General features: G+C 63.7%; 51 protein-coding genes and 3 tRNA genes (2 of these 54 cut by a window edge). 29 read left to right on the top strand and 25 right to left on the bottom strand.

Features of this window, described 5'->3' with window-relative positions; genetic code table 11:
* The 4 genes from efeB to AB4Y81_RS02810 all read right to left on the bottom strand — a co-directional run.
* Positions 1-297 carry the 5' portion of an iron uptake transporter deferrochelatase/peroxidase subunit gene (gene efeB / locus AB4Y81_RS02825; RefSeq protein WP_441995108.1) on the bottom strand. It extends 1,113 nt beyond the left edge of the window, so only the first 297 of its 1,410 coding nucleotides appear in the window; it begins with the start codon at positions 295-297; its stop codon lies beyond the left edge, outside the window.
* Entirely contained in the window at positions 294-1,466 is a 1,173-nt protein-coding gene (efeO, locus tag AB4Y81_RS02820; RefSeq protein ID WP_039242502.1) for an iron uptake system protein EfeO, read from the bottom strand. The genes efeB and efeO overlap by 4 nt, the downstream gene beginning before the upstream one ends.
* Before the next feature lie 65 nt (positions 1,467-1,531).
* Positions 1,532-2,386, bottom strand: coding sequence for an iron uptake transporter permease EfeU (gene efeU / locus AB4Y81_RS02815; protein ID WP_064721546.1), 855 nt, complete (start codon positions 2,384-2,386; stop codon positions 1,532-1,534).
* Between the two features lie 217 nt (positions 2,387-2,603).
* Positions 2,604-3,095 carry a YajQ family cyclic di-GMP-binding protein gene (locus tag AB4Y81_RS02810; protein WP_018776783.1) on the bottom strand — a complete coding sequence of 164 codons (492 nt, stop codon included), beginning with the start codon at positions 3,093-3,095 and terminating at the stop codon, positions 2,604-2,606.
* A gap of 183 nt (positions 3,096-3,278) precedes the next feature.
* Between AB4Y81_RS02810 and AB4Y81_RS02805 the strand changes: the two genes are divergently transcribed.
* Positions 3,279-3,545: a hypothetical protein gene (locus AB4Y81_RS02805; protein ID WP_018776782.1), complete on the top strand. Its 267-nt coding sequence runs from the start codon at positions 3,279-3,281 to the stop codon at positions 3,543-3,545.
* Between the two features lie 127 nt (positions 3,546-3,672).
* A tRNA-Tyr gene (locus AB4Y81_RS02800) sits at positions 3,673-3,754 on the top strand.
* Between the two features lie 223 nt (positions 3,755-3,977).
* Here AB4Y81_RS02800 and AB4Y81_RS02795 read toward each other — a convergent pair.
* Together AB4Y81_RS02795 and AB4Y81_RS02790 are read right to left on the bottom strand one after the other, a co-directional pair.
* Positions 3,978-4,736, bottom strand: a complete 759-nt coding sequence (locus AB4Y81_RS02795; protein ID WP_026267022.1) for a potassium channel family protein — start codon at positions 4,734-4,736, stop codon at positions 3,978-3,980.
* Between the two features lie 49 nt (positions 4,737-4,785).
* The gene (locus tag AB4Y81_RS02790; protein ID WP_026267021.1) at positions 4,786-5,004 is read right to left on the bottom strand and encodes a hypothetical protein; all 219 of its coding nucleotides are present in this window, start codon (positions 5,002-5,004) and stop codon (positions 4,786-4,788) included.
* Positions 5,005-5,213: 209 nt separating this feature from the next.
* On the opposite strand from AB4Y81_RS02790, the gene AB4Y81_RS02785 reads away from it, so the two are divergent.
* Positions 5,214-5,759, top strand: coding sequence for an acyl-CoA thioesterase (locus AB4Y81_RS02785; RefSeq protein ID WP_441995418.1), 546 nt, complete (start codon positions 5,214-5,216; stop codon positions 5,757-5,759).
* On the opposite strand, the gene AB4Y81_RS02780 is transcribed toward AB4Y81_RS02785, so the two are convergent.
* From AB4Y81_RS02780 to AB4Y81_RS02770, 3 genes are read right to left on the bottom strand one after another with little or no spacing between them, the layout of a single operon-like run.
* A complete protein-coding gene (locus tag AB4Y81_RS02780) occupies positions 5,756-6,556 on the bottom strand; it encodes an ABC transporter permease subunit (RefSeq protein WP_055971544.1) in 801 nt (266 codons plus the stop codon). The two genes, AB4Y81_RS02785 and AB4Y81_RS02780, sit on opposite strands and share 4 nt — an antisense overlap.
* A complete protein-coding gene (locus AB4Y81_RS02775; RefSeq protein ID WP_441995105.1) occupies positions 6,549-7,541 on the bottom strand; it encodes an ABC transporter ATP-binding protein in 993 nt (330 codons plus the stop codon). The genes AB4Y81_RS02780 and AB4Y81_RS02775 overlap by 8 nt, the downstream gene beginning before the upstream one ends.
* Positions 7,538-8,215 carry a TetR/AcrR family transcriptional regulator gene (locus AB4Y81_RS02770; protein ID WP_441995104.1) on the bottom strand — a complete coding sequence of 226 codons (678 nt, stop codon included), beginning with the start codon at positions 8,213-8,215 and terminating at the stop codon, positions 7,538-7,540. The genes AB4Y81_RS02775 and AB4Y81_RS02770 overlap by 4 nt, the downstream gene beginning before the upstream one ends.
* A 141-nt stretch (positions 8,216-8,356) precedes the next feature.
* Here AB4Y81_RS02770 and trxA point away from each other — a divergent pair, with 141 nt between their 5' ends.
* Positions 8,357-8,746, top strand: coding sequence for a thioredoxin (gene trxA, locus AB4Y81_RS02765; protein WP_018776775.1), 390 nt, complete (start codon positions 8,357-8,359; stop codon positions 8,744-8,746).
* A gap of 98 nt (positions 8,747-8,844) precedes the next feature.
* On the opposite strand, the gene AB4Y81_RS02760 is transcribed toward trxA, so the two are convergent.
* Positions 8,845-9,123, bottom strand: a complete 279-nt coding sequence (locus AB4Y81_RS02760) for a putative quinol monooxygenase (protein WP_018776774.1) — start codon at positions 9,121-9,123, stop codon at positions 8,845-8,847.
* An 83-nt stretch (positions 9,124-9,206) separates the two neighbouring features.
* Between AB4Y81_RS02760 and AB4Y81_RS02755 the strand changes: the two genes are divergently transcribed.
* Both AB4Y81_RS02755 and AB4Y81_RS02750 read left to right on the top strand, forming a co-directional pair.
* On the top strand, positions 9,207-10,883 hold the full coding sequence (locus tag AB4Y81_RS02755; protein ID WP_110503800.1) for an AMP-binding protein: 1,677 nt from the start codon (positions 9,207-9,209) through the stop codon (positions 10,881-10,883).
* A 132-nt stretch (positions 10,884-11,015) separates the two neighbouring features.
* Positions 11,016-11,936, top strand: coding sequence for a hypothetical protein (locus AB4Y81_RS02750; protein WP_441995102.1), 921 nt, complete (start codon positions 11,016-11,018; stop codon positions 11,934-11,936).
* A 67-nt stretch (positions 11,937-12,003) separates the two neighbouring features.
* On the opposite strand, the gene AB4Y81_RS02745 is transcribed toward AB4Y81_RS02750, so the two are convergent.
* Positions 12,004-12,975 carry a DNA-3-methyladenine glycosylase family protein gene (locus AB4Y81_RS02745; RefSeq protein WP_055971556.1) on the bottom strand — a complete coding sequence of 324 codons (972 nt, stop codon included), beginning with the start codon at positions 12,973-12,975 and terminating at the stop codon, positions 12,004-12,006.
* A 143-nt stretch (positions 12,976-13,118) separates the two neighbouring features.
* Between AB4Y81_RS02745 and AB4Y81_RS02740 the strand changes: the two genes are divergently transcribed.
* Genes AB4Y81_RS02740 through AB4Y81_RS02725 form a run of 4 tightly spaced genes read left to right on the top strand, consistent with a single transcriptional unit; the run spans position 13,119 to position 17,447 of the window.
* Positions 13,119-13,511 carry a VOC family protein gene (locus tag AB4Y81_RS02740; protein ID WP_039242487.1) on the top strand — a complete coding sequence of 131 codons (393 nt, stop codon included), beginning with the start codon at positions 13,119-13,121 and terminating at the stop codon, positions 13,509-13,511.
* A gap of 45 nt (positions 13,512-13,556) precedes the next feature.
* Positions 13,557-14,942, top strand: coding sequence for a cystathionine beta-synthase (locus AB4Y81_RS02735; RefSeq protein WP_018776769.1), 1,386 nt, complete (start codon positions 13,557-13,559; stop codon positions 14,940-14,942).
* 47 nt (positions 14,943-14,989) lie between these two features.
* The gene (locus tag AB4Y81_RS02730) at positions 14,990-16,159 is read left to right on the top strand and encodes a cystathionine gamma-synthase (RefSeq protein WP_441995100.1); all 1,170 of its coding nucleotides are present in this window, start codon (positions 14,990-14,992) and stop codon (positions 16,157-16,159) included.
* Between the two features lies 1 nt (position 16,160).
* Positions 16,161-17,447, top strand: coding sequence for a glycosyltransferase 87 family protein (locus tag AB4Y81_RS02725; RefSeq protein WP_441995098.1), 1,287 nt, complete (start codon positions 16,161-16,163; stop codon positions 17,445-17,447).
* 91 nt (positions 17,448-17,538) lie between these two features.
* On the opposite strand, the gene AB4Y81_RS02720 is transcribed toward AB4Y81_RS02725, so the two are convergent.
* Entirely contained in the window at positions 17,539-19,656 is a 2,118-nt protein-coding gene (locus tag AB4Y81_RS02720; RefSeq protein ID WP_441995096.1) for a phosphocholine-specific phospholipase C, read from the bottom strand.
* 161 nt (positions 19,657-19,817) lie between these two features.
* Here AB4Y81_RS02720 and AB4Y81_RS02715 point away from each other — a divergent pair, with 161 nt between their 5' ends.
* On the top strand, positions 19,818-20,351 hold the full coding sequence (locus AB4Y81_RS02715) for a winged helix-turn-helix transcriptional regulator (protein WP_110503806.1): 534 nt from the start codon (positions 19,818-19,820) through the stop codon (positions 20,349-20,351).
* Entirely contained in the window at positions 20,348-21,718 is a 1,371-nt protein-coding gene (locus tag AB4Y81_RS02710) for an MFS transporter (RefSeq protein ID WP_441995094.1), read from the top strand. Before AB4Y81_RS02715 ends, AB4Y81_RS02710 begins: the two co-directional genes overlap by 4 nt.
* 75 nt (positions 21,719-21,793) lie before the next feature.
* Here AB4Y81_RS02710 and AB4Y81_RS02705 read toward each other — a convergent pair whose 3' ends face one another.
* From AB4Y81_RS02705 to AB4Y81_RS02690, 4 genes are read right to left on the bottom strand one after another with little or no spacing between them, the layout of a single operon-like run.
* On the bottom strand, positions 21,794-24,880 hold the full coding sequence (locus tag AB4Y81_RS02705; protein WP_441995092.1) for a glycoside hydrolase family 2 TIM barrel-domain containing protein: 3,087 nt from the start codon (positions 24,878-24,880) through the stop codon (positions 21,794-21,796).
* On the bottom strand, positions 24,881-25,795 hold the full coding sequence (locus tag AB4Y81_RS02700; RefSeq protein WP_039242474.1) for a carbohydrate ABC transporter permease: 915 nt from the start codon (positions 25,793-25,795) through the stop codon (positions 24,881-24,883).
* Positions 25,792-26,739, bottom strand: a complete 948-nt coding sequence (locus tag AB4Y81_RS02695) for a carbohydrate ABC transporter permease (protein ID WP_018776761.1) — start codon at positions 26,737-26,739, stop codon at positions 25,792-25,794. Before AB4Y81_RS02695 ends, AB4Y81_RS02700 begins: the two co-directional genes overlap by 4 nt.
* Positions 26,736-28,070, bottom strand: coding sequence for an ABC transporter substrate-binding protein (locus AB4Y81_RS02690; protein ID WP_441995090.1), 1,335 nt, complete (start codon positions 28,068-28,070; stop codon positions 26,736-26,738). Before AB4Y81_RS02690 ends, AB4Y81_RS02695 begins: the two co-directional genes overlap by 4 nt.
* Positions 28,071-28,214: 144 nt before the next feature.
* Here AB4Y81_RS02690 and AB4Y81_RS02685 point away from each other — a divergent pair, with 144 nt between their 5' ends.
* Positions 28,215-28,829 (top strand): TetR/AcrR family transcriptional regulator, encoded by a 615-nt coding sequence (locus tag AB4Y81_RS02685; protein WP_441995089.1) that lies wholly within the window; start codon positions 28,215-28,217, stop codon positions 28,827-28,829.
* A gap of 37 nt (positions 28,830-28,866) precedes the next feature.
* Here AB4Y81_RS02685 and AB4Y81_RS02680 read toward each other — a convergent pair whose 3' ends face one another.
* Positions 28,867-30,042 (bottom strand): acyl-CoA dehydrogenase family protein, encoded by a 1,176-nt coding sequence (locus tag AB4Y81_RS02680; RefSeq protein WP_441995087.1) that lies wholly within the window; start codon positions 30,040-30,042, stop codon positions 28,867-28,869.
* Positions 30,043-30,174: 132 nt separating this feature from the next.
* Between AB4Y81_RS02680 and AB4Y81_RS02675 the strand changes: the two genes are divergently transcribed.
* Positions 30,175-31,533: a glycosyltransferase 87 family protein gene (locus AB4Y81_RS02675; protein ID WP_231949043.1), complete on the top strand. Its 1,359-nt coding sequence runs from the start codon at positions 30,175-30,177 to the stop codon at positions 31,531-31,533.
* 49 nt (positions 31,534-31,582) lie between these two features.
* On the opposite strand, the gene AB4Y81_RS02670 is transcribed toward AB4Y81_RS02675, so the two are convergent.
* The 3 genes from AB4Y81_RS02670 to AB4Y81_RS02660 are packed head-to-tail and all read right to left on the bottom strand — an operon-like array spanning position 31,583 to position 35,036.
* A complete protein-coding gene (locus tag AB4Y81_RS02670) occupies positions 31,583-33,109 on the bottom strand; it encodes an APC family permease (RefSeq protein ID WP_275775760.1) in 1,527 nt (508 codons plus the stop codon).
* Positions 33,106-34,311, bottom strand: a complete 1,206-nt coding sequence (locus AB4Y81_RS02665) for a glutathionylspermidine synthase family protein (protein WP_441995085.1) — start codon at positions 34,309-34,311, stop codon at positions 33,106-33,108. Before AB4Y81_RS02665 ends, AB4Y81_RS02670 begins: the two co-directional genes overlap by 4 nt.
* Before the next feature lie 2 nt (positions 34,312-34,313).
* Entirely contained in the window at positions 34,314-35,036 is a 723-nt protein-coding gene (locus tag AB4Y81_RS02660) for a hypothetical protein (protein WP_018776754.1), read from the bottom strand.
* A 152-nt stretch (positions 35,037-35,188) separates the two neighbouring features.
* Between AB4Y81_RS02660 and AB4Y81_RS02655 the strand changes: the two genes are divergently transcribed.
* The 9 genes from AB4Y81_RS02655 to AB4Y81_RS02615 all read left to right on the top strand — a co-directional run bounded on the left by AB4Y81_RS02655 (position 35,189) and on the right by AB4Y81_RS02615 (position 44,117).
* Positions 35,189-36,706, top strand: a complete 1,518-nt coding sequence (locus AB4Y81_RS02655; RefSeq protein ID WP_441995084.1) for a sensor histidine kinase — start codon at positions 35,189-35,191, stop codon at positions 36,704-36,706.
* Positions 36,703-37,377, top strand: coding sequence for a response regulator (locus tag AB4Y81_RS02650; protein ID WP_055971590.1), 675 nt, complete (start codon positions 36,703-36,705; stop codon positions 37,375-37,377). Before AB4Y81_RS02655 ends, AB4Y81_RS02650 begins: the two co-directional genes overlap by 4 nt.
* Positions 37,378-37,409: 32 nt before the next feature.
* Positions 37,410-38,066, top strand: coding sequence for an MOSC domain-containing protein (locus AB4Y81_RS02645; RefSeq protein ID WP_039242562.1), 657 nt, complete (start codon positions 37,410-37,412; stop codon positions 38,064-38,066).
* 381 nt (positions 38,067-38,447) lie between these two features.
* On the top strand, positions 38,448-40,604 hold the full coding sequence (locus AB4Y81_RS02640) for a DEAD/DEAH box helicase (RefSeq protein WP_441995081.1): 2,157 nt from the start codon (positions 38,448-38,450) through the stop codon (positions 40,602-40,604).
* 212 nt (positions 40,605-40,816) lie between these two features.
* Positions 40,817-41,374 (top strand): LysM peptidoglycan-binding domain-containing protein, encoded by a 558-nt coding sequence (locus AB4Y81_RS02635; protein WP_441995079.1) that lies wholly within the window; start codon positions 40,817-40,819, stop codon positions 41,372-41,374.
* A gap of 118 nt (positions 41,375-41,492) precedes the next feature.
* A tRNA-Thr gene (locus tag AB4Y81_RS02630) sits at positions 41,493-41,564 on the top strand.
* A 61-nt stretch (positions 41,565-41,625) separates the two neighbouring features.
* Positions 41,626-41,699 (top strand) — tRNA-Met (locus AB4Y81_RS02625).
* A 61-nt stretch (positions 41,700-41,760) separates the two neighbouring features.
* Positions 41,761-42,417 (top strand): SDR family oxidoreductase, encoded by a 657-nt coding sequence (locus tag AB4Y81_RS02620; RefSeq protein WP_055971600.1) that lies wholly within the window; start codon positions 41,761-41,763, stop codon positions 42,415-42,417.
* A 128-nt stretch (positions 42,418-42,545) separates the two neighbouring features.
* A complete protein-coding gene (locus tag AB4Y81_RS02615; protein ID WP_039242464.1) occupies positions 42,546-44,117 on the top strand; it encodes a Na+/H+ antiporter in 1,572 nt (523 codons plus the stop codon).
* A gap of 68 nt (positions 44,118-44,185) precedes the next feature.
* Here AB4Y81_RS02615 and AB4Y81_RS02610 read toward each other — a convergent pair whose 3' ends face one another.
* Positions 44,186-45,415 (bottom strand): ROK family protein, encoded by a 1,230-nt coding sequence (locus tag AB4Y81_RS02610; protein WP_110503813.1) that lies wholly within the window; start codon positions 45,413-45,415, stop codon positions 44,186-44,188.
* 279 nt (positions 45,416-45,694) lie between these two features.
* Here AB4Y81_RS02610 and AB4Y81_RS02605 point away from each other — a divergent pair, with 279 nt between their 5' ends.
* From AB4Y81_RS02605 to AB4Y81_RS02585, 5 genes are all read left to right on the top strand, one after another.
* Positions 45,695-46,924, top strand: a complete 1,230-nt coding sequence (locus AB4Y81_RS02605) for an ABC transporter substrate-binding protein (RefSeq protein WP_441995417.1) — start codon at positions 45,695-45,697, stop codon at positions 46,922-46,924.
* A 24-nt stretch (positions 46,925-46,948) separates the two neighbouring features.
* On the top strand, positions 46,949-47,893 hold the full coding sequence (locus AB4Y81_RS02600; protein WP_079580789.1) for a carbohydrate ABC transporter permease: 945 nt from the start codon (positions 46,949-46,951) through the stop codon (positions 47,891-47,893).
* On the top strand, positions 47,893-48,801 hold the full coding sequence (locus AB4Y81_RS02595) for a carbohydrate ABC transporter permease (protein ID WP_441995075.1): 909 nt from the start codon (positions 47,893-47,895) through the stop codon (positions 48,799-48,801). Before AB4Y81_RS02600 ends, AB4Y81_RS02595 begins: the two co-directional genes overlap by 1 nt.
* Before the next feature lie 78 nt (positions 48,802-48,879).
* Positions 48,880-50,634, top strand: a complete 1,755-nt coding sequence (locus AB4Y81_RS02590; RefSeq protein WP_055971610.1) for a glycoside hydrolase family 13 protein — start codon at positions 48,880-48,882, stop codon at positions 50,632-50,634.
* 10 nt (positions 50,635-50,644) lie between these two features.
* A complete protein-coding gene (locus AB4Y81_RS02585) occupies positions 50,645-51,604 on the top strand; it encodes an aldo/keto reductase (protein ID WP_441995073.1) in 960 nt (319 codons plus the stop codon).
* 108 nt (positions 51,605-51,712) lie between these two features.
* Here AB4Y81_RS02585 and AB4Y81_RS02580 read toward each other — a convergent pair whose 3' ends face one another.
* From AB4Y81_RS02580 to AB4Y81_RS02565, 4 genes are read right to left on the bottom strand one after another with little or no spacing between them, the layout of a single operon-like run.
* Positions 51,713-52,651: a TauD/TfdA family dioxygenase gene (locus tag AB4Y81_RS02580; protein WP_018776740.1), complete on the bottom strand. Its 939-nt coding sequence runs from the start codon at positions 52,649-52,651 to the stop codon at positions 51,713-51,715.
* A 55-nt stretch (positions 52,652-52,706) separates the two neighbouring features.
* The gene (locus tag AB4Y81_RS02575; RefSeq protein ID WP_441995070.1) at positions 52,707-53,627 is read right to left on the bottom strand and encodes an ABC transporter permease; all 921 of its coding nucleotides are present in this window, start codon (positions 53,625-53,627) and stop codon (positions 52,707-52,709) included.
* Positions 53,627-54,514: an ABC transporter ATP-binding protein gene (locus AB4Y81_RS02570; RefSeq protein ID WP_055971619.1), complete on the bottom strand. Its 888-nt coding sequence runs from the start codon at positions 54,512-54,514 to the stop codon at positions 53,627-53,629. The genes AB4Y81_RS02575 and AB4Y81_RS02570 overlap by 1 nt, the downstream gene beginning before the upstream one ends.
* A gap of 2 nt (positions 54,515-54,516) precedes the next feature.
* Positions 54,517-55,545, bottom strand: coding sequence for an ABC transporter substrate-binding protein (locus tag AB4Y81_RS02565; RefSeq protein WP_441995068.1), 1,029 nt, complete (start codon positions 55,543-55,545; stop codon positions 54,517-54,519).
* A 391-nt stretch (positions 55,546-55,936) separates the two neighbouring features.
* On the opposite strand from AB4Y81_RS02565, the gene AB4Y81_RS02560 reads away from it, so the two are divergent.
* Positions 55,937-56,627, top strand: partial view of an HpcH/HpaI aldolase/citrate lyase family protein gene (locus AB4Y81_RS02560; RefSeq protein WP_018776736.1) — the 5' portion only. 173 nt of this gene lie beyond the right edge of the window; 691 of the gene's 864 nt are visible here — the first part of the coding sequence; the start codon lies at positions 55,937-55,939; its stop codon lies beyond the right edge, outside the window.

The following is a 56,627-nucleotide window of genomic DNA, read 5'->3' as shown; positions in this document are numbered from 1 at the left end:
ATGGTCTCCGAAGAACGGAACTACCGCTTCTCCGGCGGCCGGAACGGAGGCAGATGCTGCGGATGCCGTCACGGCGTCGTCGCCCAGGAAGCCGGCGGCCAGGCCGGCAACGGCTCCGGCCCCGCCCACGCCCGCCAGTGACAGCAGGCCACGGCGGGACATCCGGGGGGTGACGGTTTCAGCGGTAGCCGCTGTGCCGCCGTCGGACGCCCCTCGGGAGGTTACGACGTCGTTCGGCTCACCGGAACGCTCGACGCCGGCGGCGTCACCGGTGTGCCCGAAGGGGCAGCCGCTCACAGGACCACGGCTGAGGTGAGCTTGGAAAGGGGCTCACCCAGCGAGTCAACCAGCGAAGCCAAACCCTGGACCTGCTCCGGGCTGAGCTCGTTGTAGTAGGCAAAGCCGTCGCCCTTTGCGTGCTTCTTCAGTTCGGCCTGCAGCGCCGCGAACTTTTCATCCAAGGACTTGGAGAGCTCTGCGTCTTTCTGCTCCAGGGCCGGCTTCAGGCTCTCGAAGGCGATGCGGGCGCCGTCAACATTGGCCTGGAAGTCCCAGAGATCCGTGTGCGACCAGATTTCTTCTTCGCCGGTGACCTTGCCGGTGGCCACTTCATCCAGGAGTTCCTTGGCGCCATTGCCCAGCTTGTCCGCAGTGAGCTCCACGGTACGGGTGCGGGTGGCGAGGTCCTCGGTGTCGGCGACCAACTGCTTGGAGATGGCGGTGCGCTCAGCAACGGTCATGGCCGTGTAGCCTGCGGGCGGGAAGAGGTCCTTTTCGGCGCGGTGCCATCCGGTCCATTCCTGTCCGGGCTCAAGGTCGGCTTCGCGGGCATCCAACTTGGGGTCGAGGTCGCCGAAGGATTCAGCCACCGGCTCGATCCGTTCCCAGTGCATGCGGGTGGCTGCGTAGAGCTCGCGTGCCTTCGCGGCATCACCGGCTGCAAAAGCGTCGGCGAATGCCTTGGTGCCGGTGACGAGCTGTTCGGTCTGGTCCTTGACGTAGGCGGCGTACTGCTGGGTGCCGGTGTCCAGGAGCTTCTGGAAATCGGCGTCGACGCTGGGCTTGTTGCCGGACTCGGTGACCTCGAAGGAAGCGCGGATGCCATCGCCCTGCATGCCGGGCTTGCACGCGGTGTTGTACTTGCCGGCCGGGGCCGTGACCACCAGGTTGCGGGTGATCCCGGGTCCGATGTTCTCCACTTCGCCCAGGATGCGCAGGCCGTCTTCTGCCAGCAGGTAGAACTCCGTGACCTCGGTGCCTTCGTTCTTCACCGCGAAGGTGAGGTTGCCGCTGGGTGCGGTGGCAGCCGAAACCTTGCACTCGTTGGCCGTGCTGCTGACCTGGATGGGGCCATCCGCGGCGGCTGTGGTCTTCGTGTTGTCAGTGCAACCGGCGAGGACCAGGGGTACGGCCGCGGCCGCGCCGATCACGGCAAGGGTCTTGCGGAGTTTCGTTGAAACGGGCATGGGTGAATCCTTTGTCTATGAACGGGCGCACGGCGGTGTGCCTGAAGGCGTAAGGGGAGACAGCCTTAGGGCTGTGCTGCGACTGCGGGAGCTGAGATGGTGCCGGCGGCTTTGGGACGGGAGGAACGGTTGGCCCGGATGTACAGGGACAGCACGGGGATCACGTACAGCAGCCAGGCTGCCGCTTCCAGCCACGTGGTGGCGGGGGAGAAGTTGAGGGTGCCTTTCAGCAGGGTGCCGTACCAGGACGACGGCGGGATGGCGGCTGAGACATCGAATGCCAGGTTGTGCAGTCCCGGGAGGATGCCGGCTTCTTGGAGGTCGTGGACGCCGTAGGCCAGTACGCCGCCGGCGATGATGATGAGGCCGACTCCGGTCCAGGTGAAGAAGCGGCCCAGGTTGACCCTCAGGACACCCCGGTGCAGCAGATAACCCAGCCCGGCGGCCGCGACCAGGCCGAGCAGCGCACCGAGCAGGGGGAGGGTTGTTTCGCCTGTGGCTTGGGCTGCAGCCCAGATGAAGAGGGCAGTTTCCAGCCCTTCCCGGCCCACGGCCAGTGCCGCCACGAGCACGAGGCCCCATGCGGCGCCGTCGGCCGCTTTGTCCACTTGGGAGCGCAGCTCGCCGCCGAGGCTGCGGGCGGTCTTGGCCATCCAGAAGACCATCCAGGTCACCAGTGCCACTGCAATGATGGAGAGCCCGCCGCCGATTGCTTCCTGGGCCTCGAACGTCAGCCCGCGGGGGCCGAAGGTCAGCAGTGCGCCGAAGCCGAGGGAGATGCCCATCGCGATTCCCACGCCGATCCAGAGGCGGGGAATCAGGTGCCGCCGTCCGGTCTTGATGAGGTAAGCCATCAGTAGGACCACGATGAGGGAGGCCTCCAGGCCTTCGCGCAGTCCGATCAGGAAGTTGGCGGTCATGGTGAGTGTTCTTTCGCTAAGGGGAGCCGTACTTAGGCTCGCCTAAGGAAGAAGAATACTGTGCCGCGGCTATTACGCAAACTAATCGTGCTCTAATTTTCCCGTCCATTACGACAGTCGCTGTAGTTACAGGCAACGAAAAAGCCGGGACGCGCTGCCCCGTGGGGCGTGCATCCCGGCTTTGGCGCGCCCTGGCCAATGCCGGGCGACCGCTTGGTTAGCTGCGGAAGTTCACGAACTGGAGGTCGGCCTCTTCGAACTTCTTGAGGATGTTCATGGTTTCCTGAAGGTCGTCGCGGGACTTGGAGGTAACGCGGAGTTCGTCGCCCTGGATCTGGGACTTGACGGACTTGGGGGCTTCATCGCGGATGATCTTGTTGATCTTCTTGGCGATGTCCTGGGCGATGCCTTCTTTGATGGTGCACTCCAGGCGGAATTCCTTGCCCGAGGGGTAGGGCTCGCCCTGGTCGAGGGACTTCAGGGAGATGCCGCGCTTGATGAGCTTGGACTGGAAGACGTCCAGGACTGCAAGGACGCGGTCCTCCGAGTTGGCCTTCATGAGGATCTTTTCGCCGCTGAAGTCGATCTCCGCGCCGACGCCCTTGAAGTCGTATCGCTGCGCGATTTCCTTCTGGGACTGGTTCAGTGCGTTGGCGACCTCTTGCTTGTCTACCTTGCTGACGACGTCGAATGTGGATTCGCCTGCCATGACTCTCCTTAGGTTGGGGGCCCTGTGAGGGCGGGTTGGGTCTGGCATCCAGCCTAGTACGGAAGCCGGCACTTGGGACGGTGGAGGGCTTTCACAGTTCGCTCACAGCACACGCAAGGTGGGAACCGAGGTAGCTGGCCGAGAGTTGTACCAGTTGAAAGAACGTATCGTCGGAGGATCAGCATGAGCAGCAAGGCCGTCCAGTCCATCAGCAAGTCCGCCTCGGCAGCAGCCGGTTCGATTGGCACGGCAGCCGTGGCAGCTGCAAGCGCCGTCGCTGCGGCGGCCGTGGCTGCGTCGATCGTACTGAGCCCGGTTCCCGATGCCACTGCCCGGATGGACGGCGTCCACGCAGATCTTCTGCGGGCCGTGCAGCTCAACCAGATCACTGCCGAACAGGCCGAGAGGTTCGAAGCCAAACTCGCGGGCAGGATCCTCGGACAGGCCTGAAACACGCGGAAAATCAGGGTGTCTGCGTCCGATTAGATTCTTCGCTGAAACTTCTGTAAGGTTGTCTCTGCCTTCGGTTACCGGATCGAAAGAAATGGTCTCCGGAAGTGATCTTCTTTTGAAGTTCGGCAGATTACCCGAGCGGCCAAAGGGGGCTGACTGTAAATCAGCTGGCAACGCCTACGGGGGTTCGAATCCCTCATCTGCCACCCAAGGAAAATCCCCGGAACCACTGGTTCCGGGGATTTTTTGTGCCCTGGTGGAATCTCGCGATTTGAGCTGCCCTTTCGTCCGGGCTGCGGCAATGGACGGAGGACACCCAAATTTACGTGTCATTGGTCCGGGGCGATGTCCGCCGTGAATGTGGGTGTCCCCAGCCGGCGCGAGGCGGGCCCGGGGTGGGGCGTCTGAGCCGGGGGCAGAAGTGGCCCTTCAGCGACTCTCCGAGATTTTCCGGAGCTCCGCAATCTCCAGCCGCAAGGCCGCGATTTCGCTCACCAGGTCCGCCATTTCAGCCCGGACTGGTTCTTCGGCCGCTGCTGCCTTTTCTCCCGCTGCGGCGGCGACCCCCTCGGCGTTCTCCTCGATCCGCTGGACAAGCCAGGAAGCGATGGAGGCCGTCACGATACCGAGAACAGCGATGCCGCTCATCATCAGGGCGGCGGCTACCACCCTGCCAATGGGCGTCACCGGGTACAGATCGCCGTAGCCCACGGTGGTGATGGTGGTGACGGCCCACCATGCTGCGTCGCCGAAGGTCAGGATCTTGGCGTCGGGGGCGTTCTGTTCAACATCCAACACCGCCAGGGCACCGATGAGGATGAGCATGGCGGCGGCCCCGGCGACGTAGGTTGCCACCCGGCCACGGAGGGTTTCGCCCACGGTACGTTGCAGCACGGAGAGGAGGGTGACCAGGCGCAACAACCGCAAAGGCCGGAAGAAGGGGAGCACCACGATCAGGAGTTCGTGGAGGTTCCACACAAACCAGCGCATGCGGTCCTCGGCAAGCCAGAGGTTGATGAAATAGTCCAGCGCGAAAATTCCCCAGGTGATCCACAGAATCACCTCGAAAGGGACTGCCGAGGGCCCGTCGACCCGGCCAATGACCTGCCACGCGTAGGCGGCGAGGAATATCAGTGCCGTGGCCATGAGCGGCCATTCGACGAGGTCCCGGTATCGCGCTTGAGTCATACGGGAATACTAGCCACAGGCCGGGCCGGCCGGGGGCTTGCGGAGTTGCTCAGGCGGTGGTTTCCAGCCAGTAGCCGTCCAGGTGGTGTATCAGTTGACGGCCCAGGCCGCCCTTGAGCTGGATCCAGAGGGTGCTGCGGTCGTCGGTCATTCCGTCCAGGGTTCCTTCGATGCGGTTCCCGCGCGCGTCCTGGAGCACCACTGTCTGGTGGCGCTGGAGTTCGGGCCAGACGTCGCCGCTGGGCCTGCTGGTTTGCAGCGTACTCAAAGGGATCTCCCTGATGTTTTCTTCCAATACGAGTTCCAGATATTGTGCACGTCTTTGATGAACCAGCGGTAAACGTTAGTGCAATCGTTGGACATAAAGTTGAACAAACAGCGAGGCCCGTGCTCGTTCCTTTGGCTGAATCCAGCAGAGCGTCCCACAATGCGGTCGGCATCTTTCGCTGGAAGTTACTCATGGGTAACATTGTTGCCATGCATCTGCTTCTACGCACCCTCATGTTGCTGTTCACGTCCTCCAAGCGCACGCCGTTGAACGTTTGGGACGAATCGTCGCTGCCCTTGCGGGTGCTTCCCACGGACATCGACATCGCCATGCACGTCAACAATGGCATGTACTTTTCCCTGATGGACCTGGGCCGGTTCGACCTCATGGTGCGCAGTGGGATCTGGAACAAGATGCGCAAACGGGGTTGGAGCCCGGTGGCTGCCGGGGAGACCATTGCGTTCCGCAAATCCTTGCAGTTGTGGCAGCGCTACACCATTGAAACCCGCATTATCGGGCTCGATACCAAGGCGATCTACTTCGAACAGCGCATGGTGGTGGACGGTGAGATCTACGCCCGTGCCCACATCGCCACCCGCCTGGTGGCCAAGGGCAAGCCCGTGACACAGGAGGAGATCAACGCCGAGTTCGGTGCGCCGCCGGCGGACCTAGAACTGCCCGAATGGATCCACGAGTGGCGCGAAAACAACGCGCTGCCCGGAGCGCGCCGTCCCGCACCGCACGTCTGGAACTAGACCCCAACGTCCCGCCGCTGCAAGGCCAAAGTTCCCAGCGCAATCAGTGCCGCCGATATGCACAGCAGCCCTGTCACAGCGCCCCAGTCAGCCCCGTTTGTCACCGGTGAATTGCCGTACGCCCAGTGATACGGCGAAAGGTTCAGCAGCCACTCCACATCGGGGCTTTGCCGGCCCACCGCGTTGAATACGTAGCCGAGGACCGCAACAGCAGCACCGGCAGCGACTCCGTACACCTTCCGTCCCGTGAGGGCGCCGGCACACAGTGCGGCTGTACCGCTCAGAAGGGCCAAGGCGGCGAATAGCAGCACGGCGCCGAAAAGATGCCCGACGTCGATCTCAAGTTTTGCGGGTCCGTTCAGTACCAGCACCAGCACGAAGACCAACGCGGTGAGCAGCGCAATGCGGACCAAAATGGCCAACGCCCGCTCCAGGACCACCTGCACGCGGGTGACGCTGTGGGCGAGGGTGAGTTCCAAAAGCCCGGACTCCTCGTCACCTCCCACCGCCGCCGCGCCCCAACCAATGGAGGCCATGGACATCAGCAGGAAGCCGATGAGTCCGAAAAGGGTGGCCTGGGTGTAGCCGGGTCCCGTGGCTATTTGGTCGTAGTTCAGGGCCTTGGTCATGCCTTGAGGGAGGGCATCAATCATTTGCTGCATCTGGGCGCTGCCTCCGATGGACGGATACAACGGCAGGTACAGCATGATCGCGCCCGTGAGTCCCAGCGCCCATGCCAAGGTGGAGCGCCACGAATCAGTCAGTGCTTTGGTGAAGAGCGGCAATGGCCTAGGCACGGTGGGCTCCTTCCGGTTGATGGCTGGCTCTCTGGGGACTTCCCATACTGGAGGGCGCTTCGCCGCCCGTATAGAGCGTCAGGACGGCTTCTTCCAGGTCCGGCTCTTCCAGGACCAGGTCTGTCAGATGCAGCCGTGCCAGTTCCTGGACCAAGGGCTGGATATGGCCGGACAAGGTGGCCGTGGCTTCCACAGTTCCGCTCGCATGGCCGTCTGCGGGCAGTTCCCGCACCGCGATATTGGCGACGCCCGGCACCCGGGCCAGCAGCGCGCCGACGTCGTGCGCTTCCGTTCCGATGCTGTTGAACCGCAGCTGCCTGACCGCCGCCGTCCTTAAAGCCTCCACAGTGGAAACGGTGACGATGTCGCCGTCGCGGAGGATGGCGACGGCGTCCGCGGCCTGCTGGACTTCGCTCAGGACATGCGAGCTGAGGAACACTGTGGCGCCGCCGTCCACGGCCTCGCGGACCATGGCATGGAAGGCCTGCTGGACCAAGGGGTCAAGTCCGCTGGTGGGTTCGTCCAGGACCAGGAGCTCAGGCTTGTGCATGAACGCCTGCAGGAGGCCCAGCTTCTGCTTGTTTCCCTTGGATAGCTTGCGGGTCTGCCGGTCCAGGTCCAACTGAAGGCGGTCTGCGAGATCGTTGACGTGCCGCTCATCCACCGGGCCGCTGATGGCAGCAAAATGCTCCAGCATGCGGCGGCCCGTGGTGCGGTTCTCCAAATGCAGTTCCCCGGGCAGATAGCCGATCCGCCTTCGCAGTGCTGTGCCGCCCTGCCTCGGATCCTGTCCCAGCACGGAGATGGAACCGCCGCTGGGCCGGATGATGTCCAGCAGGCAGCGCATGGTGGTGGTCTTTCCGGCGCCGTTCGGCCCGATCACTCCGAAGACTGTCCCGGGTTCCACCGCGAAATCCAGCCCGTGCAGAACCTCGCGTTGACCGAACTTCTTGCGTAACCCCTTGACGACGATTGCCTGGGTCACGGGGCATGCTCCCTTCCGTTGTTGGTGTTGTTTCCTTCCAGGGCTTCGCGGGCTGCGTGCAGGAACCGCGCGTCCGAATAGAAGCCATGCGTATAGATCTCAAGAAGAGGCAGGGTGAGCTGGCGCAGAAGGTCGGGGCCGATGCCGTTGGGTTCCGGGGCCGGAGTGCCCAGCGTCCGCGAGAGGTGCCGGCCCAGCATGAGGATCGAAAGGCTGTTGGACGCGATGACCACCGCGATGGACCGGATGTCGTCGAATTTCCGGATGGTGCCTGCTTCGATGCCGGTGTGGATGATGTCCTGGCACTGGTTCACCACAGCGTCGAAGAAGGCGTCTCCGGCGTCGGATTCATCACCCAGGCTGCGCCGGATGTAGGCGATCTCTTCCGTGTACTGGTCAGGGTTGTTCAAGTAGTCCTGGATGAGCCTGCCGGTGGAACCGGGGTCTGCTTTTTCCCTGCCCTGAATGGCTGTGAGGGCCAGGACGTGTTGGTCACAGGCCTCTCGGAGACCGGCTTTGCTGCCGAAATGATGGATGACCAACCCCGGGCTGACGCCGGCAATGGAAGCCACTGCCCGGACTGTGGCCCGGGAGAAGCCATCTCGGCCGAAGAGTCCGATCGCGGCGTCCCGGATGCGCGCCCTGGTGGTTAAATCGTCTGCGGTTGAACGCATGTTTCATACGCTAAACACTTGTTCAATGCGAATCAAGAGATTCCTGAAACGGCGGGTTGCCGCTTTATTCCCAGTGACGCGGGAAGCGAACAGGGGCCCGCCCGGCGGGACTTCACAGACCGGGACGCGTACCGTGGAACCATGGCTACAGTTGACATCACTGGTGAACAGTTCGCATCGACCATCGAAGACAACGACATTGTCCTGGTGGATTTCTGGGCTGCATGGTGCGGCCCCTGCCGGCAGTTCGCGCCCACGTACGGAGCGGCATCGGAAAAGCACTCCGACGTAGTCTTCGCCAAAGTGGACACGGAAGCCGAGCAGCAGCTCGCCGCCGAGGCCGGGATCACCTCCATCCCCACCTTGATGGCTTTCCGCGAAAAGGTGCTCGTCTTCTCGCAGCCCGGCGCCCTGAACGCCCAGCAGCTTGAGCAGGTCATTGATGCAGTGAAGGGCCTGAACATGGAAGAAGTCCACGCCCACGTTGCAAAGTCCCGTGCCGAGGCTCAGGAAAAGGCACAGGAAAACTAGACTTCATCCGGCGAAATCGCCGTTAAAGCCCCGAGGTCGCCGTAAATTTACGGCGACCTCGGGGCTTTAAGGCGTAACTGCAGCGTTTAGGCGTTCTCTCAGAGACGTTCCAGCTTTACGGGTTCGGCAAGCAGCGCGCTGAGTGACTCGTTCAGGTCCTGGACAGCGATGCCCTTGGAGTGCTTGTCCAGCAGCTCCTCGGATTCCCAACGCTCGGTCAGGACAAGCTTTTCCTCGGTGGCTTCGGTCAGTTCGTAGCGGATGCAGCCAGGCTCGTTGACGACCTCATCGATCGCGATTTCCAAAGCGAGCTTCACGCGGAAGAACTCGCCCTCGTTGGGGATGAACGTGGCCTGCAGGTCAATGGGTGCACTCATGGCTCCAACCCTACCGGCAGGACACGGCGCCGCTGGAGGTGGTTACGGTTCTGTTGCGCGGCCGGGCTTGGTAGCGTTCCGTCATGTTGTCCTACACCGCCGGAGACACTGACGTCCCGCTGCTCGAAGAGACCATTGGCGCCAACTTTGAGCGCATCGCCGCCCAATTCCCTCTGCGGGACGCACTCATCGAGGCTGCCGCCTCGCCCGGCGAAGACGCCCGCCGCTGGAGCTACCAGAAACTGAACGACGACGTCGACCGCCTCGCCCGCGCGCTGCTCGCCACCGGCGTGGCCAAGGGGGAGCGGATCGGCATCTGGAGTCCCAACTGCGCCGAATGGACCATCCTCCAGTACGCCACCGCCAAGATCGGGGCCGTGCTGGTGAACGTGAATCCCGCCTACCGGAGCCATGAACTGGAATTCGTGGTGAAGCAAAACGGGATGCGGATGCTGGTGACCGCCCCCTCGGACAGGAACAGCGACTACGTTGCCATGGCCAGGCAGGCAGCGGCTGCCTGCCCTGAACTCAAGGAGATTGTGTTCCTGCCGGGAGATCCTGCGGTGGGACTCCGCGCGGGCGTTCCGGAAGCCGGCCATGAACTCACGTACGGCGAGCTCCTGACCCGGGCGGACGGCGTCGGGCCTTCAGCGGTGCGCGACCGCATGGCCCAACTGGACCCGCACGATCCCATCAATCTGCAGTACACCTCGGGCACTACGGGATTCCCGAAAGGTGCAACGCTGACGCACCACAACATCCTCAACAACGGGAACTCGATCGGGCGGCTGCTGGGCTACACCGAGCATGACCGCGTGGTGATTCCGGTGCCGTTCTACCACTGCTTCGGGATGGTGATCGGCAACCTCAATGCGCTCAGTTTCGGGGCGGCCACCATCATTCCGGGCAGGGGCTTCAATCCTTCGGCCGCGCTGGAGGCTGTGCAGGATTTTGGCGGGACCTCGTTGTACGGTGTGCCCACCATGTTCATCGCGGAGCTCGCGCTGGAAGACTTCGGCTCCTACGATCTCTCAACCCTGCGAACCGGAGTGATGGCGGGGTCGCTGTGTCCCATCGAAGTGATGCGCCGCGTCATCGATGAGATGCACATGGTGGATGTGGCCATTTGCTACGGCATGACCGAGACCTCGCCCGTGTCCACCATGACCCGCGCCGGGGACACCCTGGAACAGCGGACCTCCACCGTGGGACGGACCATGCCGCACCTGGAGAGCAGGATCGTGGATCCGGGTTCCGGGGAAGTGGTGGAGCGGGGTGTGATCGGTGAACTCTGCACCCGCGGCTATGCGGTGATGCAGGGGTACTGGGGCCAGCCCGACAAGACGGCCGAAGCCATCGACGGTGACGGCTGGATGCACACGGGGGACCTTGCCCGCATGGACGAGGACGGGTACCTGGTTATTGAGGGCCGCATCAAGGACATGGTGATCCGGGGCGGGGAGAACATCTACCCCCGCGAGATCGAGGAGTTCCTGTACCTGCACCCGTCCATCCAGGATGTGCAGGTGATTGGCGTGCCGGACCAGAAGTACGGCGAGGAACTCATGGCCTGCATCATCCTCAAACCCGGTGCGGAACCGCTGACGGCCGCGGACCTGGCCGACTACTGCCGGGGCAAGCTGGCCCACTACAAGATTCCGCGTTACATCGATGTCCGTGAGAGCTTCCCCATGACGGTGTCCGGCAAGGTCCGCAAGGTGGATATGCGCCAGGAAGCCGTATCGCGCCTCCACCTCTAAAGCCAACGCGGGGTCACTTATGGCCCATGTTTCCGCCATTTATGGGCCATAAGTGACCTCGCGTTGCAGTTGTCGGGAGGCAACCTGTGGATAACTCCATTCGATGGCCGCATTGCCGAGACACTGGATTGCATGGTTCGCATCAGTCCCTTGCCCGAGGTCCTCGGCGCCCGTCCTTTCACCGTCTATGAGTCACGCGCCTTGGGCGTGCCCAGGAAGCGTCTTCGGGCAAAGGACATCAAGGATGGCGGCCGGCTTATCTATCTGCCAAGGGAAACAGATCCGGATCTCTTCGAGCGCGCTCGGGTGCTTACGGCAGCTACCCCCGGTGCCTGGGTCTCGCACGAAACCGCGGCCGAACTGACCGGGTTGGGGCTTCCGCCGTGGATGGGGAACGGCGAAACGGTGCACTTGAGCAAGCCGCATGAACTACCCCGGGTTCGGCGGGCCGGTGTAACTGGTCACAGAGTTCGTGTTTTTCCGGGCGAGGTCATGGATCACCAAGGCATTCCGGTATCGGTCCGCCCCAGAACTTGGCTTGATTTGGCGAAGTCGTTGCCGCTTCCGTATGTGATCGCGATGGGCGACCAACTTATCCGTCGGCCAAGGCCGGCCCTGGAGATGCGTACTGAGCCATACGCCCATAGTTCCGGATTGAGGTTGCTCATCCGGCAACATCCCAACCTCCAAGGGGTGGAGAAGGCGCGTTTGGCGTTGGACGAAATGCGGGTGGGCGCGGACTCGTTTCCTGAGACGTTCCTACGCCTGGCTATGAAGGACGCCGGTCTTCCGGAACCGGAACTGCAATTGCCGCTGAATCTCGAGGACCCGTGGTCGCCGACGGCCGACCTCGGCTATCGACGCTTCCGGATCGCGATCCAGTACGACGGCAGACATCACCTTTCCAGGGAACAGCAGTCGAGGGACAACCGGCGTGATGAAGCGTTCCTCAGCGCGGGGTGGTCGTATTTCAAAGTGAACGCCGATGACTTGGCGGAGGGGTTCGCCGGAGTGATCTCACGCATCAGATCGGTGAAACTCCGCGCCCTGTAAGCCAACGCGGGGTCACATATGGCCCGTAAATGGTGGAAATATGGGCCATAAGTGACCCCGCGTTGCTTTAGTGGTGGCGGTGATCCTGGACGGTCATCCGGGGCCCGAAAGTGGGCTTGCGGAAGCCGCTCAAATACAACATCCGCACCAGGCGTTGCCTCTGCCCGCGCCACGGTTCCAGCAGTTCGATCATGCCGGCGTCGTCCGTCTTCTGCCCGGTCAGGGCGTAGCCCACATAGGACGCCAGATGGTAGTCGCCGACGGAGATTGAATCCGGGCAACCGTGGGTCCGCTGGACAACCTCGGCCGCGGTCCACACTCCGATCCCCGGAATCGTCTGCATCCGGGCGCCGGCCTGCACTGAATCCAGCGCCGCCAAACGTTCAAGCGCGACGGCGGATTGCAGCGCCCGCATGACCGTCGCCGAACGCTGCGGGCCAACTCCGGCTTTGTGCCACTCCCATGACGGAATGGCCAGCCACTGCCGGGCCGTGGGAGGAACGAGGAGACCGGCCGGCGCTTTGCCTGGAGCAGGCGTTCCATAGCGGTACATCAAGTAGCGGTAGCCACGCCTTGCCTCCAAAGTGGTGACCTTTTGCTCCAAAATGGTGGGCACCAGGGAGTCAACCACCCGGCCAGTGGAGGGCAGGCGAACGGCCAGGTTCCGGCGTCGTGCTTCTGTGACCCGGCGCGGGAGGGTGGCGTGGAAAGCGGGTTCATCGAAAGCGGACCAGTCGTCATCGGCGCCCAGCAATCTTGGCACTCCGGCCACTGCGTCCGATGCGCCCGGACCCCATGCCTGGGCATCGACGAACGAATCGGAACCGGAACCACCCCCGGACAGCCGAAGCGTCACCGGGCCGGAGGCAGCTGTGAAGGCCATCCAGAATCCGCTGGAGTGTGCGGCGAAGGACGGATCCGCGTTGCCGCGCATGAGCGGAAACATGGTTTGGTCCAGACGGAAAGGGGCTCCAGGATGCCATCTGACGGCCGCATCTGCCGCGGCCGCCACAAGGGGCGGGGCGTCTGCGATGGTCATGTTTTCATGGTCGCACGCCGGGCTGACAATCCCATCAAAAGCCTCTTTCAGTGATGGCCGCCCGGGGCTAGACTCCGTGCTGTGGCGTGGGTGGGCCGCGCCGGAACCAGGGAACAGAACCCCAAAAACGAGGAGTGCCAGCCATGGCCGCCATAGTGCATTTTGAGATTCCCACCGAAGACACCGAACGGGCCAACAACTTCTACCGGACTACTTTCGGGTGGAACCTGAGCCCCATGCAAGGGATGGATTACACCATCGCCCTCACGGCGCCGTCCGATGAGCAGACAGGCACGCCGAAGGAACCGGGCGCCATCAACGGTGCGCTGTTCCCGAGGACTGATGCGCTGAAGACACCCGTCCTGACCATCGACGTCGACGACATTGACGCCGCTTTGGGGCAGGTCGAGTCCGCCGGAGGGTCGGTAGTCCAGGCCAAGAACCCGATACCCGGCATGGGGTGGTACGGCTACTTCAAGGACACCGAGGGCAACGTGATGGGTGTGTGGCAGACCGATCCATCGGCAGGGAGCTAGCCGGCCGGTCCGGCCCCAAAGCGGGCAGGCGGTAACTTTGTATCTATGAAGTACGCCCAGTCCGTGTTGGACCTCATCGGCAACACGCCGCTCATCAAGCTCAACCACGTTACGGACGGGATCAGGGCCACGGTCCTGGTCAAGCTCGAATACATCAATCCCGGCGGATCCATCAAGGATCGGATCGCCGTGAAGATGATTGAAGAGGCCGAGAAAGACGGACGCCTCAAGCCGGGCGGAACCATCGTGGAGCCGACGTCGGGCAACACGGGCGTAGGGCTGGCCCTTGTCGCCCAGCAGAAGGGCTACAAGTGCGTTTTCGTGGTCCCGGACAAGGTGGGCGAGGACAAGCGTGCTGTCCTGAAGGCGTATGGCGCCGACGTGGTGGTGACCCCCACCGCCGTGGCTCCCGACAGCCCGCAAAGTTACTACGGTGTCTCTGACCGCCTGGTCAAAGAAATCCCGGATGCCTTCAAGCCGGACCAGTTCTCCAATCCGGCCGCCCCCGGCAGCCACTTCGAGTCCACCGGCCCTGAAATCTGGAACGACACCGATGGCCGCGTCACGCACGTGGTGATCGGAGCCGGGACCGGCGGCACCATCACCGGCACCGGCCGGTACCTCAAGCAGGTTTCGGCTGACCGGCCGGAGTCCGACGGCGGCCCGGTCAAGATCATCGGCGCGGATCCGGAAGGTTCGGTCTACTCCGGCGGTACCGGCCGTCCTTACTTCGTCGAAGGCGTGGGCGAGGACATGTGGCCCGCCAATTACGATCGTGCCGTCCCGGATGACGTCATTGCTGTTTCGGATGCCGATTCCTTCGCCATGACCCGCCGCCTGGCAAGGGAAGAGGGCCTCCTGGTGGGCGGTTCCTCGGGCATGGCGGTGGTTGCTGCGCTGCAGGCTGCCAAGGACCTGGACGAGTCCGCCGTGGTGGTGGTCATCCTTCCTGACTCTGGCCGTGGCTACCTTGCCAAGATCTTCAACGACCAGTGGATGCGCTCCTACGGCTTCCTTTCCGGGGGCGAAGAAGCTTCCGTGGGCGAGGTGCTCAAATCCAAGACGGGAGAAATGCCGGACCTGGTCCATATCCACCCCAACGAGTCCGTCCGCGACGTCATCAACATCATGAACGAATTCGGTGTCTCGCACATCCCGGTGCTCTCGCAGGAGCCCCCGGTGGTGATGGGCGAAGTCCTGGGCGCGGTGGACGAGCGAAGCCTGACCAGCAAGCTGTTCCGGGGTGAAGCGAAGCTCACGGACAAGATCGCAGAGCACATGGGGGAGCGTCTCCCGGTGATCGGCTCACTGGAGACCATTTCTGCCGCGCGCGAGCTGCTGTCCGACGTCGATACCGTCATGGTGACTTTCGCCGGCGCGCCGGTGGGCATCCTGACCCGCCACGACCTTCTCGCTTACCTGAGCAACTGAAGCGCCCCGCTTCATCCATACCGTTGAACGAACAAAGAGGAGCTTCCATGTCTGCCAACACCAACGCCGGGTTCAACACGCGCGCTGTCCACGCCGGACAGGCCTTCGAACCCCGCACCGGCGCGGTTGTCCCGCCCCTGCACTTCAGCTCAACCTACGCCCAGGACGGGATTGGCAACCTGCGTTCGGGCTATGAGTACGGCCGCGGCGGCAACCCCACCCGCGATGCCCTCCAGGAACAACTGGCAGCCCTGGAAGGTGGCTCAGCCGCATTCTCCTTCGGTTCCGGACTCGCCGCGGAAGACTCCCTGATCCGTGCTGTGGCCCGTCCCGGTGACCACATCGTTCTTGGCAACGACGCCTACGGTGGCACCTACCGGCTCATCAACCGCGTGCTCGGCGACTGGGGCATCGGAAACACCCCGGTGGACATGTCAGACCTCGACGCCGTTGCTGCCGCGGTTGCCGCGAACAAGACCCGCATAGTGTGGGTTGAGACGCCCTCCAACCCGATGATGAAGATCACCGACATCGCGGCGCTCGCCGCCGTGGCGCACGACGCCGGGGCCCTCCTGGTGGTCGACAACACCTTTGCGTCTCCCTACCTGCAGACCCCGCTCGCCCTGGGCGCCGACGTTGTGGTCCACTCGACCACCAAGTACATTGGCGGGCACTCCGACGTCGTGGGCGGCGCCGTTGTGGTCAAGGACGCCGAACTGGCCGAAAAGATCGGCTTTATCCAGTTTGCCGTGGGCGCCGTTTCCGGTCCCATGGACGCCTTCCTGACCACCCGTGGCTTGAAGACCCTGGGTGTCCGCATGGACCGCCACAGTGACAACGGCCAGGCCGTGGCCGAGTGGCTGCTGCAGCGTCCGGAGGTGGAAGCTGTGCTGTACCCGGGCCTGCCGGACCACCCCGGCCACGAGCTTGCCGCGAAGCAGATGAAGAAGTTCGGCGGCATGGTGTCCGTGCAGTTCAAGGGTGGAGAGGCCGCAGCGCGGACCGTTGCCGAGAACACGTCCGTGTTCACACTTGCCGAATCGCTGGGCGGCATCGAGTCCCTCATGAACTACCCGTCGGAAATGACCCACGCTTCCGTGAAGGGTACGGAACTGGCTGTCCCCGTCAACCTCCTGCGCCTGTCCTGCGGCATCGAGGAAGCCGAGGACCTGATCGCGGATCTTGAACAAGCTTTCGCCAAGATCAGCAACGGCTGACATGGCGGATTCTCCTTCACAGCTGGTGGCTTCCACCACCAAACGGGGCTGGATCCTCACGGCGGCAGCAGCCTTGGCCCTCGTGGTGGCAGTGTGCTTCCTGTACGCGTACTACGAGCCGGCCCTGAACGACTTCGAGGTCTACTTCTACGGCGGCGGCAAAGTCATGGAGGGCGGTGACCTCTACGCCATCCGTGATGGATTGCCGTTTACCTATCCGCCGTTCGCGGCCCTCCTGTTTGCCGGGCTGGCGGCGCTGGGGTTCTTCGCGGCCAGTATGGTTTTCATTCTGGTGGCCCTTGCCGGTGCCGCCATTGTGGCCGCCTGGCTGGCCAGGCACTACTTCGGCCTGAAGACCTGGCGGGAGGCTTTTTCCGATTACCGTTTCAGGACTACGGCGCTGCTGGGAACCGGTGCCATTCTGTTCCTGGGCCCGTGGCGTGACACGTTCGTCTTCGGGCAGATCAACATCATCCTGATGGGTGTGATCCTGGCTGACTTCGCCCTGTACGGGAAAGCCCGTGCGGGTGCCATCCGGTGGCCTGCGGGTTTGCTGATCGGCCTGGCTGCCGGGGTGAAGCTCACTCCTCTGGCCTTTGGTTTGTACTTCCTGGTCCGTCGCGACTTCAAAGCCCTGGGGTGGATGGCCGCCGGGTTCTTTGGTTCGATTGCGGTGGCCTGGGCTGTACTGCCCCAGGCTTCGCTGGATTTCTGGACCAAGATTCTTCCCGATACCGGCCGGATCGGCGGGCCGGCCTACGTCGACAATCTGTCCGTCAAGGGCCTGCTCCTCCACTTCGGCATGCCGGACTCTTCGGTCACCAACTTGGTGTGGATGGTGCTGTCCTTGGCACTGGTGGTCGTCGCCGGCCTCGTCATCAAGTGGTCGGTGGCTGTAGATGAGAATTTCGTGGCAGTATCCGCCACAGCCGTCCTGATGCTCCTAATCAGTCCGGTGTCGTGGTCGCATCACTGGGTTTGGGTTGCCGTTGCCCTGCCCAGCATGGCCTTTGCGATGCACCGGGTGCCGTCCCGCAACGGACGGATGCGACTCGCGGGGTGGGGCATTGTGGCGTGCTCCACGGTTGCCTTTTACATGACGCCCAAGAACCTGGCCGTGTGGGCGGGTGCTGCCGAATGGGGCAAAGACCCCCAGACCCAGTGGCAACTCATGGTGTCGAGCCTGGGCGTGGTGTGCGGGATCGCGATGATGGTCTATTGGGCATTGGCGTACCACCCTTCCCGGGCCGGACTGGTTCCCGGTGGAACCAGCCTGAAACAGCGCTGACCGCTCCACGCAGGGCACCCCGCCCTTGCCCGCCTGCCACACCCTTTTGCGGTGAGGAGGCAGGACAAGGGCAGGATGCGCCAATCGTCCGCTAGCCGGAGATGCCTTCCTGTCCGTCTTCCTGGCGACCGGTCAGCCGGCGTCGGAACGTGGCGTCCTCGGCAGCGGTGACCTCCAGGTCATACCAACCGTTCAAGGTTTCCCAGCCGATCTTCTTCGAGTGCCCGGCTTTGAGCTTCACACTTTCGTGGCCCTGTGCGTACTGCAGCGACTTCAGAATCAGGGTCACTGTGTCCTTGCCGTTGTTGCGCACTTCCAGTTCCACGGCCTTGTTGCCGCGACGTCCGTTGACTGAAACGTCGACGCCGGACGCCGCGCCCGCCGTCGTTCCCTTCAGTTCGTACTGGAAACGGTTGGGGCCGGTGACGACGACGTCGAACCCGCCTGAGGCGGTTGCGAGCTCCACCGTGGCATTCCCGAGGACGTCCACATGCCGTGGCTCCGTGACTTCGCCGGCGTAACCGTAGATGGCGAAATGGGTCGACCGGGTGCCTGAGTTCCCCAGTGCCAGGGTGATTTTGCCGGGCAGCACAGCGGCCGAAACCTGCGGGCGGTAGGGGAGGGGCCTGGCCGGGCGCGTGCCACTTTCCTGGATCGGCGCCACTTGGACGGCGGGTGGGGTGGGCCGCCAACGGCTGATCTTGGCGGGCACGGATGCGGGGTGGTCCAGAACGGGGGGCTTACCTGGCGAGCTGAAATTGAAGACGCCGGTCAGGTCGCCGCAGACTTCCCGGCGCCAGGGAGAGATATTGGGTTCCTGCACACCGGTCCAGCGTTCGAGGAAGCGAAGGACTGAGGTGTGGTCGAAAATTTCGGAGCTGACATAGCCACCCACCGTCCACGGGGAGACCACCGTCATGGGTACCCGTGGACCCAGCCCGATGGGCAGCGCCGTGGTCCAGTCGGCGGATTCGCCTGTTGACGGCCGCGGCTGGACGGGTGGCGGGACGTGGTCGAAGTAGCCATCGTTTTCGTCGAAGTTGAGGAAGATCGCGGTGCTGTCCCAGGTCTCGGGGTTGCTCGCTACCGTATCCAGGAGGCGGTAGACGAAGTTTGCGCTGCCCACCGGTGTCGAGGCTCCGGGATGTTCGGAGTCGGCGGCCGACGGTACCAACCAGCTGACCTGCGGGAGGCTGCCTGAGGTGATGTCGGCGCTGAGCCGCTCCAGGAGGGTGTCCGGGCGGCCACGCCACATGGCTTTGTCGAAGAGCGACCTTTCGGCCTCCGTGAGGGTGGCGCGGCCCTGCTCCAGCTGGGCCAGGAGACGCTCCTGCTCGTCGGCCGTCTTGCCTGCCAGTTGGTCGTAGAACTCCTCGGTGGTGCGCAGCTTGCCGTCAACCGAAGCCAGCATCTTCCGCCCGATCACTTTGAAGGTCTGGAAGTACTCCACGGCGTTGTCCGTGAAGTTGTCCCAGTCCTGGTAGATCCTCCATGAGACCCCGGCCTGTTCCAGCCGTTCAGGGTAGGTGGTCCAGTCGTAGCCGCCGTGGTCATAGCCGTAGGCCGCATTGGTCACAGCCCGGTTGTTCGTGCCGGGCTCCTTGCCGGTGGTACCGCTCCAGAGGTAGTTGCGGTTGGGATTGGTGGAGCCGTTGACGGAGCAATGGTAGGCGTCGCAAATGGTGAAGGTGTCTGCGAGCTCGTATTGCAGCGGGATGTCCTGGCGCTCGTAGAAGGTCATGGTGGATGCGCTCTTGGCAGGAATCCACTGATCGCACCAGCCGTTGTTCCACGCCCGGGTGGTCCCTTTGAAGGAATGGTCGAGGTCACCCAGGTATTGGATGTCGGTTCCGGGTCGTCCCGCGAGTTCGGCTGCCTTGCGCAGGGAGAACGGCAGGATGGTTTCCCCGGTTGCCCGTGGCTGTTCGAACATGGATTTTCCGTTGGGCAGCCGGGTGACGGAATGGTCGCCGTAACCCCGGACTCCGCGGAGCGAACCGAAGTAGTGGTCAAAGGAGCGGTTCTCCTGCATCAGCACGATCACGTGCTTGATGGATTGCAGGCTCCCCGGCGGGGTTGGCCTGGCCATCGCCGCCTGCACGGAGGGGGGAAGCAGCGATCCGGCTGCCGCCAGCGCCGTCGCTGCCGCGGCCGTGCCGAGGAATCCACGCCGGGAGATTCCGGGAGATTCGGTTGAACGTTTCACCATGTCAGGGTTGTTCAAGGACATTCAGGGTGCCTTTCGTGGTCAGAGTAGACCCGGCAAGCGTAGGCACCCCAGATGAACCGTGAGTGAACCTGGCAAAACCTGCAGGGTGTGTCGCCGTCATCCTCTAGCTTTCTTTAGGAAAGTCAACTAGCTTGGTTCGCATGCCTCTTCGCTCTGACTGGTCTGCCCGCACGTGCAGCCTCGCCCGTGGCCTTGATGTCCTTGGCGACCCTTGGGGAAGCCTGGTGCTGCGGGAAATTTTCTTCGGCAACGGCCGTTTCGACGCCATCAAGCAACGGCTCGAAGTAGCCGATACAGTCCTCAGCAAGCGCTTGGGATGGTTGCTCGAGGCCGGCTTGCTGGCACAGCGCCCCTACCAGGACGGGAGCCGCACACGGCAGGAGTATGTCCTCACCGCCAAGGGCGAGGACTCCCTGCCCGTCCTGAACGCCATCATCATCTGGGCTGAGAAACACTTGGACGCGCCCAACGAGGTATCCCACATGCGGGTCATCCACACGGACTGCGGACAGGCGACGTCGTCGGCCGATACCTGCACCCACTGCGGCACCCGCCTGACCGCCGCCAACACGAGCTGGCACAGCTTCAAGCGGACGGACCACCCGGTTCCGCTCGCCGTGGCGCCATCTGAAGCAAGCACAACAGCTCCCTCTGAAACGGAGATCCCCGCATGACCGCTCCCGACGTCACAGGGGTCCCCACCGAACCGCCGCGGCTTCCTTCCCGCAAGCGTCGCCGTCTCCACCCCGCCTGGATCGTGGCGGCAGTGGCCTTCCTTGCGCTGGTTGGAGCTGCCGGTTTCCGTGCAGCACCCGGCGTGCTGATGGTCCCGTTGCAGCAGGAGTTCGGCTGGTCCACCACGGTGTTGTCCTTGGCTGTCAGCATCAACCTGGTTCTCTTCGGGCTGACGGCACCTTTCGCTGCGGCCCTCATGGAACGCTTCGGCATCCGGAAGGTAACCGCGTTGGCGCTGTGCCTCATCGGTCTGGGTTCAGCTTTGACGGTCCTGGTGAACCAGTCCTGGCAGATCCTGCTTACGTGGGGAGTGCTCATCGGGCTGGGCACGGGATCCATGGCACTCGTCTTCGCGGCGACCATCGCCAACACCTGGTTCGCCAAGAGCCGCGGCCTGGTCATCGGCATCCTCACGGCAGGAAGTGCCGCCGGCCAGCTGGTGTTCCTGCCCTTCATTGCCGCCCTTGCGCAGAACCCCGGGTGGCGTGGAGCCTCCCTCCTTATCGCTGCGGGTGCGCTCGCGGTGGTACCGCTGGTGCTGCGGTGGTTGCGGAACTCGCCGGCCGACGTCGGGGTGTTGCCTTATGGGGCTGAGGAACCGGTGGTTCCCGCCGCCGACGCCGGAGCCACCCCTGCGGCGTCCGGCAAGCCTGAGCTTGCGCTTCCCAAAGACTCCGCGAACGCTGCCGTCCGAGCCCTGCAGGTGCTCAAGCGGGCCGCCAAAGTGCGGACGTTCTGGGCCTTGGCCGCGGGCTTCGCGATTTGTGGAGCTACCACCAATGGGCTGATCGGCACGCACTTCATTCCGTCGGCACACGATCACGGCATGCCCGAAACCACGGCGGCAGGCTTGTTGGCCGTCGTCGGGATTTTCGACATCGTGGGGACCATCGCTTCCGGCTGGCTGACCGACAGGTTCAACCCGAAAGTCCTGTTGGCCGTGTACTACCAGTTCCGGGGGATCGGGCTGCTGGTGCTGCCGTTGCTGCTGGGCTCCTCCGTGGAACCGAGCATGATCATCTTCGTGGTGGTGTACGGGCTCGATTGGGTAGCCACCGTGCCGCCCACCGCAGCCATCTGCCGCTCGGTGTTCGGCGCAGACGGTTCTGTGGTGTTCGGCTGGGTGTTTGCCGCCCACCAGCTCGGGGCCGCTGCGGCCGCCCTGGCTGCCGGGTTCATCCGCGACGCCACCGGTCACTACAACTACGCCTGGCTGGGGGCGGCAGCCATGTGCACGGTGGCTGCGGTCATCAGTGCCACCATCCGCAAGGACGCGGCGAAGAAGGAACCCATCGCTGTTGCCTGACGATGTTGCGGGGCCCGCTCTGCGCTCCATTCTCCTCTGGAGTCGCGCAGAGCGGGCCCCACAACGGAAGGGGTACTAGCCCGCTGCGGTGATCCGGAAGGTCAGCGAACGGGCTTCGGGCCGCAAGGCGTAATCCGGCCAGACATCCGGTCCGCATGCCCTGGACCCGAGGCCGTGCTGTGCCGCGTCCAGGTACAGGTAGCTGCCTTGGCTCGCCGGCAGCTCATGCTGGTGTGCGGCTGCGGAGATCTCCTGGGCTGTGTGCCGGGAAAGTGTGAAGCCCGGCAGGCGGCCACGGGAGTCCGGGAAGGCATTGAGCTGCAACCAAGGACTACCGGAGTCCTGCAGTTCCAGTGACCGTACGGCACTGCGATGACCCGACTCCTGGGGTTTGGCGTACGGAACTGCGAGCTCGTCGATTCCTGCCGAATACCGTCCCACCAGTGTCGCGTGCATGCTGTCGGGGTAGGACTCGCGGGGACCCGTGCCGAACCACGACGCGCCATCTACGGAACCTGGAAGATCCAAGCGGACGCCCACCCGTGGCCAGATAACGTCCCAACCGGTGCTCGGTACGATGTCCACGCGAAGCCACAGTTCGCCCTCGCACATTTGCCAGTTTTCCTCCACGGAGACCCAACGGGCGGTGTCGGCTGCGGAGTAGCGGGTCTGGATCACCACACCCGAATCGTCGGCGGACACCTTTTCAACCCGGCCCGTGAGCCGGTCCAGGCCAGCGGCGCGCCAGACGGTTTCCATGGAAGGGGCCGGAACGCCGTCGCCGTTGTTGAGCCAAGGATCAGCGAGGTCGTAGCTGCCGCGTCCGGCGCCGGCGTCGTTATCCGTAGGGGCGCGCCACAACTCCAGACGGGGACCGCCAACCGGCAGCCCGGCCAGCGAAACCAGGCGTCCTTCTTCGAACCGGGCAGGTCCAAGGGTGAGCGTTGAATCCACCGCCGCCATGGCCCGTCCGGCCGATCCGAGGGGTCGCGGGGCTGCCAAGCGGGGACGTGTCACCGCCATATCCAGCTGTGCCGCGGAGATCACGTGCCCGGCCTCGGCCCAGGCAGTGTCCTTGCGGAGCACCGCCTCAACCGTGAGCCAGTGTTCGCCGCTTCCATTACTGTCCAACGGTGGAAGTTCAATGCGCGCCGTGCCACCGGCGCCGAGTGACGCGCCCGTGGAATCAACAACGTCGAGCTCCCCGGACACGCCAAGCACGCCGTCCACCTCGGTTCGCCAGCGCAGCACCACATCCGACGCATCAGCGGTGTGCCTCAGGTTGGCGACGGAGAGGAAGCGGCGAGTGCCGCCGTCGTTCGTTTCGGTGGAGAAGCCCAAGCGGATCGGTGCGACGATCTGCTTGTACTCAAAGAGGCCCGGGCTCGGCGTGGAGTCGGACAGCACCATGCCGTCCATCACGAAGTTGCCGTCGTGCACTACCTCGCCGAAATCCCCGCCGTAGGCGAAGAATTCCGTGCCATCGGCGGTGGTGGTCCTGATGCCGTGGTCCCGCCACTCCCAGACGAAGCCGCCGTGCAGCCGGGGGTAACGGTCCACCAGGTCCTCGTATTGGTCGATCGCGCCCGGGCCGTTGCCCATGGCGTGCACGTACTCGCACAGGATGAAGGGCTTGGTGCGTTGCCGGGCCGACTCCGCAGCGGAGCAGCCGAGCAGGAGGGAGCCTGAATCATCGCGCCCGATCGCCTCTGTTTCCGGTACGGACGAGTACATCCGCGAGTACACGTCCGTATAGGCGCCCGTGTAGTCACCCTCGTAGTGGACGGGGCGGCCGGCATCGCGGGCGTGGGTCCACGCGGACATCGCAGCGAGGTTGGCGCCGGTACCGGACTCGTTGCCCAGCGACCACATGACGATGGAGGGATGGTTCTTGTCCCGCTCCACCGTGCGTTCCATGCGGTCCACGTACGCCTCACGCCAGGCGGGGTCGTCACTGGGGTTGCCCACCCAGCCGTGCCGTTCGAAACCGTGGGTCTCGAGGTCGCATTCCAGAATCACCCAGAAACCCAGTTCGTCCGCGATGTCCAGCAAGCGGGGGTGCGGCGGGTAGTGGCTGGTGCGGATCGCGTTGACGTTGAACTGCTTCATCATGGCCAGGTCCGCGCGGGCAAAGTCCTCGTCGAACACGCGGCCGCGGTCCGGATGCGTCTCATGCCTGTTCACACCGTGGAACACCACGCGCCGGCCGTTCACCAGGAACCGGTCGCCCCGGATCTCCACGGTCCGGAAGCCCAACCGCAGCGAAACGGTCTCGCCTTCGCTGGCCACCGTCGCGTTGTAGAGGCGCGGAACCTCCGCGGACCAAGGCTCGACGGCGGGAACCGCCACCGGGGCGACGTCGGCAGCGGAGTTCCAGACGACGTCGACCTCCAGTTCGGGGACGGACAGGCGAACCGGGTAGGCGGCCTCACTTGCCGTGATCTCCGGGTCAATGATCCCGGCGCCGGCGGTGAAGGACGTCCGCAACCATACGTCGTCGAGACCCTTCCGTGGCCGGGCTTGTAGTGTCACGTCGCGGAAGATGCCGGGCATCCACCACTGGTCCTGGTCCTCGATGTAGCTTGAAGCGGACCACTGATGAACGCGGACAGCTATGACGTTCAGGCCTGCACGGACGGTGTCAGTGATGTCGAATTCCTGGGCCAGGCGGCTGCCTGTCCCCACTCCGATCTCTGTTCCGTTGAGCCACACCTTGTAGCGGGACTCGACGCCGTCGAAACGCAGTACTGTCCTGTCTGCCGTGTTCCAATCCGAGGGGAGCTCGAACGTCCGGCGATAATCGCCGGTGGGGTTTTCGTCCGGGACATGGGGTGCATCCGTGGGGAACGGAAACTGGACGTTGGTGTAGATGGGCCGCCCGTAGGCGCCGTCCCCCTCCAACACCCAGTGCGCAGGAACGGGGATCCGGTCCCAGCCGGAATCGTCCAGGTCCTCTGCGGCAACACCCTCCACTGCTTCGCCCGCAGGGAGGACGCCGCGTCCGCCCGGGGTACCCGGCGCCCCGGGCAGCAGGCGGAACCGCCACTGGCCGTTCAATGAAAGAGCGGGCGCATCGCTGTGCAGCCAGCTCCGTGCGGGGAGGCGGTTGCCCGTGCCCGGCCCTGGATCCGTGATGTAGCCGGCTGTTTGGTAGATGGTCATTTACTTGACGGCTCCTTCTGTCAGTCCACCGCGCCAGAAGCGCTGCAGGACAATCATGGCGATGCTGAGCGGAATGATGGAAAGCAGCACCCCGCCCGTGGTCAGTTCGTAGAATTCGGGCAAGCGGTCCACCTGGCTGAGCCAGTTGTTCAGGCCCAAAGTGATGGGGTAGAGCTCGGAGTCGGAGAGCATGACCAGCGGCAGGAAGTAGTTGTTCCAGATACCGACCAGCTGGAACAGGAACACCGTGACCAGCGCAGGGGTCAGTACCTTGAGCCCGATGGTATGGAAGATGCGGAGTTCGCCGGCGCCATCGATCCTGGCGGCCTCGATCAGCGAAGTGTCCACCGTTGCCTGCGCGTAGATCCTGCACAGGAACAGACCGAACGGCGAGACCAGCGAAGGCAACAACACACTCCAGTACGTGTTGGCCAGGCCCATCTGGCTGAACAACAGGAACAACGGAAGCGCCGTCGCTGTACCGGGAACCAGCACGCCGCCGAGGATGGTGCCGAACACCAGGTTGCGTCCCTTGAACTCGTACTTGGCCAGGGCGTAGCCGCCTGCTGCCGCAAAGTACGTGGCCAGGAGTGCACCGACGCCGGCGTAGATGGCCGAGTTCAGGAACCAGCGGCCAAAGATTCCGTTGTCGTAGCTGACTACGCGGCCGATGTTTTCCCACAGGGAGAACGTGGGAGCGAACCAGAAGCCATTGGTGGAGAAAAGGTCGGACGTGGACTTCGTGGAGGCGACGAAGACCCAGTACACGGGAATCAGGAAGTAGAGGGCAACCACCACCAAAAGGGCGGTGACAATGATGGTGGACGACCGGCGTCGTCCGGCTGATCGGTCCGGACCCGCGGACCGGGCCTTGGCAGCGGCTGTCGCGGGTGACTTGGTAGCTGTAGCGGTCATGATGACTTCCTGTTGGTCAGTGCGAGGAAGGCGAACGAAAGGGTGAAGGCGGCGACGGCGATGATGACCGACTGGGCGGCCGCGACGTTGTAGTCGTTGTAGGCGAAGGCCGTGGTGTAGGCGCTCAGGTTGGGCGTGTACTGGCTGTCAATGGCAGGGGCCACGGTTTTGAGGACCTGCGCTTCAGCGAACAACTGCAGGGTGCCGATGATCGAAAACACCGTGGTGAGCATGAGGGCCGGACGGATCAGGGGAAGCTGGATGCTGCGGGCAACCCGCCAGGTGGACGCTCCGTCCACCTTTGCCGCCTCGTAGAGTTCCACCGGAATGGCCTTGAGCTGCGCCACGATGATCAGCATGTTGTAGCCGGTGTAACTCCAGGTGACGATGTTGGCGATGGACCACAACACGCTGTTGGCGCCCAGGAAGTCAGGGGTAAGGCCGACGAGCTTGGCCGCGTCGAACAGGGGGCTGAGGCCGGGCACATAGAGGAAGGACCACAGGATGGTGGCAATGACGCCGGGAACGCCGTAGGGCATGAAGTAGGCGGCGCGGAAGAAGCCGGGCCATTTGGCCGATGCCGATTCCAACATCAAAGCCAGGACAGTGCAGAGGACGATCATGACGGGAACCTGGACGATGCCGAACAGCAGCATGCGGCCGATCGATGCCACGAAACTGCCATCTGCCAAAGCCTGGGCATAGTTGCCGAACCCGGCGAACTCACTGGTCACGCCCGCCTCCCCGAAGAGCCCGCTCCTGGTCACCTTGGTGAAGCTGGAGAGGATCGCCACCACAATTGGCAGCAGGAACGTGAGTGCGAAAAGCGCCAGGAACGGGGCCAGGAGAAGCCAGGGCGCGCGCGCCGCTGCGCCGGTGCGCTTGCCCCGGCGGGGTGCTTCTTCGTGACGCTCTGCGGTAGGTGCCATACGGGTGGTCGTCATGCCGCTTCCTTCCGGATGGTGAGGCCCTTGTTCTTGAAAACGGTGATGATTTGATGCTCGGAAGCGGCAATCGAGTCCACCAGGGAGGTCCCGAAGGCCTTCTTCCGGAAACCGTCACTGAGGATGTTGAAGGACTGCTGGGTTACGGGCCACCAGGACCAGTCAGGGTTTTGCTGCTGGGCTGCCGGGACGAAGATGTCCTGGTTGTAGTTCTGGCCGCCGAAGAAAGCCGAAGGTTGTTGCCGGTCCGTGCCAATGAAATCGGGATTCGGCGACCACCCGATGCCGCTGTTTTTGATCTCGGCGTCGATGCCTTCTTTCGAAGTTGTCAGCCAGACGGCGAACTCCACCGCTTCCTTGGGGTGCTTGCTGTTGGCCAGGACGGCTGCGGTGGAACCGCCAAGGTAGCTGGAGCCGAATCCGGTGCCGCCCCACGTGGGCATGGGGGCGACGCGCCACTTTCCCTCCGAACCGCTGACGCCCTCGACCAGGGCATCGCCCCAGCTGCCGGTGACGGTGGAGGCAATGCCGCCCTTGCCTGCGGCAGCGAACCAGCCCGGTGAGAAGGCACCGTACGCAGTGGTGACGAGGTCGTCGTCGATCGCTTTGTCGAAGAAGCGCGCGGTGTTGAGCGTGGCGTCGTCGGTCATGTTGATGACCCAGCCATCCTCCTCCGGACGCAGCCATGCGGCTCCTGCCTGTCCGGCGAAAGAAGCGAAGGGTGAGGCGTCGCTGATCGGGAAGCAGTCCAGGTACGTGTCCACGGAACGAAGCTCGCGGGCCAGTCCGGCCCATTCGTCCCAGGTTTTCGGGGGAGTTCCACCCACCTTGTCCAGAATGGCCGGCTGGTAGAACATGGCCATCGGACCTGAGTCCTGGGGTATTCCGTAGACGCCGCCCGTGTAGCTGACCTGTTTCCACAAAGTGGGGTCGTAGAGGTGCGCGTGGTCGTTGGCTCCGTAGCGGGAGATGTCCACCAGTCCGTTGACCAGCATGAACTCCGGAATCGACCGCAGCTCAACCTGCGCCAGGTCCGGGCCACCCCCGGCCGCCAGCGCCGAGTAGAGCTTCTGGTATCCGCCTGCGTTGCCGCCGGGGATCCAGACGACGTCCACTTGGATGTTTGGATTCGCTGCATTCCAGATGTCGGCAACGTTCTGGAAGTCCTTCAACCAAGCCCAATACGTAAGCCGCACAGGACCACTGGCGGTGGGGATGGTTGGTGCACTGTTCACGGACTGGGTTCCCGGAGTTGCGCAGCCGGACAGCAGCCCCATGGCTGCCGTGCCCAGGCCAGCGCCCAGAAGTTGTCTTCGAGTGAAACGGGTCATGAGCCTTCACCTCTTTGTGTCAGGTTGACGCTGCCGGCACCCGGAGGGCGGGCCCCGGCACGTCGATTGTGACCACGGTAACAGATAATTCGAGTGGTCACTCGAATTTCAAGAGAGGCCGGGATCCGCGTACACTGGCTAGCCATGACCACAAAGGACGTGGCCCGCGCAGCGAAGCGCGGCCCTTACGCGAAATCCGAGGAACGGCGCCAGACGATTCTGGACGCTGCGCATGCGGTGTTCGCTGCACGTGGCTACCGCGGGGGATCGCTGCAGGATGTCGCGGACCGTGCAGGGATGAGCCAGACAAGCTTGCTGCACTATTTCCCGTCCAAGCGCGACCTCCTGATGTCCGTCCTGGAACGTCGGGACGAGATCACCAGTGGCGCTTTCCCCGACGACATGGAAGAGGGCTTGGCCGATTCCGTCATCCGGACGGCCCTCTACAACGAGGACATTCCCGGAGTGATTGAGCTTTACACGGTCCTCTGCGCCGAATCGGTCACGGATGAGCACCCTGGCCGGGACTACTTCACCGAGCGCTACGAGCGGTTGCGCGCAAGCTACGGCCGGCGGTTCGAGGAACTCGCAGCTGTTGGCAGGCTCCGCCCGGGCGTGGATCCGGACCAAGCTGYGACCTCCCTGGTGGCTCTCTGGGACGGACTCCAAACCCAATGGCTCCTTGCCCCGGACCAGGTGGACGTGGCCAAGGGCCTTCGCGGCTACCTGGAACTGGTGATCCTCCCGGAACCCAACTAGGGGTCAGCAGGCCAGTTGGGGCAGCCGCGTGGGCAGGTCAGCCGCGGAACGCCCCGATGCCCGTGATGTGTTGGCCCAGGATCAGGGTGTGGACCTCGTCCGTGCCCTCGTACGTTCTTACCGATTCCAGGTTGTTGGCGTGCCGAAGGGGCGAGTAGTCCAGTGTGACGCCGTTGCCGCCCAGGATGGTGCGGGCTTCGCGGGCGATCTTGATGGCTTCCCGGACATTGTTCAGCTTGCCCATGGAAATCTGCTGCGGCTGGAGCTGCCCGGCATCCTTCAACCGGCCGAGGTGAAGGGCCAGCATGGTGCCCTTCTGGATTTCCAGCAGCATGTTCACCAGCTTCTCCTGGGTGAGCTGATAGCCGGACAACGGTCGCCCGAACTGCAAACGGTCAGCGGCGTAGGAAAGTGCGGCCTCGTAGGAATCACGCGCCGCCCCCATGGCGCCCCACGCGATTCCGTAGCGTGCCTCGTTCAAGCAGGAGAACGGGCCCCTCAGTCCCAGGGCACCCGGGAGGATTGCCGCCGGCCCCAGCCGAACGGCGTCGAACGTTACATCGCACTGAATGGACGCGCGCATGGAGAGCTTGGGCTCGATCGGCGTGGCGGTGACGCCGTCCGTCCCGGCTGGAACAAGGAAGCCGCGGATGCCGTCATCAGTCTTTGCCCACACCACCATCACATCGGCAATGGAGGCGAGGCCGATCCAGCGCTTGGCGCCGTGGAGAATCCAGCCCTCGGATGTCTCACGGGCCTCGGTGGTCATGGACGACGGATCGGATCCTGCCGTCGGTTCGGTCAGCGCGAAGCAGCCGATCAGTTCGCCCGCAGCCATCCGGGGGAGCCATTGCTCCTTCTGCTCCTCCGAGCCCCACTTGTGGATGGCGGTCATGGCGAGTGAACCCTGCACCGAGACGAAGGTCCGGATGCCGGAATCGCCGGCTTCCAGCTCCATGGCTGCCAAGCCATATTCGACGGCGGTCCGGCCGGGACAGCCGTAACCGTCCAGGTGCATGCCCAGGACGCCGAGCTCGCCCAGCTCAGGAGCGATCTCCCGGGGAAAGACCGCGTCTTCGTACCAGCGTGAGATGTTCGGGCGGATCCGCTGGCTGGTGTAATCGCGGACTTTATCGCGAAGGGCCAGCTCTTCATCCGAAAGCAAGGAGTCCAGGGCGAGGATGTCGGAGGTGTTCGTCGTTGAATCTCTCATTCCAGCATCGTAGGCGCCCGCAGCTGCCGGAGCTCCACCCGCTTCAGCGGATGTCTGGAGGCCCTTCAGTAGGATGGGTGCGGGGGCGACGCACTTCCCCCATTGAGACTTTGCTATTTTGGGGGATTTTGTATGGCACTGCCTGACGTCGATCCAAGGGCCACAGCGGCCGCCTCGCGACCACAAAGAACTGCGCCGACGTCTTCGGTGCTGCTGCGACTGCTGCCCGTGGCGGCGGTGGTGTTTCCGGTGTGGATCATGCTCGCCGAATGGGCCAAACAGGGCCTGGACTTCAGCGTGTACTGGTTCGGTGGAAGCATCCTGAACCAGGCCGGTGCCTCACCCTCGGACCTTTATGGGCCAACCGTGGCGACGGCCGGTGGTCCGCAGCTTCCTTTCACCTACCCGCCCTTTGCCGCGCTGGTGTTTGGGTTGTTGGCCCGGTTGCCGCAATCCGTGGCCCTCAACCTCTTCAACGTTGCCGGTGTGGCCGTGGCCGGATGGGTGGCGGTCACGATTGTCCGTTACTGGTCATCCAAGACAGACCTCCGGGGCGCGCTCTCCTCCACGAAGGGCTGTTGGATTGCTGCAGCCCTCTTCCTTGCGATCCTTTTCCTGGGACCGTGGCGCGAGACTTTGGCCTTTGGCCAGATCAACATCCTGCTGATGGGCCTCATGGTGCTGGACTTGCTGGTGCTCTCCAGGCGCAGGGGTTCCCGGGCAAGCGGGTTCCTGGTGGGTGTCGCCGCAGGCATCAAGCTGACACCCCTGGTGTTCGGACTGTATTTCCTGATGCGCAAAGACTGGCGTGGCCTGGCGAACATGTCCCTGGGATTCGCCTTTACCGTCCTGCTTGGCTGGGTCGTGCGCCCGGCGGAGTCCTTGAAGTTCTGGTTGGAGATCCTGCCCGACACCTCCCGGATCGGCGGGGCCGGCTACGTGGACAACCTCTCCATCAAGGGTGCGCTGCTGCACTTCGGAGTACCCCAGGATGCCGTGACCTTGCCCTGGCTCGCCCTGAGCCTGGGCACGTTGGTGCTGGCGGCCTTCCTGATCAGGGCAGCGAGCCAACAGGGTGCCCGGGTCGTAGCCGTCTCCACGACAGCCCTGGCCATGCTCCTCATCAGCCCGGTTTCCTGGTCTCACCACTGGGTCTGGATGGCCGTGGTCCTGCCCGCGTTTGCCTGGACCATCAAGGACACCCCGGTGCGCCTGAAGGCCCAGCGGACGGTGATGTCAGCTGTTCTCGTTCTCGCCACCCTGGTGTTCTTCTTCTCGCCTAAGACCATCGGCACAATGCTCGGCGCCGCTGACCTGAACGTCCAGACGCCCGGTGTGTGGATCATGGCCTCCAGCGCCGGCGTTTTCTGCGCCGTCGCCATCCTTGCGTGCTGGCTTGGGGCGCTGCGCCGGAACGCTATCCGCACTGACGAGGTGCCGGACGTTCCCACACGGCTGCGGGAGTGGGCCGCAGCCCAAGTCCGCAACTGAGCAGCCCCAAGTCCAGTTGAGCTGCCCCGACTCCGCAGCTAGCAGGCCGCTACTCGCCGCGTACCACTCCGGCGTCGGCCCGCTCACCCGTGAAGTAAGCCCGGGTGGAGGGCGCGAAACGGCACACAATTGCCAGGACCACGCCGAGTGCCAGGAGCAGCACGCCGCTCACGAAAGCTCCGCCGATCCCGAAGATCTGCGTATCGCCGTACGCCGGGTCCCACATCTGGACCGCGGAGATGAAGAACGCCGCTGTGAGTGACAGCGCGCCCAGGAGTGGAAGGATGCCCCGGAACCAGAGATTGCGGGCGGAGTCCCGGAGTGTCGAGCGGAAGTACCAGACGCAGGAGAACCCGGACAGTGCGTAGTAGAAAGCGATGAACAGGCTGATGGCGCTGATGGAGTCGGAGAGCAGGTTCTCGCTCAGGAAGCTCATGGCCACGTAGTAGACCACGGCCACCGCGCCCATCACCTGGGTGGAGAAGCCCGGCGTCATGAAGCGCTCGTGGACCTTGCCGAAGCGTGCAGGGAGGGCACCGTGCACACCCATGGACAGTGTGCCGCGCGCCGTCGGCAGGATGGTGGTCTGCGTGGAGGACAGGACGGACGCCAGGACGGCGACGACTATCAGCCAGCCCCAGGGGCCGAGAACGACATCCTTCATGGCCAGGAAGACGTCGTCCTGGTTTGCTTCGTTGCCCAGTCCGATGCCCTCGGTTCCAATGGTCGCGTACATCATCACCAGCAGGGCGACGGAAACGTAGATCGCCACCAGCACGGAAGCAGAGATCACGGCACCGCGCCCGGGAGTCTTGGCCGGGTTCTCGGTTTCTTCGTTCAGGGCGAGGCAGGTGTCCCAACCCCAGTAAATGAACAACGCCAGCAAGGCGCCGTGGACCACGGCACCGGGATCGGCGAACGCCCCAGCGGGGTTGAACCATTCAAAGTCGAACGCCTGCCCTTCGGGCGCGCCGCCGGCGATCCGGAAAATGATCGCGACCGCGAAGATGCCCAGCGAGATGTACTGGATGTAAGTCAGTGTCCTCTGGACGTGTTCGCCCAGCCTGATGCCGCGGTGGTTCACGTAGGTCATGAACACGATGAACAGCACGCCGGTCGCGGTCACCAGCCACTTGTTCTCCGCCAATGAACCATCCCCCACCAGCAGCCAGAGGTACTTCCCGGCGATCTGGGCAAGATTTGCCAGCACCACGATCCCGGCAAGGGCCACGCCCCAACCTCCCAGCCAGCCGGCCCACGGACCAAACGCTTTGCGGGCCCAGAAGAACGTTGTTCCACAGTCCGGCATGGCGCTGTTGAGTTCACGGAAGGCATAGGCAATAAACAGGACGGGGATGAATCCGAGGACCAGGATCAACGGTGTGTAGTTCCCGTTGACAGCAACAATGAGGCCCAGCGTGGCCGCCAGCGAGTACACAGGCGCGGTGGACGCCAGGCCCAGCATGACGGAGTCACCCAGGTCCAGGATCCCTGCGTGGAGGCCTTTGGAAGGTACGACGGCGGTACGGTCGCCGCCCGCCGTGCCGCCACCCGGCGTCGAGGTTTCAGTGCTCATAGTGCAGCTCCATAGGAAGTAGCAGGGGGCGCGACAGGCGCGGGGGAGTCGATGGTGTTGGGAACAAAGCGGCAGAAGTAGTCCGTGATGGGCCCGTCCGACTCGCGGATTCCGCACCCTACAGACTCGCCGTCCACCACCCACAGGCCCAGGACCGGGTGGTTTCCGTCGTAGTCGGGGAGCGGATGGTACTGCTGGTAGCACCAGCCTTCCCTGCCATATCCGCCGGGCTGGGAGATGTCGATGCCGGGTGCATGGATCCGGATGTTGTCTCCCTCGCGTCCGTGAAGTGGCTTGGCCACCCATTCCTTCAGCGGTCCGGGGTCTCCCAGGTAGGCGGGCAAGAGGTTTTCATGGTTCGGGTAGAGGTGCCACAGGGCGGCCAGCAGGGCTTTGTTGGACAGCAGCATTTTCCATGCCGGTTCCACCCAGCGCGGGTTGTGGGCGCGCTGCAAAAGGCGGTGCCYGAAAGGCTCCCTCATCATCAGTTCCCACGGGTACAGCTTGAACATGGTGCTGATCATGAAATTGTCCAGGTCCACGAACCGGTTCAGGTTGGGATCCCAGCCGATGTCGGACATGTTGATGCCGATGGTGGTCCAGCCGCCCTGGCTGGCCACATCGCGCATGTAGGCAGCCGTCATCCAGTCCTCGCCGGACTCCTCGGCTTCGGAATGGGCAACATGCAGGGTGCTCATGCCGGTGCGGAACTGCAATTTCTTCCACTGCCGGATCAGGGCCTCGTGGATGCCGTTCCATTGGTCCTTCTCCGGGAAGACATCCTGCAACCAGAACCACTGGGCAACCGACGCTTCGATCAGTCCGGTGGGGGTGTCGGCGTTGTACTCCAGCATTTTCGCCGGGCCGCCTTTGCCGTCATAAATGAAGTCGAAGCGGCCGTAGATGTCCATGTCCCCGGCTTGGAGCGACTCGGCGGCAAGCTCCAGCGCCTGGCGGCCGATGCCGATGTCGCCCATGGCGCCGCTGGCAAGGTACTTCGCTGCCTCCAGGCACATGAGGTGCATGTCCTCGGCGGTCTTCTCGAGGGTTTCCACCTCGTCCATGGTGAACTCGTAGTAGGCCGATTCGTTCCAGTACTCGATCTTGCGGCCATCGGGCATGGTGGTGGTGGAGAAAACCAGGCCCTGTTCTTCGATCTTTTGCTTCCAGTCCGGCCTGGGCGCGGAGTGCAGTCGACGCACGCCTAGCCTCCCGAGCTTCCGCCGCTTTTGGAACTGCTGCCGAAGCCACCACGACTGACCGTGCCGCCCTTGGTGCTGTATCCCGTGGAGGACTTGGCTCCCTGGGGCACGGTCTTGGTGGCGGTCGGGTAGGAGCTGCGGTTCTGGCCGACGGCGGGCACACTGGCACCGCGCGAGTAGAAGTACCAGGCATAAACCCCAGAGCTCCGGCCTGCGGAGCTGCTGTTGTTGCACTGGTCATCGTCGACGCGCTCGCCGGTTTCTTCGTTGAAACAGACCTGGGCGTAGTCAGCTTCCTGCTCGTTGGAGGCGACGATGGCGGTGATGGTTCCAGCCAGCAGGGCCGTCACGCCCAAGCCCACCACGACGGTGCGGCGCTGGGAACGCTTCTTCTTCTTGGCTGCGGCGGCGGCATCACGTTCGCGTTCGCGTTCGAACGGGTCCACGACGGGGAGGGGTTGCCCCGGCTGGGGTTGGCCTGCTGCGCCGCTGGCAGCTGTTGCCCCGGCTGGTACCTTCTTGTTCCTCGCCGGCTTGTTCTTTGCCGGCTTTCCGCCCTCTTCCGGACCGTCTTCGACAGGGGTGAAGAGCTCAGGATGGAGTTCCGGCTTCGGTACCTGCCATGGCGGCGGCTTGGGAGGGTTGTTGGCCGCGTTGAAGGCATCGTTGTTGTCCCCGCCGCTGCCTTTGTTGCCGGCCGCGTCAGGGCTGTCTTTCGGGTCCATGTGTATCCCCCTGGATAGACCGTGGTGTGCCCGGCGCCACGCCGGGACCGGAATGCTCAGAGCAAGCCTAGTCCTTGCGAACGCCGCAGGCACTCACCCCGGCGGAAAGTGGGGAGAAGTACCCACCTTTGGAACCGTGTAAGGATGTAGCCATGGCGGGAACTGAGGCTCAGGGCAACGGCGATGACGGCGCGCTGCTGAGGTTTCCCACCGTGCGCGGTATCGGCCGTGGACGGGTAACGGCAGGACTGGTCCTGGCGCTTCTGTTGCCGCCCGCGGTGGAACTGGCGGTTACTGTCCTTAATTTCCGCAACTTCGCCATGATCATGCTTCTCCAACTGGCTGTGGCTGTAGCGGTAGCGGCCATTGGGGGTCTCTGGCCGGCCGTAGTGGCAGCGGTCCTGGGCAGCTTCCTCCTTAACTACTTCTCCGCAGACCCTGTTGGTTCGTTGTCCATTGCGGATCCCACCACGTTGTTCACCTTGGTCGTCTTCCTGGCCGTAGCCTGCGGAGTGGCCTTGGCCGTGGGCCTGGCCAGCCGCCGGGCGCAGGAAGCGGCAAGGTCAGGGGCGGAGGCCACGGCACTGAGTGAACTTGCCCTCCGGATACTGAGCTCGGATGGGAGCCTGGAGACCTTCCTGGAGAAAGTACGCGGCAATCTCGGCATGGATGCCGTGACGCTCCTCGGCTCGACGGCCACCGCCGCCCGAGGCGCCCCTGCCGAATGGCGCGTCCTCGCCAGCGCCGGCCCCAATCCGCCGGTGACGCATGCCGCTGCCGACCACGCCGCCGTCGTCGATCCGCATTACACGTTGCTGCTGCGCGGAGGGCCCTTGTCTCCGCAGCATCAGCGGATGCTGGTGGCGTTCGGCGCGTTCGTGGTGGCGGTGCGGGAGCGGCAGCAGTTGGTGAAGAGCAGGAGGGACAACATCCGGCTGTCCGAGGGCAACAAGATGAGGACGTCCATCCTCCGGGCGGTGTCCCACGATTTGAGGACTCCCTTGGCCGGAATCAAGCTCGCTGTCAGCAGTCTCCGGCAGGAGGATGTGACGTTTCCCCGGGAAGTCGAGCGGGAGCTGTTGGAGACCATCGAGGATTATGCGGACCGCCTGGACCACCTGGTGGACAACCTCCTAGACATGTCCCGCATTACTGCCGACGCAGTAAATCCATTGTTGAGCGGGATTTTGTGGGCGGATGTGCTGCCGGACGCGTTGCGGGGCGTGCCGCACGAGCGGCTGCGCAACGAACTGCCACCCAACCTGCCGCCCGTCCAGGCGGACGCAGGGATGCTGGAGCGGGTTGTCGCCAATATTGTGGAGAACGCCATGAAGTACGCCCCCGACTCGGATGTAGTGCTGACGGCCAGGACCGGCGAGGGCATCACCTTGGGGGAGCAGCCCGCCAGCGAACTGCGGATCACGGACCACGGGAAGGGTGTGGGCCACGAGGAGGTCCTCACCATGTTCCAGCCGTTCCAGCGCTTTGGTGATTCGTCTGCGGGCGCGCCCGTGGGAGGAACAGGGACCGGCGGCGGAATCGGTTTGGGGCTTGCCGTGGCGAAGGGCTTCAGCGAGGCCATGGGCGGCAGGCTCGCGGCGGAGCCGACGCCGGGTGGCGGCTTGACCATGGTTGTCACCTTGCCGCTGTGGGCAGGTGATCCGCTGTGACGCTGGTGTTGATCGTTGAGGACGAGGCCCGCATTGCCCGGGCCATGCAGGTCACCCTCCAAGCCCACGGATACCAGGCCCTGACAGTGGGCAACGGAGCCGACGCGCTAAGTGCGGCCGCGAAGCATCCGGTCAACATCGTGGTGCTGGACCTTGGCTTGCCGGACATCGATGGCGTGGAGATCATCCGCCGCATCCGCGGCTGGAGCAACATGCCCATTATCGTTTTGTCGGCCCGGCACGCTTCGGAGGACAAAGTGGAGGCGCTCGACGCCGGTGCGGACGACTACGTGACCAAGCCCTTCGGTTTGGATGAGCTTCTTGCCCGGCTCCGGGTGGCGTCGCGTCGTGTGGTCACCGGAGCCGAAGAGCCAACGTTGGCCACCGCCGATTTCGTGGTGGACCTGGCCGGCAAGCGGATAGTTAAGGACGGGGCCGAAGTCCGGCTGACCCCCACTGAGTGGAACATCCTCGAGCTGCTGGTCCGGAACAAAGGCAAGCTGGTCAGCCAGCAGCAGATCCTGACCCAGGTCTGGGGGCAGGCCTATGCCAAGGAAACCCAGTATCTGCGGGTCTACATCGCCCAGCTGAGGCGCAAGCTGGAACGGGACCCCGCTGAACCCCGCCACCTGCATACGGAAGCGGGGATGGGCTACCGTTTTGATCCTTAATCCCCTGCCCGCCCATCCGTAGACTGGTGCCCATGAACACCGCTTCCGTCCTTGCCGTTTGCCGCGTCCATCAACTGCTTCCCGATCCCCTGGGAAGCGTGGGCGTCACCGCCATCGACAAACGTCCCATCGAGGGACCGGTCAAGGTCCACAAGCTGGGTATCCATGGGGACGTGCAGGCCAGCCGTCTGCATCACGGTGGGGAAGACCAGGCCATTTACGCCTATTCGCAGGAGGACGCCGATTACTGGTCCGGCGAGTTGCAGCGGGACCTTCCCGCGGGAATCTTTGGCGAGAACCTGCGTGTATCCGGCATTGAGACCACGGGTGCTGTGATCGGCGAAAGGTGGAAGGTCGGACTGGATGTGGAACTTGAAGTGACCTCTCCCCGCACACCCTGCGCCACCTTCCAGCGCGTTTTGGGGGAACCAACGTGGGTCAAGCGCTTTTCCGAGGCCGGGCGGGTGGGCACCTACCTGCGGGTGGTCAAGACGGGAAGCATCTCAGCGGGGGACCATGTCCACCGCACGTTCATTCCCAAGCACGGCATCACCGTTGGCCAGTGGTTCAGCGATCCGACTCCGGAACTGGTCCAGACCCTGCTTGATGCGGAGGCGGACGGGGAGATCCGTTTGCAGGAGGATTACCGCCCCGAGTTCGAAAAAGTGCTGCGGAGGAGCGGACTCTAGCAGCTCCGGAGGTCGGGTGTGAACAAGCTCACCCGGCCATCGCGGGGTCTTAAGTCGCGGTGGGGCCACCCTGTGCCCTACACTTGAAATATCCCCCACTCCGGAAATCCCTTTATCCTGCCCAATTCTTGAGGCAGGACTGGTAAGTGTTGGGGCCCGCAAATGTGTGCGGGCATTTTCATAGGGAGAGCCGGCTAAAGAAAACGCTGTACAGACTGCTGGGATAGCAGCCAAGAGATGCAGCGGGAAGTCCTGCCATGGGATTGCGATAGCGCCGGACTTCTTGCGAAAGCAGGGCACCTTGCCTGCTTTTGCGACGAGTAATGCGGCCAAGCCCAACCGGGCCGCGCCGACTGCCCTATGGATGAGGAATTTCCCCCTATGACCGAAAATCTCAACGAAAACTTCGACGCACGGAACACCGACTCCGCTGAAACAGCAGAGGTCACCGCACCCGCCGAAGCTGAAGCACCGGCTGCTGCCGCTGCCCCCGTCGAGACTGCCGCAGCTGAGTCTGCAGCCCCCGCCTTCACCGAAGCTCCTGCCCCCAAGGCAGAAGAAGAGGAAGAAGAAGGCGTTAGGTTCGTCGATCTTGGTATCGATGGCCGCGTTCTGGCCGCCCTGCAGGATGTCGGCTACGAAAAGCCGTCCCCCATCCAGGCCGCCACCATCCCCCTGCTGCTTGAAGGCCGCGACGTCGTCGGTCTCGCCCAGACCGGTACCGGCAAGACCGCAGCTTTCGCTGTTCCTGCCCTTTCCCGCCTGGCCGAACTCCACGACCTCAACGGCCCGTCCCGCAAGACCCAGGCCCTGGTCCTGGCTCCTACGCGTGAACTGGCCCTGCAGGTTGCCGAGGCGTTCACTTCCTACGCCAAGCACATTGATGACTTCACGGTCCTCCCGGTGTACGGTGGCTCGGCTTAYGGCCCCCAGCTCGCCGGCCTGCGCCGTGGTGCCCAGGTTGTTGTCGGTACCCCCGGCCGCGTGATCGACCACATCGCCAAGGGTTCGCTGGACCTCTCCGAGCTTCAGTACCTTGTTCTTGACGAAGCTGACGAAATGTTGCGCATGGGCTTCGCCGATGACGTGGAGCAGATCTTCCAGCAGACCCCGGAGAGCCGCCAGGTTGCCCTGTTCTCTGCCACCATGCCGGGCCAGATCCGCCGCATGTCCAAGCAGTACCTGAACAACCCTGCTGAAATCTCCGTGAAGTCGAAGACCACCACGGGTGCCAACACCAAGCAGCGTTACCTGCAGGTCATGGGCCCGCACAAGCTGGACGCCCTGACCCGCATCCTTGAGGTTGAAGACTTCGACGGCGTCATCGCCTTCGTGCGCACCAAGATGGCTACCGAGGACCTCGCCGACAAGCTGAAGTCCCGTGGCTTCCAGGCTGCCGCCATCAACGGCGACATCCCGCAGCAGCAGCGCGAACGCACTGTTGACGCGCTCAAGGAAGGCCGTATCGACATCCTGGTAGCTACCGACGTCGCGGCCCGTGGCCTTGACGTTGAGCGCATCAGCCACGTCATCAACTACGACATCCCCCACGACACCGAGTCCTACGTGCACCGCATCGGCCGCACCGGCCGTGCAGGCCGTTCCGGTGACGCGATCCTCTTCATGACGCCGCGTGAGAAGTACTTGCTGCGTTCCATCGAAAAGGCCACCCGCCAGCCGGTGGAGCAGATGCACCTGCCGACCGCAGAGACCGTGAACACGCTTCGCCTGGGCAAGTTCGCCGAGCGCATCACCGAGACGCTCGCGTCCGAGGATGTTGCTGCGTTCCGCGACCTCATCGCCTCCTACGAGGAAGAGCACAACGTTCCGGCTTCGGAGATCGCAGCCGCCCTGGCCGTGATGGCGCAGGGTGGACAGCCCTTGCTGGTCAAGGAACTGCCCGCAGCTCCGGAGTACCAGAAGCGCGAGCGCTCCAAGGACGGCTTCGGTTCCCGTGGCCCGACCCGTGCGCTCACCGAGGGCAACGCAACCTACCGGATCGCCGTCGGACGCCGCCAGCGCGTCATGCCGGGCTCCATCGTGGGTGCCATTGCCAACGAAGGCGGCATTTCCTCCGCACAGATCGGTGGCATCGACATCCGCTCGGACCACTCCCTGGTGGAGCTCCCGGCAGACCTGAGCCCCGAGCAGTTGCGTGCACTGTCCCGCACCCGCATCGGTGGCGAGCTGATCCACCTTGAGCTGGACAACGGCCGCAGGCCCAACAGCGAGCGTGGCGGCTACTCCGGTGGCGGACGCGGCGGCTACGGCGACCGTGAAAACCGCGGAGGCGGCAACTTCAAGGGCAACGGCGGATTCAAGAAGGAATTCCGCAAGTCCGACGGCGAGCGTTCCTCCGCTGACCGTGGCGGCCGCTCCTACAGCGACCGCACCGAGCGCACGGCAGGCAGCTACGGCGACCGCGACCGCGGCCAGGCCAGCGGCTCACGCTTCGGTGGTCACGGTGACGGTGCCCGCAAGCCCCGCACGGGTGGCGAAGGCAGCAACCGCGACTTCAACCGCAAGGGCAAGTGGTAAACACCAGCCCGGTAGTAAACATTAGGTAGTTCCCTTCAGGGGGCCGGCTTTCGAGCCGGCCCCCTGAGGCATTTAACGGGCCAGTCCCGGTCTTGTTCGCCCGACCCTTCGCGTTGTGCAGCGGGATATCGGGCAGGACCGGGTTCCGCCCGGCTGACACCGGCCGTACGATCGAGGCACAGACCGAACCGCGCAGAACAGGGGAGTGCTCCATGGGATTGCTGGATAACTTGAAGAAGAACCTTGGCTTCGGGGACAAGGAACACGCGGACCGAGGCCAGCCGGCCCCAGGACATAGGGACACAGAGCACGACGACAGGCAGCATACGGACAGCGTTCCTGTGGACAGCGTCGCTGCCGCGCCCCAGGAGGACCAGACTGCCGTGACCCAGGCCGCGGAGGACGCCGCCGCCGTCGAGGTTTCAGCATCGGACACTGCCGCAGCCGAAGCCGCGGCAGCCCAAGCTGCGCAGCAGCAGGCAGCAGCGGACGCTGCAGCCGCAGAGGAGGCCTCGCAGGAGGGACTGGAACCCAATGCCCCGGAAGTACAGCCACAGGCGCAGGAGGCGGCCGCTGAGGCCGCAGCAGGGACAGGACAGCCAGGGCCGGTGGCGCCGCGTGTCACCGAAGTCGTGGTGGAGCAGGGGGACACCATGAGCGGGATCGCTGCGCAGTTCGGAGTGGACCTTGGTGCCTTGATCGCAAGCAATGCGGACACGGTGCCCAATCCCGACCAGATCTACCCGGGCCAAGTGCTGCGCCTGCCCTGATTTTCTCCGTTTGTAGATCAGCAAAAGTGCGTCTTTGCAAATTGTGTCGACGCCGTTTTTCCCCGTCGATTCGCCGATTTGTAGCTTCTGAAAACGTCCGGTAGAGTATTTACTCGTTGCCCCCCTAGCTCAGTGGTAGAGCGCGTTCTTGGTAAGAACGAGGTCACCGGATCGATTCCGGTGGGGGGCTCTGGATGAGAGCCTGTGTCAAGGCGGTTTTGACCGGCTTGGCACAGGTTTTTCTCATTCGTGGCGGTGTAGCTCAGTTGGTTAGAGCGCACGACTCATAATCGTGAGGTCGGGAGATCGAGCCTCCCCACCGCTACAGAGCAAGACCCCGCAGATGTTGTCTGCGGGGTTTTTCGTTTATGGGACACAATGGGTCCATGAGCCGAATCGCGATTATTGGCGGCCACGGGAAAGTGGCCCTGCATCTGTCCCGGATTCTTAGTGGTGAAGGTCACGACGTCACGTCGTTCATCCGCAATCCCGACCACGTGGCGGATGTCACGGAGACGGGCGCCTCCGCCGAGGTGCTCGACGTTGAAAATTCGACGACGGCGGAACTCGCCCAAGCGCTCCGGGGCCATGACGCCGTGGTCTGGTCCGCCGGCGCGGGCGGAGGCAATCCTGCCAGGACATACGCCGTGGACCGGGACGCTGCCATCCGTTCCATGGTCGCCGCGGCAGAAGCGGACGTCCAAAGGTATGTCATGGTTTCCTACCTCGGTGCTTCCAAGGATCACGGGGTCCCTCCGGAGAACCCCTTCTTCGCCTATGCGGAGTCCAAGGCCGCGGCCGATGACTACCTGCGCGGCACCGAGCTGGACTGGACTGTTTTGGGCCCTGGCACCCTGACGGACGACCCCGCCACCGGCCTGATCGAGCTGAACCCGGAAAACCCGGCCGAGGGCACCGGGACCTCCCGGGCCAATGTTGCGCTCGTCGCTGCGGCCGTCCTGGAACTGCCCGGGACCGTTGGACGTACCATCCCGTTCAAGGACGGGACCGAGGACGTGGTGGACGCCCTCACCAAGGACTGACACCCGGACCGGTTCCCCTCATGGGTGGGCTGCGGTCGAGGGAAGGCCTGTGCCTCGGGATATGTTTGTAGGGAACTTTTCCGGTGTTGCCCGGGGAAGGGCCTTACACCATCCGGGGAAGCAGGAACATGGATCAGCTGGCGCTCATAGTCGGATTGCTGCTTGCAACGGTGGTTGCTGTTGGCCTGGGGGACCGGCTCCGGCTTCCTTATCCGGTCCTGATGCTGCTCCTTGCGGTCGCGCTCACCTTCATTCCGGGCTTCCCCGAGTTTGAAATTTCGCCGGAACTGATCCTGCCGATCTTCCTTCCTCCGTTGCTGTTCGCCACGGCGCAGAAGAGTTCGTGGGCGGTGTTCCGGGTGCGCTGGCGGACACTGCTGCTGCTGGCCGTTGCCCTGGTGGTGGTCTCCACTGCTGCGGTGGCCGGTGCTGCCTGGCTCATGATTCCGGGCATTGGAATCCCTGCTGCGATCGCATTGGGTGCCATGGTGGCGCCCCCCGATCCCGTGGCAGTGGAGTCCGTGGCCGGGCGGGTGCATATGCCGCGCCGGCTCGTGACGGTCCTGCAAAGCGAAGGCCTCTTCAACGATGCCGCGGCCATCGTGATCTTCCAGGCCGCCGTGGCCGCCACGATGTCCGGCAAGGAAGTGGGCCCGGAGGTGATCCCCCAGTTCGTGCTGGGCGCGGCACTGGCTGTGGTGATCGGCATTGCCATGGGCTTGCTGACCCGGTTCATCACCAAGCTGGTGACTTCCATGGTGGCCCGCAGCGCCGTGACCTTGGTGGTTCCTTTTGCGGCGTACATCCTCGCCGAAGAGCTCCACGCCTCAGGTGTGGTGGCCGTCGTCGTCACCGCTTTGGAACTGCAGCGCCATGCGCGTCCGCAGGATGCCGCTGAGCGCGTCACCAGGACGGCGTTCTGGGACGTGGTGGAGCTGCTCGCCACGGGCCTTGCCTTCGGCCTGGTGGGGCTGGAAATCCGCCAGGTCATCCGGGACGAAGGAACAGCCATCTTCGGGATGATCGGGATGGCGGTTGTCATCTGCGTTCTTGTTTTCGTGGTGCGGTACCTATGGCTTGGGCTGCTTGCCCTGACGGCCCGACGGCGGCGCAACCTCCTGCAGCCCACCTCGCCCAAGGAGGTGCTGATCCTGACCTGGTGCGGAATGCGCGGGCTTGCCACGTTGGCGCTTGCGTTGGCGCTGCCGCTGACGTTGCCTGACGGCAGCGATTTCCCCGCCCGGCACGAGATCCTGGTCATTTCCTGCGCCGTGCTTCTGGCCACCCTGGTTCTTCCCGGGCTAACCCTCCCATGGCTGATGCGGGTTCTGGACGCCACGGAGGACGGCTCCCATGAAAAGGACGCAGCCAAGGAGCTGGCCAAGCGGGCCCAGTCCGCCGCAGTTGCCGCGCTCAAGGAGCACGATCTCATGAAGGAACTTCCGCCGGAGAAGGTTGCCTTGATCAAGGAGAAGATGCGGCGTCTCCACGCCGAACTGCTGGACGGCACCTTGCGGAATGAATCGGCGGCCGAAAAGCGCAAGCGAGGACGCGAACTGTCCATCGCCGTGCAGACCATTGCCCTCGATGCGGCACGCCAGGAAGTGGTGGCAGCCCGCAACGAATTGGGGACCGACCCCGAGGTCGCGGACAGGGTCCTGCGTCAGCTGGACCTGCGCACCATGTCGATGCCGGACTAATCGGCCACTCTGTTTTTCGGCGCTGTATGTGTCGACGCTTAGTGTTTCCGCGCTGTATGTGTCGACGCTTAGTGTTTCGACGCCGGGTGTTTCGGTAAGGACGCCGGGTAAAGGTCCAGGGCGTGTTCCTCTACATAGTCCAGGGCGTGGCGGATTGCGCCAAGCGACACGATCCCGTCGCCCAGGACCGAGGCAGCCAGCCGCGGGGGAGTGAAGGTGAAGTCCGGCAGCTGCTTGGCAATGCCAGGAAGCAAAGCTTGGGCCGAGGGTGCCACGCCGCCTGCAATGACCACCAGCTCAGGGTTGACCAACGTGGCGATGGAACCGATCACCCGGGCCATGCGCCCTGCCACGCGCTCCAGGGCCTTCAAGGCGGCGTGGTCGCCGTCGGCCGCTGCCTTGAAGACCATTTCAGCGGTCAGTGCGGCGGGATCGTGGCCGCAGAGTTCGCCCAGTACCGAGTTGTCCCCCGGCGATTCAAGGGCCTCCTGTCCCCAGAGCACTGCGTAGTGGGCGATCCCGTAGGTGTCGCCCACGCCGTCCACGTTTTCGAGGAACCCGAGCTCCCCGAATCCGCCACGCTGGCCGTGGAGCAAGCGGCCGGACTCCAGGATGCCGGAACCCAGCCGGTCGCCGGCCAGCATGACCACCAGGTTGTCCACGCCTTGGGCTGTGCCCTGCCATCGCTCGGCCAACGCGGCCAGGTTGGCATCGTTTTCCAGGAGTACTTTCCATCCATGCCGCTCGGAGATGATCCCGCGGACATCGAAGGACTTCCAGAATTCCTGGGCGGTCAGGACTTCCCCGTCACGGCTGACCGGGGCAGCAACTCCGACGGAAACGGCCAGTACGGAGTCCGCTGTCGCGCCCGCCTTCTCCAACGCGTCTGCTGCGATCTTGTCCAGGACATCGGCACGCTCATCGGCGCCCACGGTGTCCGTCCGGAAGGACATGGTGACTTGGGAGAGTGGAGTGCCGGCCATGTCAGCCACGATCGCGGTGATCTTGTTGGCGCCGATGTCGATTCCGATCACGGTGGCCGCGCTGTCGTCGAATACGAAGCGTCGGGCCGGCCTGCCTTTGACGTATTCCCCGGCTCCCCGCTGGTTCTCCAGTTCCTGGAGCCACCCGAGCCTGACAAGTTCGTCGCAGATGGAGATGACCGTGGCGCGGGAGAGTCCGGTGGACGCCATCAGTTCCGTGCCTGTCACCACTCCGGCGCCGCGCATGGCCTTGAGCATCGCGCCGGCATTAACCCGGCGGACGAGTTGGGTGGACGGAGCAGTTCCGGTCAGCATTCCGACTCCCGATGGATGAGGAAGCCGCCCATCGGAGTGACGGGACGGTGTATCTAAATTTAGTGCATAAATTTAGATGACAACACATTTCGTCCACCACTTGACGCTGTGGCGCCCATCACCCAACATTATCGATGGGTTATAAATTTATCACCTATCAAAAGTTGGGGACGAGGCCGCGGCCGGCCACTCCGCCATGGCATGGAAGCCATCCGGAGTTCCCGCGACGAAAGGACTACGGAGTCTGTGAAAGCAACGCGCAGGAAACGCCTGGCGGCGATGGTTTTGGGGTTGGCCCTCCTGGCCGGTCTCCTCTCGGGCTGTACCGGGGCACCAGGCAAGGAGACCATCCGCTTCACCTTCAGCAAGCGGGAGGCCATCGGCTTCATGACCAAGCTCGTCGCAGATTACAACGCCTCCCAGGACAAAACCGAGGTAGTTCTGGACACCTCTGGCGTTGACGTCGTTTCGGCCAGCTTCGTCAGGGGCAACCCGCCGGACGTGGCCTTGGCGAACTACAACATGGAGACTTCCCGCTTCGTGCAAAGGGGAGCACTCAGTGACTTGTCCGGCACTGAAGCTGCCGGCCGTATCCGTGGGGACCTCCAGCCGCTTATGGACCAGTACGGTTCCTATCCCGGCCGCACCAGTGCATTGCCGTACTCGGTCATGGCGTCCTCGGTGATCTACAACAAGGAGATCTTCGCAGCGCACAACATCGCCGTGCCCAGGACCTGGAGCGAACTGATCGCAGCGTGTGATGCCCTGAAGGCAGCGGGTGTCACCCCCTTCTACGCCACGTGGAAGGACGACTGGACGATTGCGCAAGGATGGTTCGACTACTCGGTGGGCGGCCAAGTGGACACCCTTGACTTCTTCAAGAAGCTCGACGCCGAAGGCACCCGGGTGCCGGATTCATCGGCGTCCTTCCAAAAGGATTTTGACCAGCCCGTGGGGAAGATGCTGACGCTGGCGCAGAACTACGTCAACAAGGATGCCGCGAGCCGGGCGTACGGGGACGGCAACCTCGCGTTCTCCCAAGGCAAGGCGGCCATGTACCTGCAGGGCCCCTGGGCGTTCAGTGAAATTGCCAAGACGGCCCCCGGCATGGACCTGGGTACGTTCCCCTTGCCGATGACCGAGGACCCCCAGGATCTGCGCGTCCGCGTCAACGTCGACCTTGCGGCCTGGATCCCGGAAGCGTCACAGCACAAGGAAGCCGCGCGCGACTTCCTGGAGTACCTCTACCGTCCTGAAGTAATCGACTCCTACAACGCATCGCAGCTGGGCTTTGCGCCCACCAAGGATTCCGCCAAGGCCACCGACCCACGGGTTGCGGGAATGGTGGAGTACTACGAGCAGTCCCGCGTGTACCAAGGCCCATCGGTGCTGGTTCCGCGCACCATCCCCATCATGAACTACACGCAGGCAATCGTCTTCGGCGCGTCCCCTGCATCCACCCTCCGCACACTCGACGCAGATTGGGCGCGGCTGGCGTTCCGCCAGTAGTGCAGATTCCAGGGAGTCAGACACATGTCCAGCATGACCACGTCATCCACGTCCACCACGTCCGGCCAAGGGCAAGCCCGCCGGCAAAAGGCCGGCCCCGCACTGCGGAGCAAGCGCCGGGTGGAACCCATCTTCTACTTCTTCCTGGTGCCGAGCCTGGTCCTGTTCACCCTGGCCATCACGGTTCCCGGCATTATCGGCATCTTCTTCAGCTTCACCGACTCCATCGGAATCGGGGACTGGGACTTCGTCGGCCTCACCAACTACATCGCGATCTTCAGTGATCCTGCCATCCTGCAGAGCTACCTGTTCACGTTCGGTTTTTCGATCGTCACGGTAATCGCCGTCAACCTGGTTGCCTTCCTGCTGGCTGTGGGACTGACCGCGCGCATCCGGATGAAGACAGCACTGCGGACGGTCTTCGTTATTCCGATGGTGGTCTCCGGCATCATCATCGCTTACGTCTTCAACTTCCTGTTCTCGAATTCCCTGCCCGCGGCCGGCGCTGCGGCAGGAATCCCGTGGTTGGAAAACAGCCTGCTGGCCAACCCGGACCTCGCATGGATCGCGGTGGTGCTGGTGACTGCCTGGCAGGCCGTTCCGGGAGCATTGCTGATCTACATCGCGGGGCTGGTGGCCGTGCCGGGGGATGTCTACGAGGCCGCCGAGATCGATGGTGCCGGAAAGTTCCAGCAGCTGACAAGGATCACGCTTCCACTCGTTGCCGGCTATGTGGTAATCAACGTCATCCTCGGTTTCAAGGGCTTCCTGAATGCCTTCGACATCATTGTGGGGCTGACGAACGGTGGCCCGGGAACCTCCACCAGAAGCATCGCCATGACAGTGATTGCGGGCTTCAATGGCGGGGACTACGCCTACCAAATGGCCAACGCCACGATCTTCTTCGTGGTCGCCATCCTGATCTCTCTCCTTCAGCTTTCGCTGACTCGCGGACGGAACGCACTCTGATGACCACTCAAGCCACCCTCACCATTGATGACACCCAACGCGGGACCGGTACCCGGACCGACCGGAGGAAGAAAGCTGTTCCGTCCCCGGAGCGCGTCAACTGGCCGGCAACCACCATCCTTGTGCTGTGTGCGGTGACTGTCCTGCTGCCCCTGTATGTGACGATCTCCATGGCCTTCAAGACCCAGGGCCAGGCAGTGGACGGCAACGCATTTTCCCTTCCCGCGCCGTTCAGCATTGACGGCTTCGTCCAGGCCTGGACCTTGACGAATTTCCCGGTGGGCGCTGCGATGTCGTTGCTGGTCACGGCGGGGACCGTCGCGGCCACCATCGTCCTGGCCGCCTTTGCCTCATATGCAATCGTGCGCAACTGGGAACGCCGGTTCTTCAGGTACTCGTTCTTCTACCTGCTGGGTGCCATGTTCATTCCGTTCCCGGTAGTTGCCCTCCCGCAGATCCAACTCACGGGCCGCCTCGGACTGGACAACCCTTTCGGCGTCATCCTCTTGGCGACCATGTTCCAGCTGAGCTTCAGCGTGCTGCTCTTCACGGCATTTCTGCGTTCAATCCCCATGGAACTTGAAGAGAGCGCCAGGATTGACGGAGCCACCACGTGGCAGACCTTTTGGAAGCTGATCTTCCCGCTCCTGGCACCCATGAGCGCCACAGTAGGGATCTTTGCCTTCCTCTATGCGTGGAATGACTTCATGATGCCGTCGCTGATCATTTCGGATCCGGCGCTGCAGACGCTTCCGGTCCGGCAAAACCTGTTCCAGACCCAATTCAGCAACAACTACCACGTGTCTTTTGCCTCGTACCTGATGGCGATGGCACCGGCAATCATTGCCTACCTTTTCACGCAGAGGTGGGTCATGGCCGGTGTCACCCAGGGCGCCGTCAAGGGCTAGACCAAATATTGACCTTCCGCGACCGGCGTTTCATACTGGTCCCGGAGCTAAATTTAGATTCTAAATCAAAGGAGTTTCGTGAGCACCTCCGCCACTCAGGCACACCGAACCGACGCAGACCGCATGTCCGATCCCAACTGGTGGCGCCAGGCGGCTGTCTACCAGATCTACCCGCGTAGCTTTTATGACGCGAACGGAGACGGTCTGGGCGACATCAAGGGCATCACGGCCAAGGTTCCCTACCTGAAGGAACTGGGGATCGACGCCGTCTGGCTGAGCCCGTTCTATCCGTCAGCGCTCGCCGACGGCGGATACGACGTCGACGACTACCGCAACGTGGACCCGAAGCTCGGGACGCTCGAGGACTTCGACGAGATGGCAGCTGCCCTGCACGCGGCCGGCATCAAGATCGTGGTGGACATCGTTCCCAACCACTCCTCCGACCGTCACGAATGGTTCAAGGAAGCCCTGGCATCGCCCAAGGGCTCAGCGGCTCGCGAACGCTACATCTTCCGTGACGGCAAGGGCGAGAACGGCGAGTTGCCGCCGTCGGACTGGGACTCGGTGTTTGGCGGACCCATCTGGGAACGGATCACCGAACCCGATGGCACCCCGGGGCAGTGGTACCTGCACATCTTCGCCAAGGAGCAGCCGGACTTCAACTGGGAGAACCCGGAGATCCGGGAGGACTTCCTGAAGACCCTGCGCTTCTGGTCGGACCGCGGCGTGGATGGTTTCCGCATCGACGTAGCCCACGGCATGGCCAAAGACCTTTCCGAGCCGCTGCCCATGAAGGCGGACCTTGAGGCAAAGGCCCACGGCACCGACGGCTTCATTGACGGTTCCCACCCGTTCTGGGACCGCGACGAAGTCCACGAGGTGTACGCCGAGTGGCGCAAGCTTTTCAACGAGTACAACCCGCCGCGCACCGCTGTGGCCGAGGCCTGGGTCCACGAGTCCCGCCGTGCCCGTTACGCCAGCCCGGAAGGTCTCGGTCAGGCATTCAACTTCGACCTGCTGCAGTCCGACTTTGATGCCGCGTCGTTCAAGAAGATCATCACGGACAACCTGGTGGCCGCCAAGGAGTCCGGAGCTTCATCCACGTGGGTCTTCTCCAACCACGACGTCGTCCGGCACGCCACACGCTATGGCCTGCCCAAGGGCGGTTCCGTGGCGCAGGGAACCAACGCGGCACAGGACATCACGGGTGGAGAGCCCAAGGGCCAGGACGGTAAAGGCTGGCTGCTTGCCGGCGCTCCGGCCGAGGAACTCGACGTCGAACTCGGCTTGCGTCGCGCCCGCGCCGCGACGCTCCTGCTGCTTGCGCTTCCGGGCTCCGCTTACCTGTACCAGGGGGAGGAACTGGGTCTTCGCGAAGTAACGGAAATCCCCGACTCCGAACGCCAGGACCCGTCGTTCTTCAGGAACCCGGGCGTGGAGATCGGCCGCGATGGTTGCCGTGTCCCGTTGCCGTGGACTGCGGAGGGCTCCTCCTTCGGCTTCGGTACCGGCCAGGCGCACCTGCCCCAGCCCGAATGGTTCGCGGACTACGCCGTAGCAAAGCAGGAAGGCGTCGAGGGTTCCACCCTGGAACTGTACCGGCGGGCACTACGTCTGCGCAGTGAACTGCAAACGGATGAAGAACTCGAGTGGGTAGAGACCGGCAACGCCGAGGTGCTGCACTTCAGCCGGCCCGGCGGATGGCACACGGTCACGAACTTCGGCGGGGAGCCCGTTGACCTGCCGGAAGGTGAGCTTGTCGTCGCAAGCGGTCCGTTGGACAACGGAAAGCTGCCGTCCGACACCACGGCCTGGATCGTTGCCAAGGCCTAAAGGAGCCACATTGACCAATGCGAACGGGCGGGGACGCCTCATCTATGGCTGCATGGGGCTCGGCGGTCCTTGGGACGGCACGTCCTACGGTGCTGCCGAGATTGACCAGGCCGCCGCTGTGATGGACGCTGCACAGGGCATCGGGATAAGCCTTTTCGACCACGCGGACATTTACCGCAACGGAAAGTCCGAGGCCGTGTTCGGCGAAGTCCTCGCCCGTTCGCAGGGTCTGCGCGGAAAGATCACGCTCCAAACCAAGTGTGGAATCAGGCTGGGGGAGCGGGGCCTGCAAACCCACTACGACCTGAGCCGTGAAGCGATTCTCGAACGGGTCAACGAAAGCCTGAAACGCCTTCAAACGGACTACGTGGACGTCCTGCTCCTGCACCGGCCGGATCCTTTGATGGACGCGCGCGAGGTAGCTGACGCCGTCGGTCAGTTAATGGCCGAAGGCAAGGTGCGGCAATTGGGTGTGTCCAACATGTCCGGCGCTCAGATCGCTTTCCTGCAGGACGCGCTGGAGACCCCCATCGTGGCCAACCAGCTTGAAATGAGCCTGCTTCGCAGCGACTGGCTGGAGAGCACCGTGCTGGTCAATCATCCCGGGGATGCGGGCTACAGCTTCCCGCATGGGACCTTGGAGTACTGCATGTCCCACGGGATCGAGCTGCAGGCCTACGGTTCCTTGGCCCAAGGGCGTTATACGGGTGCGAAGTCCGGTGATCTGTCCCTGGCTGAGTCGGCAACAGCGACGATGCTCGAAGAACTGGCCGGCGTGCACGGCACAACCCCTGAATCGGTGCTGCTTGCCTGGCTGATGAAACACCCGGCCCGCATCTCGCCGGTGGTTGGAACGACCAATCCCGCCCGGATCAGAGCGTGCGCCGACGCGGCCGCAGTGGCCAAGGACATGACCCGGGCCCAGTGGTATGGCCTGTGGACAACGGCGCGCGGAAGCAACCTCCCCTAACCCCGACTGACCTTAACCCGGACTGAGTCGCAGCCGGGATCGTTCCCGGCGTTTGGAACGATCCCGACGGCGACTCAGCCGGGTTAAAACAGCAACACATACAGGCCCCTACGAAACGGCAGGCGCAGTCACTGGAGCGACCACCGAGTACGTGCTTGAGTCGCCCTGGAGCGCCTGGCTCGGCTTGCCTTCGATGCTGAGCGGGATGTCACCGGCAATGGTCACCCGGTTGAGCTTGCGCGGCTGGCCGTCGTAGTTGTCCGGTGCGTAGTGCTGTGTGATGCGGTTATCGAACAGGACCACCTGGTTCGGCTCCCAATTCACCCGGACCACGTTCTCCGGACGTGTCACATACGCCTGCAGCAGACGGATGATGTCCTTCGATTCGGTGTTGGACAAGCCCACGATCCTGAGCCGTTGCGCGAAGCCCCCAATGAACAATCCGCGCTCGCCGGTCAAAGGGTGGACCCGCACTACAGGGTGGGCCGTCTCGAACTTCAGCCGGGTGAATTCCTTGCGGCGTTCCTCGGCGTTCTGGTGTTCCAGGTTCTTGGGCACCGAGTAGTCGTAATCGTTGGTGTGGATGGCCCACAGGGAATCGGCAAAGGTGCGCAGCTCATCGGGGAGGTCCCGGTACGCGCCGGCCGAGGACGCGATCAGGGTCTCGCCGCCATAGGCGGGCAGGTCGATGCTGCGCAACGTGGAAGCCTGCGGCGGGTTGACCACGAAAGTGACGTCCGTGTGCCAGTTGTTGGCCGAGCCGTTCTCGCTGTCCACGGGAAGGACGTTCTCTTCGCCCTCCACCGATGCCACTGTCGGGTGCGCCTTGGTGAGCGGACCGAAGTGCGAAGCGAACTTCACCTGTGCCTCATCGCTGAGGATGTTCGCCTCCCGGAACACCAGCGCCTTGTGTTCGTTGAGCGCTGCCCGGATCTGCGCAACAGTGTCCTCGCTGAGGTCTCCGCTGATGTCCAGCCCGCGGATTTCGGCGCCGATGCGTGAACCGAGTTTGGCGAATTCGAGCTTGGTTTCGGTAATGACGGTCATGGTTCTGTTTCCTTACTTGTTGTGATGGTTGCGGCGGATGCCGCGGGGGTGGTTTCTAGGAAGCTGCGGCGCCCACGGCGGTCCGCCAACGGGAGAAGTGCCGTTCAAGTCCGACCAGCAGGAAGTTCACGCCGAGTCCCAGCAAGGACACCGTGAGGATGCCCGCGTACATGTCCGGGATCAGGAAGCTGCTCTGCGCGTTCACGATCAGGTAGCCCAAACCAGCCTTGGCGCCCACCATTTCAGCAGCAATCAACACCAGGATGGATGCAGTGCCGGCCATGCGGATGCCCGTGAAGATCGTGGGAACGGCAGAGGGCAGGATGACCTTCTGGAACAGCCGGAAGCTGTTGAGTCCCAGTGAACGCGCGGCCCTGATCAGCAGCGGGTCCACGGTCTTCACACCGGCGATCGTGTTCAGGAGGACCGGGAAGAACGCAGCGTACGCCACGATGCTGATCTTGGATTCCTCGCCAATGCCCAGCAGCAGCGTGAACACCGGCAGCAAGGCCAGCGCTGCCGTGTTCCTGAACAGCTCCAGCAACGGGTTCAGCACCGAGTTCAGTCGTCCGTACCAAGCGATGAGGAGGCCCAGCGAAACGCCCGCCACCAGGGCCGCGCCGAAGCCGGCTACCGAGCGGGTCAGGCTGGCCGCGATATGGCCCTGGATGGTCCCGGATTCGAACAGCTTTCCCCACGCCAGCAGGACCTCATGCAGCGGAGGCAGGAACACCCGCGTCGATGGACTCGCCAGGTACGTCGGCCCCAGCTCCCACAGCGCCAGGAACGCCACGATCGCTGCGGACTTCCACAAGCCCGAGCCGAGCGCCGCGGTGACCCGCCGGACCCGGCCGGCTGCCGGCGTCGAACGATCCGTGTGGGGGTCCTGCGTGCGGGAAGGTGCGACGGCGGTCCTCGCACCGGTCACGACGCCGGCCTGGGGTGCCGCTTCTTTTTGCGTAAGCGTGGTGGTCATCAGGCTGCGCTCCTTTCGGGGATGGTGGCGGGTTCGTCAGGGGCGCTGCCGTCGGGCAGGATCTTGCGGTGGCCCGCGTCCTGTGCCCGGCGGACTTCGTCATGCAGCAGGGTCCATACCTGATGGCGGTGCTCCACGAAGGCGGGGTGGGAACGGATGTCCTCGTCGCCCTCCCGGTCCGGGATATTGATGTCCACGATTTCCTTGAGGCGTCCCGGGCGGGCGCTGAGCACGGCAACGCGCTCGCCGAGGTACACGGCTTCGTCGATGCCGTGGGTGATGAACACGATCGTCTTGCCCGTGGCCTTCCAGATCCTGAGGAGCTCGTCCTGGAGTTGCTCGCGGGTCTGCGCGTCCAGGGCTGCGAACGGCTCATCCATCAGCAGCACATCCGGCTCGTAGGCCAGGCTCCGGGCGATGGCTACACGCTGCTTCATACCGCCGGACAGCTCGTGCGGGTAGCGGTCCTCGAAGCCCGCCAGGCCCACCAGCGCCAGGTACTCGCTGGCTTTCGCGGCGCGCTCACGGCGGTTCAGTTTCCTGCCATCCGGGCCGGCTCCTTCAAGCCCGATCGACACGTTGGCCGAGGCCGTGCGCCAAGGGAACAAGGCGTACTGCTGGAACACCACGGCCCGGTCCTTGCCCGGTCCGGTTACTGCCTTGCCGTCCACCAATACCTCTCCCGAGGTGGGCGTGGAAAGCCCGGCAAGCAGGTCCAGAAGTGTGGTCTTGCCCGAACCGCTGGGCCCCACCAAGGTGAGGAATTCGCCGTCGCGGACATCCAGGCTGAGGGAATCGATGGCTGTGAGCGTCGTCGCGGGAGTGGACTTCGAGGCCCGGACCGTAAATTGTTTGCTGACGTTCCTGAGGCTGATCTTCGCGGTCATGGTCATCCCTTCTTCGCAGCGGCGAGATCGTTGAAGTCGTTGGTGTAGTACTTGGACGGCGTCAGCTTGTCCTTGACGATTCCGGCCGAGTTCAGCCACGCCTCCCACCGCGTGAAGTCCTGGTCCTGGATCACGCCTGCATCCGGCACGCCGGGGCTCTTCCAGAACTTCAGGTTTGCCGTGCTTTCGTTGCGTCCGCGGCTTTCGATGATCTTGGTGAACCGGGCAATGACTTCATCACGCGGTGTTTCCGCAGCCCACTTGATGGCCTTGGCAACGCCCGTGGTGAAGGTGCGTGTGGTGTTCGGGTTCTTTTCAATGAAGTCGCTGCGGAGGACGATCTGGCCGCCGGCGAAGTTGCCGAAAAGTCCAACATCGCTGAACAGGGACCGCAGGCCGCCGGCCTCAATGGCCCGGTCCTGGAGGACACCGCCCAGGGTGCCCGCGTCCACCTGTCCGCGGCGGATTGCTTCTTCCGTGTCGTTGGGGGCCAAAGGAACCAGCTGGACCTGCTTGATCTCGTCCTGGCTCAGGCCGTTCTTGGTCAGGTAGCTGTTGATGACGGCTTCATGGTGGGCGCCAAGGGTGTTGACCGCGATCTTTTTTCCGATCAGGTCACGGGGTTCCTTGATGGAGCTGTCCGCCTTGACGTAGTAGCCGCTGAAGGTTTTCTCATCCGAACCGTAGTAGTTGACCACAGCCTTGACGGGGGCTCCGGCCTCGATCAGCTTGACTACCGCGCCGGAGAAAGCGCCGCCGAAGTCTGTCTGGTTCGTCGCAGCGGACTGGATGTCCTGGGGACCGCTGGTGGTGTTACCCACCCAGTCGAGTTTCAGGTCGCCCAGGTATCCGAGGTCTGCCGCCAGTTCGGGGAAAGTCACGTTGTTGGCCGAGCCCTGGTACCGAAGTTCTTTGACTTCGTTGCCAGGCTGGCCGCCTTGTCCGGCTTCGGCTGCACCGCCGCAGCCGCTCACCGTCAGCGCTAGTRCGACGGCGGCCGCGACGCTCAGGAGGGGCAGATGCAGTTTCATGGGAGCTACTTTCGATGGGTTGGGGTGGGTTGGGTTGGGTGTCGGGTGAGCCGGCTAACGCAATGGCCGGGGACCTTGCGCAACGGCTTGGGAACGATGAAAGCCCATGGCGACGGCGTGTGGGAAGTGGCGCGGTAACGCCCGGAAACGCTGCGAAACAGCCCGAAACGGGGCGAAATCCTGAGCCACGTCCGGCAATCGGAGGACTCAAAGACGCCGTATTGAGTCCCGTGAACAACAGCGACAGGTGCGCCTGAAATGACTGGCGCGGACCGCCGTCGGACGTTCATACTGCGGGACTCCACAGTCATATGGGGTTTAGTTCGTATTGATCCTCACAAGGAGGCCGAATTCTTCGCCTAGCGGGCGGCAGGGCAGATACGGTAGATACATGACGTCTAGCATCGCCGCCGAATCCATTCGGCCCACCCGCAACATTCCCGCCGACATCGCCCGCTCATGGCTTCTTGTGAACGCGATGAAAACGGAGCTTTTCGACGAATCCGCGGGTTCGCGCGCTGACGCCATCATTCTTGACATCGAAGACGCCGTGGACCCGTCCCAGAAGGACGCTGCACGCGAGAACGTGGTGAACTGGCTGACCGCAGGTGGCCAGGCCTGGGTCCGCATCAACGATGCCACCAGCAAGTTCTGGGCCGACGACCTCGCAGGACTGCGCGGAACTCCCGGCTTGCTCGGCGTGATGCTGGCCAAGACCGAGTCCGCCGACCAGGTCACCGAGTCCTACCACCGCATGGACGGCAAGACTCCCGTTATTCCGCTGGTTGAGTCCGCCCTCGGCATCGAGGAAGCCAACAACATTGCCCGTGCGCAGGGAGCATTCCGGCTCGCGTTCGGTTCGGGCGACTTCCGCCGCGACACCGGCATGGCGGCCACCCCGGAAGCCATGGCGTACCCGCGGGCCAAGCTCGTCGTCGCCAGCCGCGTCGGCAACCTGCCGGGACCGATCGATGGCCCCACCGTCGGCACCAACCACCCCATCCTGCGCGAGCAGACCGGCATCACCGTGACCATGGGCATGACCGGCAAGCTTTGCCTGGCCATTGATCAGACCACTGTGA

Origin of the sequence: Paenarthrobacter sp. TAF1, from assembly GCF_052113825.1 — a bacterium.
In the GTDB taxonomy this organism is placed as follows: Bacteria; Actinomycetota; Actinomycetes; order Actinomycetales; family Micrococcaceae; genus Arthrobacter; species Arthrobacter nicotinovorans.
Note: the sequence above shows the minus strand (reverse complement) of the source record. Positions and strands in the feature narration are given on the sequence as shown.

Coding starts and splice junctions, on each gene's coding strand:
- efeO (WP_039242502.1), bottom strand. CDS start 1,466: ATGCCCGTTTCAACGAAACTCCGCAAGACCCTTGCCGTGATCGGCGCG.
- efeU (WP_064721546.1), bottom strand. CDS start 2,386: ATGACCGCCAACTTCCTGATCGGACTGCGCGAAGGCCTGGAGGCCTCC.
- AB4Y81_RS02810 (WP_018776783.1), bottom strand. CDS start 3,095: ATGGCAGGCGAATCCACATTCGACGTCGTCAGCAAGGTAGACAAGCAA.
- AB4Y81_RS02805 (WP_018776782.1), top strand. CDS start 3,279: ATGAGCAGCAAGGCCGTCCAGTCCATCAGCAAGTCCGCCTCGGCAGCA.
- AB4Y81_RS02795 (WP_026267022.1), bottom strand. CDS start 4,736: ATGACTCAAGCGCGATACCGGGACCTCGTCGAATGGCCGCTCATGGCC.
- AB4Y81_RS02785 (WP_441995418.1), top strand. CDS start 5,214: ATGCATCTGCTTCTACGCACCCTCATGTTGCTGTTCACGTCCTCCAAG.
- AB4Y81_RS02770 (WP_441995104.1), bottom strand. CDS start 8,215: ATGCGTTCAACCGCAGACGATTTAACCACCAGGGCGCGCATCCGGGAC.
- trxA (WP_018776775.1), top strand. CDS start 8,357: ATGGCTACAGTTGACATCACTGGTGAACAGTTCGCATCGACCATCGAA.
- AB4Y81_RS02760 (WP_018776774.1), bottom strand. CDS start 9,123: ATGAGTGCACCCATTGACCTGCAGGCCACGTTCATCCCCAACGAGGGC.
- AB4Y81_RS02755 (WP_110503800.1), top strand. CDS start 9,207: ATGTTGTCCTACACCGCCGGAGACACTGACGTCCCGCTGCTCGAAGAG.
- AB4Y81_RS02750 (WP_441995102.1), top strand. CDS start 11,016: ATGGTTCGCATCAGTCCCTTGCCCGAGGTCCTCGGCGCCCGTCCTTTC.
- AB4Y81_RS02745 (WP_055971556.1), bottom strand. CDS start 12,975: ATGACCATCGCAGACGCCCCGCCCCTTGTGGCGGCCGCGGCAGATGCG.
- AB4Y81_RS02740 (WP_039242487.1), top strand. CDS start 13,119: ATGGCCGCCATAGTGCATTTTGAGATTCCCACCGAAGACACCGAACGG.
- AB4Y81_RS02735 (WP_018776769.1), top strand. CDS start 13,557: ATGAAGTACGCCCAGTCCGTGTTGGACCTCATCGGCAACACGCCGCTC.
- AB4Y81_RS02730 (WP_441995100.1), top strand. CDS start 14,990: ATGTCTGCCAACACCAACGCCGGGTTCAACACGCGCGCTGTCCACGCC.
- AB4Y81_RS02725 (WP_441995098.1), top strand. CDS start 16,161: ATGGCGGATTCTCCTTCACAGCTGGTGGCTTCCACCACCAAACGGGGC.
- AB4Y81_RS02720 (WP_441995096.1), bottom strand. CDS start 19,656: ATGGTGAAACGTTCAACCGAATCTCCCGGAATCTCCCGGCGTGGATTC.
- AB4Y81_RS02715 (WP_110503806.1), top strand. CDS start 19,818: ATGCCTCTTCGCTCTGACTGGTCTGCCCGCACGTGCAGCCTCGCCCGT.
- AB4Y81_RS02710 (WP_441995094.1), top strand. CDS start 20,348: ATGACCGCTCCCGACGTCACAGGGGTCCCCACCGAACCGCCGCGGCTT.
- AB4Y81_RS02705 (WP_441995092.1), bottom strand. CDS start 24,880: ATGACCATCTACCAAACAGCCGGCTACATCACGGATCCAGGGCCGGGC.
- AB4Y81_RS02700 (WP_039242474.1), bottom strand. CDS start 25,795: ATGACCGCTACAGCTACCAAGTCACCCGCGACAGCCGCTGCCAAGGCC.
- AB4Y81_RS02695 (WP_018776761.1), bottom strand. CDS start 26,739: ATGACGACCACCCGTATGGCACCTACCGCAGAGCGTCACGAAGAAGCA.
- AB4Y81_RS02690 (WP_441995090.1), bottom strand. CDS start 28,070: ATGACCCGTTTCACTCGAAGACAACTTCTGGGCGCTGGCCTGGGCACG.
- AB4Y81_RS02680 (WP_441995087.1), bottom strand. CDS start 30,042: ATGAGAGATTCAACGACGAACACCTCCGACATCCTCGCCCTGGACTCC.
- AB4Y81_RS02675 (WP_231949043.1), top strand. CDS start 30,175: ATGGCACTGCCTGACGTCGATCCAAGGGCCACAGCGGCCGCCTCGCGA.
- AB4Y81_RS02670 (WP_275775760.1), bottom strand. CDS start 33,109: ATGAGCACTGAAACCTCGACGCCGGGTGGCGGCACGGCGGGCGGCGAC.
- AB4Y81_RS02660 (WP_018776754.1), bottom strand. CDS start 35,036: ATGGACCCGAAAGACAGCCCTGACGCGGCCGGCAACAAAGGCAGCGGC.
- AB4Y81_RS02655 (WP_441995084.1), top strand. CDS start 35,189: ATGGCGGGAACTGAGGCTCAGGGCAACGGCGATGACGGCGCGCTGCTG.
- AB4Y81_RS02645 (WP_039242562.1), top strand. CDS start 37,410: ATGAACACCGCTTCCGTCCTTGCCGTTTGCCGCGTCCATCAACTGCTT.
- AB4Y81_RS02635 (WP_441995079.1), top strand. CDS start 40,817: ATGGGATTGCTGGATAACTTGAAGAAGAACCTTGGCTTCGGGGACAAG.
- AB4Y81_RS02620 (WP_055971600.1), top strand. CDS start 41,761: ATGAGCCGAATCGCGATTATTGGCGGCCACGGGAAAGTGGCCCTGCAT.
- AB4Y81_RS02615 (WP_039242464.1), top strand. CDS start 42,546: ATGGATCAGCTGGCGCTCATAGTCGGATTGCTGCTTGCAACGGTGGTT.
- AB4Y81_RS02610 (WP_110503813.1), bottom strand. CDS start 45,415: ATGCTGACCGGAACTGCTCCGTCCACCCAACTCGTCCGCCGGGTTAAT.
- AB4Y81_RS02605 (WP_441995417.1), top strand. CDS start 45,695: ATGGTTTTGGGGTTGGCCCTCCTGGCCGGTCTCCTCTCGGGCTGTACC.
- AB4Y81_RS02600 (WP_079580789.1), top strand. CDS start 46,949: ATGTCCAGCATGACCACGTCATCCACGTCCACCACGTCCGGCCAAGGG.
- AB4Y81_RS02595 (WP_441995075.1), top strand. CDS start 47,893: ATGACCACTCAAGCCACCCTCACCATTGATGACACCCAACGCGGGACC.
- AB4Y81_RS02580 (WP_018776740.1), bottom strand. CDS start 52,651: ATGACCGTCATTACCGAAACCAAGCTCGAATTCGCCAAACTCGGTTCA.
- AB4Y81_RS02575 (WP_441995070.1), bottom strand. CDS start 53,627: ATGACCACCACGCTTACGCAAAAAGAAGCGGCACCCCAGGCCGGCGTC.
- AB4Y81_RS02570 (WP_055971619.1), bottom strand. CDS start 54,514: ATGACCGCGAAGATCAGCCTCAGGAACGTCAGCAAACAATTTACGGTC.